This is a genomic window from Bradyrhizobium sp. USDA 376 (genome assembly GCF_054063675.1).
Genome location: NZ_JBSSGN010000001.1, coordinates 4,170,497 through 4,227,481, shown reverse-complemented (window position 1 = coordinate 4,227,481; position 56,985 = coordinate 4,170,497). Strand labels below are relative to the sequence as shown.

48 protein-coding genes, 1 tRNA gene and 2 pseudogenes (1 of these 51 running past the window's edge) are annotated in these 56,985 nt (G+C 64.8%); 19 read left to right on the top strand and 32 right to left on the bottom strand.

All coding sequences use genetic code 11. From position 1 onward, the window contains the following. From ACVJ19_RS19815 to ACVJ19_RS19800, 4 genes and pseudogenes are all read right to left on the bottom strand, one after another. On the bottom strand, positions 1–163 hold the 5' portion of the coding sequence (locus tag ACVJ19_RS19815; protein ID WP_430648216.1) for a hypothetical protein. It extends 32 nt beyond the left edge of the window; 163 of the gene's 195 nt are visible here — the first part of the coding sequence; it begins with the start codon at positions 161–163; its stop codon lies beyond the left edge, outside the window. A 999-nt stretch (positions 164–1,162) separates the two neighbouring features. Then, positions 1,163–2,226, bottom strand: a pseudogene (locus ACVJ19_RS19810) (IS110 family RNA-guided transposase). 199 nt (positions 2,227–2,425) lie between these two features. Next, entirely contained in the window at positions 2,426–3,142 is a 717-nt protein-coding gene (locus ACVJ19_RS19805) for a lytic transglycosylase domain-containing protein (protein WP_014493153.1), read from the bottom strand. 179 nt (positions 3,143–3,321) lie between these two features. Then, positions 3,322–3,834 carry a S26 family signal peptidase gene (locus ACVJ19_RS19800; RefSeq protein ID WP_453950683.1) on the bottom strand — a complete coding sequence of 171 codons (513 nt, stop codon included), beginning with the start codon at positions 3,832–3,834 and terminating at the stop codon, positions 3,322–3,324. Positions 3,835–4,413: 579 nt separating this feature from the next. Between ACVJ19_RS19800 and ACVJ19_RS19795 the strand changes: the two genes are divergently transcribed. After that, positions 4,414–4,623 (top strand): hypothetical protein, encoded by a 210-nt coding sequence (locus ACVJ19_RS19795; RefSeq protein ID WP_014493150.1) that lies wholly within the window; start codon positions 4,414–4,416, stop codon positions 4,621–4,623. 1,041 nt (positions 4,624–5,664) lie between these two features. Here the strand turns inward: ACVJ19_RS19795 and ACVJ19_RS19790 are convergent. The 6 genes from ACVJ19_RS19790 to ACVJ19_RS19765 form a co-directional block, all read right to left on the bottom strand. After that, positions 5,665–5,740, bottom strand: a tRNA-Lys gene (locus tag ACVJ19_RS19790). A gap of 169 nt (positions 5,741–5,909) precedes the next feature. After that, positions 5,910–6,512: a Spy/CpxP family protein refolding chaperone gene (locus tag ACVJ19_RS19785; RefSeq protein ID WP_453950682.1), complete on the bottom strand. Its 603-nt coding sequence runs from the start codon at positions 6,510–6,512 to the stop codon at positions 5,910–5,912. 211 nt (positions 6,513–6,723) lie between these two features. Continuing rightward, on the bottom strand, positions 6,724–7,725 hold the full coding sequence (locus tag ACVJ19_RS19780) for a TRAP transporter substrate-binding protein (protein ID WP_453950681.1): 1,002 nt from the start codon (positions 7,723–7,725) through the stop codon (positions 6,724–6,726). A gap of 227 nt (positions 7,726–7,952) precedes the next feature. Beyond that, positions 7,953–11,552, bottom strand: a complete 3,600-nt coding sequence (locus ACVJ19_RS19775; protein ID WP_453950680.1) for a beta strand repeat-containing protein — start codon at positions 11,550–11,552, stop codon at positions 7,953–7,955. A 175-nt stretch (positions 11,553–11,727) separates the two neighbouring features. Continuing rightward, positions 11,728–13,290 carry a 2-isopropylmalate synthase gene (locus ACVJ19_RS19770; RefSeq protein WP_453950679.1) on the bottom strand — a complete coding sequence of 521 codons (1,563 nt, stop codon included), beginning with the start codon at positions 13,288–13,290 and terminating at the stop codon, positions 11,728–11,730. A 673-nt stretch (positions 13,291–13,963) separates the two neighbouring features. Further along, the gene (locus ACVJ19_RS19765; protein WP_453950678.1) at positions 13,964–14,227 is read right to left on the bottom strand and encodes a hypothetical protein; all 264 of its coding nucleotides are present in this window, start codon (positions 14,225–14,227) and stop codon (positions 13,964–13,966) included. Positions 14,228–14,503: 276 nt separating this feature from the next. Here ACVJ19_RS19765 and ACVJ19_RS19760 point away from each other — a divergent pair, with 276 nt between their 5' ends. The 10 genes from ACVJ19_RS19760 (at position 14,504) to ACVJ19_RS19715 (ending at position 25,361) form a co-directional block, all read left to right on the top strand. Beyond that, positions 14,504–15,736, top strand: a complete 1,233-nt coding sequence (locus ACVJ19_RS19760; protein WP_453950677.1) for an SMP-30/gluconolactonase/LRE family protein — start codon at positions 14,504–14,506, stop codon at positions 15,734–15,736. Between the two features lie 107 nt (positions 15,737–15,843). Further along, complete coding sequence (locus tag ACVJ19_RS19755) at positions 15,844–16,485, top strand: glutathione S-transferase family protein (protein WP_453950676.1); 642 nt, start codon at positions 15,844–15,846, stop codon at positions 16,483–16,485. Positions 16,486–16,545: 60 nt separating this feature from the next. Further along, positions 16,546–17,667, top strand: a complete 1,122-nt coding sequence (locus ACVJ19_RS19750; protein WP_453950675.1) for a D-alanine--D-alanine ligase family protein — start codon at positions 16,546–16,548, stop codon at positions 17,665–17,667. A 58-nt stretch (positions 17,668–17,725) separates the two neighbouring features. After that, positions 17,726–18,823 carry an NAD(P)/FAD-dependent oxidoreductase gene (locus ACVJ19_RS19745; RefSeq protein WP_453950674.1) on the top strand — a complete coding sequence of 366 codons (1,098 nt, stop codon included), beginning with the start codon at positions 17,726–17,728 and terminating at the stop codon, positions 18,821–18,823. A 253-nt stretch (positions 18,824–19,076) separates the two neighbouring features. After that, positions 19,077–19,199 (top strand): hypothetical protein, encoded by a 123-nt coding sequence (locus tag ACVJ19_RS19740; protein ID WP_453950673.1) that lies wholly within the window; start codon positions 19,077–19,079, stop codon positions 19,197–19,199. A 98-nt stretch (positions 19,200–19,297) separates the two neighbouring features. After that, positions 19,298–20,173, top strand: a complete 876-nt coding sequence (locus tag ACVJ19_RS19735) for a branched-chain amino acid ABC transporter permease (protein ID WP_453950672.1) — start codon at positions 19,298–19,300, stop codon at positions 20,171–20,173. 1 nt (position 20,174) lies between these two features. Then, the gene (locus tag ACVJ19_RS19730) at positions 20,175–21,101 is read left to right on the top strand and encodes a branched-chain amino acid ABC transporter permease (protein WP_453950671.1); all 927 of its coding nucleotides are present in this window, start codon (positions 20,175–20,177) and stop codon (positions 21,099–21,101) included. Next, the gene (locus ACVJ19_RS19725; RefSeq protein ID WP_453950670.1) at positions 21,101–22,582 is read left to right on the top strand and encodes an ATP-binding cassette domain-containing protein; all 1,482 of its coding nucleotides are present in this window, start codon (positions 21,101–21,103) and stop codon (positions 22,580–22,582) included. Before ACVJ19_RS19730 ends, ACVJ19_RS19725 begins: the two co-directional genes overlap by 1 nt. Positions 22,583–22,621: 39 nt before the next feature. Then, positions 22,622–23,860, top strand: a complete 1,239-nt coding sequence (locus ACVJ19_RS19720) for an ABC transporter substrate-binding protein (RefSeq protein ID WP_453950669.1) — start codon at positions 22,622–22,624, stop codon at positions 23,858–23,860. Positions 23,861–24,050: 190 nt separating this feature from the next. After that, entirely contained in the window at positions 24,051–25,361 is a 1,311-nt protein-coding gene (locus ACVJ19_RS19715; RefSeq protein ID WP_453950668.1) for an ABC transporter substrate-binding protein, read from the top strand. 179 nt (positions 25,362–25,540) lie between these two features. On the opposite strand, the gene ACVJ19_RS19710 is transcribed toward ACVJ19_RS19715, so the two are convergent. From ACVJ19_RS19710 to ACVJ19_RS19670, 9 genes and pseudogenes are all read right to left on the bottom strand, one after another. Further along, positions 25,541–26,710 (bottom strand): Gfo/Idh/MocA family protein, encoded by a 1,170-nt coding sequence (locus ACVJ19_RS19710; protein WP_453950667.1) that lies wholly within the window; start codon positions 26,708–26,710, stop codon positions 25,541–25,543. A 43-nt stretch (positions 26,711–26,753) separates the two neighbouring features. Continuing rightward, positions 26,754–27,068, bottom strand: coding sequence for a septal ring lytic transglycosylase RlpA family protein (locus ACVJ19_RS19705; RefSeq protein ID WP_453950666.1), 315 nt, complete (start codon positions 27,066–27,068; stop codon positions 26,754–26,756). 104 nt (positions 27,069–27,172) lie between these two features. After that, the gene (locus ACVJ19_RS19700; RefSeq protein WP_453950665.1) at positions 27,173–28,018 is read right to left on the bottom strand and encodes a CmcJ/NvfI family oxidoreductase; all 846 of its coding nucleotides are present in this window, start codon (positions 28,016–28,018) and stop codon (positions 27,173–27,175) included. 331 nt (positions 28,019–28,349) lie between these two features. Then, a complete protein-coding gene (locus tag ACVJ19_RS19695; protein ID WP_453950664.1) occupies positions 28,350–29,288 on the bottom strand; it encodes an ABC transporter substrate-binding protein in 939 nt (312 codons plus the stop codon). After that, positions 29,285–30,384: pseudogene (locus ACVJ19_RS19690) on the bottom strand (LLM class flavin-dependent oxidoreductase). The gene ACVJ19_RS19695 and the pseudogene ACVJ19_RS19690 overlap by 4 nt, the downstream one beginning before the upstream one ends. A 29-nt stretch (positions 30,385–30,413) precedes the next feature. Next, a complete protein-coding gene (locus ACVJ19_RS19685; protein WP_453950663.1) occupies positions 30,414–31,586 on the bottom strand; it encodes an acyl-CoA dehydrogenase family protein in 1,173 nt (390 codons plus the stop codon). After that, positions 31,580–32,377 carry an ABC transporter ATP-binding protein gene (locus ACVJ19_RS19680; protein WP_453950662.1) on the bottom strand — a complete coding sequence of 266 codons (798 nt, stop codon included), beginning with the start codon at positions 32,375–32,377 and terminating at the stop codon, positions 31,580–31,582. Before ACVJ19_RS19680 ends, ACVJ19_RS19685 begins: the two co-directional genes overlap by 7 nt. After that, on the bottom strand, positions 32,371–33,393 hold the full coding sequence (locus tag ACVJ19_RS19675; RefSeq protein WP_453950661.1) for an ABC transporter permease: 1,023 nt from the start codon (positions 33,391–33,393) through the stop codon (positions 32,371–32,373). Before ACVJ19_RS19675 ends, ACVJ19_RS19680 begins: the two co-directional genes overlap by 7 nt. Further along, on the bottom strand, positions 33,371–34,471 hold the full coding sequence (locus ACVJ19_RS19670) for an ABC transporter substrate-binding protein (RefSeq protein WP_453950660.1): 1,101 nt from the start codon (positions 34,469–34,471) through the stop codon (positions 33,371–33,373). The genes ACVJ19_RS19675 and ACVJ19_RS19670 overlap by 23 nt, the downstream gene beginning before the upstream one ends. Positions 34,472–34,946: 475 nt before the next feature. On the opposite strand from ACVJ19_RS19670, the gene ACVJ19_RS19665 reads away from it, so the two are divergent. Continuing rightward, entirely contained in the window at positions 34,947–35,927 is a 981-nt protein-coding gene (locus tag ACVJ19_RS19665; protein ID WP_453950659.1) for an ABC transporter substrate-binding protein, read from the top strand. A gap of 126 nt (positions 35,928–36,053) precedes the next feature. Here the strand turns inward: ACVJ19_RS19665 and ACVJ19_RS19660 are convergent, their stop codons facing one another. Continuing rightward, positions 36,054–36,509, bottom strand: a complete 456-nt coding sequence (locus ACVJ19_RS19660; RefSeq protein ID WP_456739415.1) for a hypothetical protein — start codon at positions 36,507–36,509, stop codon at positions 36,054–36,056. A gap of 319 nt (positions 36,510–36,828) precedes the next feature. On the opposite strand from ACVJ19_RS19660, the gene glgC reads away from it, so the two are divergent. From glgC to ACVJ19_RS19645, 3 genes are all read left to right on the top strand, one after another. Continuing rightward, on the top strand, positions 36,829–38,091 hold the full coding sequence (glgC, locus tag ACVJ19_RS19655; RefSeq protein WP_453950658.1) for a glucose-1-phosphate adenylyltransferase: 1,263 nt from the start codon (positions 36,829–36,831) through the stop codon (positions 38,089–38,091). Further along, a complete protein-coding gene (gene glgA / locus ACVJ19_RS19650) occupies positions 38,088–39,545 on the top strand; it encodes a glycogen synthase GlgA (RefSeq protein ID WP_453950657.1) in 1,458 nt (485 codons plus the stop codon). Before glgC ends, glgA begins: the two co-directional genes overlap by 4 nt. A gap of 257 nt (positions 39,546–39,802) precedes the next feature. Further along, positions 39,803–40,063 carry a SemiSWEET transporter gene (locus ACVJ19_RS19645; RefSeq protein ID WP_018640800.1) on the top strand — a complete coding sequence of 87 codons (261 nt, stop codon included), beginning with the start codon at positions 39,803–39,805 and terminating at the stop codon, positions 40,061–40,063. A gap of 42 nt (positions 40,064–40,105) precedes the next feature. Here the strand turns inward: ACVJ19_RS19645 and ACVJ19_RS19640 are convergent, their stop codons facing one another. Then, positions 40,106–40,903, bottom strand: a complete 798-nt coding sequence (locus tag ACVJ19_RS19640) for a DODA-type extradiol aromatic ring-opening family dioxygenase (RefSeq protein WP_453950656.1) — start codon at positions 40,901–40,903, stop codon at positions 40,106–40,108. A 157-nt stretch (positions 40,904–41,060) separates the two neighbouring features. On the opposite strand from ACVJ19_RS19640, the gene ACVJ19_RS19635 reads away from it, so the two are divergent. Beyond that, the gene (locus ACVJ19_RS19635; RefSeq protein ID WP_027547875.1) at positions 41,061–41,240 is read left to right on the top strand and encodes a hypothetical protein; all 180 of its coding nucleotides are present in this window, start codon (positions 41,061–41,063) and stop codon (positions 41,238–41,240) included. 7 nt (positions 41,241–41,247) lie between these two features. Here ACVJ19_RS19635 and ACVJ19_RS19630 read toward each other — a convergent pair whose 3' ends face one another. Then, positions 41,248–42,723, bottom strand: coding sequence for a carboxylesterase/lipase family protein (locus tag ACVJ19_RS19630; RefSeq protein ID WP_453950655.1), 1,476 nt, complete (start codon positions 42,721–42,723; stop codon positions 41,248–41,250). A gap of 79 nt (positions 42,724–42,802) precedes the next feature. Beyond that, entirely contained in the window at positions 42,803–43,051 is a 249-nt protein-coding gene (locus tag ACVJ19_RS19625; protein ID WP_453950654.1) for a hypothetical protein, read from the bottom strand. 191 nt (positions 43,052–43,242) lie between these two features. Here ACVJ19_RS19625 and ACVJ19_RS19620 point away from each other — a divergent pair, with 191 nt between their 5' ends. The 3 genes from ACVJ19_RS19620 (at position 43,243) to ACVJ19_RS19610 (ending at position 46,729) form a co-directional block, all read left to right on the top strand. After that, positions 43,243–45,933, top strand: a complete 2,691-nt coding sequence (locus ACVJ19_RS19620) for a flavin-containing monooxygenase (RefSeq protein WP_453950653.1) — start codon at positions 43,243–43,245, stop codon at positions 45,931–45,933. Positions 45,934–46,066: 133 nt separating this feature from the next. Next, complete coding sequence (locus ACVJ19_RS19615; protein ID WP_453950652.1) at positions 46,067–46,339, top strand: hypothetical protein; 273 nt, start codon at positions 46,067–46,069, stop codon at positions 46,337–46,339. Between the two features lie 84 nt (positions 46,340–46,423). Next, positions 46,424–46,729, top strand: coding sequence for a hypothetical protein (locus ACVJ19_RS19610; protein WP_453950651.1), 306 nt, complete (start codon positions 46,424–46,426; stop codon positions 46,727–46,729). A gap of 16 nt (positions 46,730–46,745) precedes the next feature. Here ACVJ19_RS19610 and ACVJ19_RS19605 read toward each other — a convergent pair whose 3' ends face one another. The 9 genes from ACVJ19_RS19605 to ACVJ19_RS19565 all read right to left on the bottom strand — a co-directional run bounded on the left by ACVJ19_RS19605 (position 46,746) and on the right by ACVJ19_RS19565 (position 56,931). Further along, entirely contained in the window at positions 46,746–46,901 is a 156-nt protein-coding gene (locus ACVJ19_RS19605) for a hypothetical protein (RefSeq protein WP_018640808.1), read from the bottom strand. A gap of 101 nt (positions 46,902–47,002) precedes the next feature. Next, on the bottom strand, positions 47,003–47,521 hold the full coding sequence (locus tag ACVJ19_RS19600) for a septal ring lytic transglycosylase RlpA family protein (protein ID WP_453950650.1): 519 nt from the start codon (positions 47,519–47,521) through the stop codon (positions 47,003–47,005). A gap of 140 nt (positions 47,522–47,661) precedes the next feature. Continuing rightward, positions 47,662–47,826: a hypothetical protein gene (locus ACVJ19_RS19595; protein WP_453950649.1), complete on the bottom strand. Its 165-nt coding sequence runs from the start codon at positions 47,824–47,826 to the stop codon at positions 47,662–47,664. Between the two features lie 31 nt (positions 47,827–47,857). Then, positions 47,858–49,108, bottom strand: coding sequence for a DUF1501 domain-containing protein (locus tag ACVJ19_RS19590; RefSeq protein WP_453950648.1), 1,251 nt, complete (start codon positions 49,106–49,108; stop codon positions 47,858–47,860). 2 nt (positions 49,109–49,110) lie between these two features. Beyond that, the gene (locus ACVJ19_RS19585) at positions 49,111–50,568 is read right to left on the bottom strand and encodes a DUF1800 domain-containing protein (RefSeq protein ID WP_453950647.1); all 1,458 of its coding nucleotides are present in this window, start codon (positions 50,566–50,568) and stop codon (positions 49,111–49,113) included. Positions 50,569–50,741: 173 nt separating this feature from the next. Continuing rightward, the gene (locus ACVJ19_RS19580; RefSeq protein ID WP_453950646.1) at positions 50,742–53,261 is read right to left on the bottom strand and encodes a M56 family metallopeptidase; all 2,520 of its coding nucleotides are present in this window, start codon (positions 53,259–53,261) and stop codon (positions 50,742–50,744) included. Further along, positions 53,258–53,650, bottom strand: a complete 393-nt coding sequence (locus ACVJ19_RS19575) for a BlaI/MecI/CopY family transcriptional regulator (RefSeq protein WP_453950645.1) — start codon at positions 53,648–53,650, stop codon at positions 53,258–53,260. Before ACVJ19_RS19575 ends, ACVJ19_RS19580 begins: the two co-directional genes overlap by 4 nt. Positions 53,651–53,981: 331 nt before the next feature. Continuing rightward, positions 53,982–55,634 (bottom strand): NAD-dependent malic enzyme, encoded by a 1,653-nt coding sequence (locus ACVJ19_RS19570; RefSeq protein ID WP_453950644.1) that lies wholly within the window; start codon positions 55,632–55,634, stop codon positions 53,982–53,984. 298 nt (positions 55,635–55,932) lie between these two features. Further along, positions 55,933–56,931: a tripartite tricarboxylate transporter substrate-binding protein gene (locus ACVJ19_RS19565; RefSeq protein WP_453955165.1), complete on the bottom strand. Its 999-nt coding sequence runs from the start codon at positions 56,929–56,931 to the stop codon at positions 55,933–55,935. Between the last annotated feature and the right edge of the window lie 54 nt (positions 56,932–56,985).

Genomic DNA, 56,985 nt, shown 5'->3' with positions numbered 1-56,985 from the left:
AGATCACGAGATCCGCTCCTTCCTCATCTACTCCCCGAACGAGAAGACGAACGTGAGGGTTGTCGGTGTTCCAATGATCGACAGCCACCCAATCGAGGCGCGTACCAAGGTCGATTTCCATCTGTCTGGCGAGATCGCGGGTAAAGGCCTTCAGGTCGGTCATGTCGCCGGCGTCCTCGGGTGAGACGATGAACCTGAATGATGCCGGTCGTCCTTGCAGCGTTCTGCGAAAGCTGCGCTATCGGTGCGGCCACCGGCGGCATCGAACATCTCTCCGCTCGCCGCTCCGGGTCACGCCGTCACGCTTCAGATATAAAATGTGGGTCGTCAGCGGCGCTGAGCGAAAGGCTCGCCCTGTGTGACGAACCACGCGTGCCTTCACCACAACGCGGCGTGTCGGGCTGAACAATCTGGCGCGGCTAAAGGACAGCCTGCCGCGGCCAAACGTCGAGCGCCCATAGGCTGCAGCACGCCTGCCAGCTGCGGCCTGCCCCGAGGTGTGTCCTGCTTTCTTCGCGGCCCGCAGCACCTGGTTGATGAAGCTCTTCGGCTTCGGCGCGCGGGTACTGCGGATGCGTCCAGGCCGAATACGCAGATCGCTGTCGCCCACGCTCACGGCAAGGCCTGCCAACGATCAAAATCGCACATGGTGCCGAAGACGCCTTTGATTCCATTGGTCAAAATGCAAAGCGCGGCACGCGCCCCGACTGACCGGCAGCCAGAACCCAAGCCATGCCAATGGCTTGCGGTTCGACCGGCGAGCCCCTTTTATCTCGCCTTCCTAATCGGGCATGCAAAGTCAATCCACGTCTACGCTTTTCTGCGACTTTCTGCACTTCAAACATCACGCACCCCTTGCAACAACAACGCACACACCTCACCAAAGCCGCGACCGCGGTTTGCATTCTCCAGGCGGGGTCCATGCGTTCCTTCGCGTTCAGCACTATGGCCGTCGCATGCTCTTCATCAGGTTCGTAAACAGGGCTGTCCAAGCAGTCTGGCGCTCTCATCACGTAGGACGGAAGCAGGCAAGAAATAGGGGACATTCCCCGTTTCGCGGCCCGCCAGGGGACGCTCACCGCGCGCGCGGATCTCTAATTGTTGCTCCTTCTCAGCATGCCGGCTGCAGCACCAGCGCTCATCCTCCGTGATCCAACAGAAGTTACTGCGCAGGCTTTAAGCGCAATCGTTGCGTGACCTTGGCACCGAAGCCGACGTGGAAGTCGGTCTCATTGACCCACATCCTGTGCAGAATGCTCGCAAGCTTGCGTGCAGCCGCGACGCCGCGCACAACATGCTCGACCGCTTGGCGATCCGCAGGCCCCAAGCCCGCAAGGCCGACCATTTCCTGACCCGCAGCAACAAGCTAGCGGCCGCCTCGCAGAGCGCTTAGCGAACTGCGACGTCGCCCTGTTTGGTAATTCGGCCTTCGAAGTCGATGGACGTTCCAGACTGGTGTCGCCTTGGCGTCAGACCAAAATGCGCGCCGACTGTCCGAGATCGCGCAAACCGGAGAGGGTCATCGACACCAACCTTGAACGAAAGAGCCGCAACGGGACCGACGCCGGGTACGGTCATCAGCCGACGACAAATCGTATCATGTTGGACCACCTGCAGGAGTACCTTATGCAATCGTTCGTAACCCTCGAAGATCGCTCGCCGTACGTCCAACATGGCCTCGATCATCACGGAGAATACCGGATCGCTGTGCTCGATGAGCTCGCGGACCTGCGCTTCGTATCCTCCGCGGCCGACCGCTCCAACCATCAGACCGTAAGCCCTCAGCGTGCCACGAATGTGGTTCTCGAGGTCGATCAGCTTGCGCTTGAGCAGCTTCCTGTTCGCCAGCAGCGAGCGCATTTTCTGCATCTCGATGTTCGTGACATGGACGGCGCGATACCAGCCCAGCCGCATCATCTGCGCGATGCCGCGCGCATCGTTGCGGTCGGTCTTATTGCGCATTGTCGAAAGCGAAACGCGCATATGGCGCGCTTCTACGACAATCATCGGAAGTCCAGCTGGTTGCAATTCGCGATACAGCCAGAAGCCTAGCGATGACGCCTCGACCCCCACTCTATCGAGGCGATCCGCGCAGCCCTCTACAGCGGAGCGGATCGCCTCTGGCTCCGTGCTGACCTTGACTTCGCGAACCGTGAGACCCTCGCCATCAACGATGCAAACGCTGGTTTCTTCAAGGCCGACGTCCAGTCCAACGTACAGTTTCATCGGAGCTCTCCCTTGTGGCAACGACCTTGCAAGTCGTTGCACCAGGCTCCAGATTCGGCCACGACCGTCTTATCCCCGTGCATCGGTATCTCGAAGCCCGATTTGAAGAGCTGTCCTGCTGTCGTGCGTCCCCACCTCCATCGCCTTTCCGCACATTCTTCTCCAGCGCACGCCAATGCTTGCGAGGTTGCGCATTCGGTCATCGCGGGCGTCCTGCATCAGATCTCGCGACGAACAACCCTGTTGCCTGTGGCACGATGGCCGAGATGTTGTGAACGGCAGCGGCCGTCGGAGCCCGGTTCGGCGGGCGCCCAGGCTGCAGCCGTGCATCGGTCTTCGAGCTTCCAGACCGCACAACGAAGAGCACCGCTGCCGATCGCTGCAGGTTCGCAACTGCCTCCGAACCTGTGATGTCGTCGCCGACCACTGGTCCAAGCTTGTCCAAATTGGCCTGGGTCTCAGCTGGCAATGGACGGCCGGCCAGATGCGTCTCGTAGCGAGCAGGTCCGGCGTTGTAGGCTGCAAGGAAGCCCGGTGAACCATACCGATCGTGCATTTCGCGAAGATACGCAGTACCCGCAAGAATATTGTCGCTGGGATCGTACGGATCGCTGCCGAGATGGTACCGCAGGTGCAGATCTGCCCAAGTCTCCGGCATGATCTGCATCAGCCCCATGTCGCCTTTCGGTGACTTGGCGCGCACGTCTCCAACGCTTTCGACGTCTATGACTGCGCGTATCCAGTGCACCGGGACGCCGAAGCGACGCGAGGCCTCCTCGACGAAAGCCGCAAATGGATCGCCAGTTCGATAACTCGCCGTAGCCACCGCAGGTCGCATCCGGGCGACAGCAGTAGCGTTATTGACGGCCAGGACGAGGAACAGCGGCACGACAACGCGCAGGCTTCTCTCGAACAAGCACAAGCATGCCGCCGTGCGCGCGCCCGTCCAGGGTAAAGTCGCTTCGCGCCGGCCTTCCGGCCGCCCTGGACCGCCGCTGCGCGCGACGGCTGTGCGTTTGTTGGTCGGGACGGAGGAATGGTGCCGCACTCGGTCGAACAGAGGAATGGCAGATCGGACTCTCAACACGCGCACGATCAGTCCTCCCAAGTCCACACAGGGAACGCTCGGCCAATCACGGCCGATGTCGGCAAGAACCCGAAATAGCGGCCATCCAGCGAGTTGGCGGACTGCCAGTTCATGACGAAGAATTCGCCCTCGCCGACGACGCGGCAGCCCTGCCATTTCGGGAGCGGTCGGCCGCGGTCATCGCGCTCCCGCGCTTGCCCCATTTCGATCGCGTCGACAGAAACTGTGAGCCCGTTTCGGCAGACGGTCTGCCCCGGAAGCGCCAGCACGCGCTTAAGCATCGGCACTCTGGCCGGCAGATAGCCGTTCAGGTCGAGGAAGCTTGCAAGCGGCTCCGGTGGCTGTTCGGCGAGGAGTTCCGTGACGAACAGGCTGTCAACCGGTCGCAAACGATAGAGGCCGAACGGTACGCTCTCGGATGCATTCCAGACGTAGAGCGGCGTGATCTCGAGAACGATAGGCGCGATAAGAGCCGCGGCACCGCCGAGCATCGCGGTCAGCGTCTTGAACCTGCCGATCATCGCATGATCCTCTGCCGGTGAAGCCACGCCTGGTGGCCCACGGGTGGCAGGAGCTTTGCGGCTCCCAGCACCCTGCGTATGGGTGTCGGAATTCGCGCGCACCTCGGCTCATCCCTAAGTCCGCTTGCCATTCGCGCGTTGCTCGTGCATTGCGCCGAACCCATAGACATCCCGCATGTCGAGGTCCGGGGTCGCGCCTCTCAACATCTTGCCGAAATTGCGATCTGCAATGACGATACCGTCCGCGTCGTGTTCGAGGGAACGATCACCGCATCCAAGTACATAAGGGCGCCAATCCCCGTTCCTGACGACCTCTTGAAGGGCTGGTCAAGATCAAGGAGACGCTTGTTTACGCGACCGAAGTCGACCCCCACCATCCAGGCAACTACACGCGCGCGGGTCTGGATGTGATCTTTCGACCGAACAGCGGGCAAGGTACGTGACAAGGCAACGCATGCTGTATCGAAGAGCTTCTTCGGCAAGGATCGGCCCACGGTCGCCGAAGACGAGTTGCGCCGCGACGCCTGGAATGGGAGAATTGCCTCCATGCCGAGAATACATATCGGGGACGCTCGCTCGATGCTCCCGCATTCAATTCACTACAATGCGCGCGCGGAAGGACACAACAGCAAGAAAAAGCAGGAGCTGAAATACGCGCTCATCGTGTCTGTTACGGCGCGCCGCGTGACCGACCTCTACAATCGCATCGTGCGCCGTTACCGCGGAACGTTGGAAGCGCTCATGCCTGTGATTGAAATCCCTGTGCGTGTCGAAAGCCAGGAGGAATAACCTCGTGAGCTATTCGAAACGCGTCCTCTTCGGCAATGACCCGGAAGACGAGCCGGTGCGCGCTAAGCTTCAAGAGCAAGCCGAGGCCCTTCTAAGATCATTCACCTTCAAAATCCCGATGCGCCGCGAAAATCGCCTTCCTGGGCCCCACTGGGATTCCCGATGACCATTGGTACTGCAATGCGCCGTCGATGAATTGAGCATCGCGACGATCAAGGTCAACGATCAGTTGTGCGCACGCTCAGAAGCCGAGGCAAAGATCATCAAAAAGAGAGCTGAAGAGCTCTACAATGGCTTCCTCCAGGAAGACGTTCGGATACCCGCGAAGCTATAAGTCGGCGTGATGCGTTAGCGATCAAGCGAGTCCATGCTGCGTCCTTGCTGCGTGGAGCCGCCGATACAAGTTGGTAGTCATTGAAATTGAACGGGAATTTTTGCGAACGATGCCGCGTCGGAATTCGTGGGACGGAATCGCAATTTTTGCGATGAAATAAGAGAATTTCAGAGGGTTTGGTGGTTGGGGCGGCAGGATTCGAACGGCTGCGGCGGGCCTCGGCGCGAAACGATGATTTCTTCTCGGGCGCGGTCGCAACCATACCAGGTTCGCTCCAGGACCGACCTCCGTAAAACTCGACGAACGCGATCGAATGCAAGACACGTGCAGGCTACCGTACCGACCGACAGCAAAAACTTCAGAAAACTTAGCCAATCCATCTCGTTCTCAACGACAACCTTGGGGGAGCGAAGGTTGATATTCGATCCTCGCGAATAGACAAGGTGGTCAAACATTCAGATGGAAACCACCCCAAGGTGGCTGGGCAAATGTGCATGGTTCACGGAGCCGACGATCAAGAGGGCCGACAGTTGCGGCGCGGTCGTGCCTGTAACAGCTTGGCGAGGCTCATTCGCTTCCCGAAAAAGATTGCCGGCGCTTCACATTATCGAGAGCCAGCCGAGCGAAAACTCGAAAAAACACCGTTTGAAAAACCGTTTTAGTTCGGCCGTCTCAAACGGTCTCTCTCGCTAAGGTCCTGATTTATATGGTGGGCGCACCAGGGCTCGAACCTGGGACCCGCTGATTAAGAGTCAGCTGCTCTACCAACTGAGCTATGCGCCCGAAAGGCCGGTCAAAGCCTTGCGAGGCCGGTCGTTTAGCAAAGCGATCCGGGTCTGGCAAGCGATGTGGCGCATGTTTTCCAAGGTTCTTCCACAGCCCTCAAAAAGCGAAAAGCCGCTGGATTCCAGCGGCTTCGCCAAGGTCAATCCCCGGGAAAACCCGTACTCGCTCAGAGCCGGCCCTCGCGGTCCCGGTCCGGGCCGCCGTCGCGGTCGAAACGGTCACGGTGGAAGTGCTCCATGCCCCGCTCCATCATCCGGTCCATGCGTTCCATGAAGTGGCGGCGCGGGCCGTCCTCGCCGCCGCCGAACGGTCCACGGTGACGGGTCAGCACGGCGAGGCGCCGCTTCTGGCCCTCGTCCAGGGTCTTGTAGAGCGGATCTGCGGCATCGGCGATCTTCTTCAGGGCGGCGGAGGTCGCCGCCATGTCCTCGGCGCGCTGGCGCAGGCGGGCGACCGGGTCCTCCGGCCTGTCGGCGCTGCCGGCATCGCCCGGGCCGGCATTCATGCGCGCGTTGGCGCGATCGATGCGCAGCTTGGCGAACTCGCGCACGGCGGCCTCGACCGGCGGCCACAGCTTCTCCTGATCGGCGTTGAGCTTCAGCCCGGCATGGACGGCGGCGATCCGCGCGTCGACGAAGGCGGCGCGGTCTTCCGGGTTCATGCGGATGTGGCGGAAGTGCTCCATCCACGGGCGATGATATTGGGCATAGACCGCGCCCGAGCCGGCGATGCTGAGCACGGCGATGGCAGCGATGGTGAACTTCCTCATGACGTACCTCCTCTGGAAGGATGCCCGTGAGGATGAGCGCGAGGGGGCTGACGCGCAACTTACAACTTGGACAGGGAGCGCGTTCTTACAGAGATGTAACTGCCGTGAATGTCCGTTCAGATGCATACTGAAACGATTTGCAACAAAGAGGGCTTCCGTGCCGGCACGGAAGCCCTCTGTTCATGCATTATTTATCCGCACGCCACGCGCGTCAGTTCGTCGTGCTCTTGGCTTCCTTCAGGAACTCGTCGATCAGCGGCTGGCCGATGCGGCTCGCGGCGTCCTTGTAGACCGGCTCCATCGCCTTGCGCATCGCCTCGTCCTGCTCGCCCGTGAGCTTGATGATCTCGCTCTTGCCGCTCTTCTTGATTTCGGCGAGCGCGTCGTCGTTCTCCTTCTGCGACTGCGTGTTGTTGAAGTCGGTGGCTTCCTTCATCGCCTTCGACAGCTGGTCGCGGATGTCAGCCGGCAAATCGTCCCAGAACTTCTTGTTCACGATCACGACGTAGCCGATGTAGCCGTGATTGGTCTCGGTGATGTACTTCTGCACCTCGTGCATCTTCTGGGTATAGATGTTCGACCAGGTGTTCTCCTGCCCGTCGACCACGCCGGTCTGCAGTGCCTGGTAGACCTCGCCGAAAGCCATCACCTGCGGCAGCGAGCCGAGCGTCTTGAACTGGGCCTGCAGCACGCGCGAGGACTGGATGCGGAACTTGACGCCCTGGTAGTCGGCGGGCGTCACCAGCTTCCTGTTCGCGCTCATCTGCTTGAAGCCGTTGTCCCAATAGGCAAGGCCGGTGATGCCCTTGGGCTCGAGCTGCTTGAGCAGCCGCGCGCCGAGCGGGCCTTCCGTCACCTTCCGCAACGTCTTCAGGTCGGGCAGGATGTAGGGCAGATCGAACACCTCGAACTCGCGGATGCCGAGCGGGCCGAACTTGGAGTTGGATGGTGCCAGCATCTGCACGCTGCCGAGCTGCAGCGCCTCGAGCTCTTCCTTGTCCTTGTACAGCGTCGAGTTCGGGTAAACCTCGACCTTGACCTTGCCGCCGGTGTACTTCTCGGCGAGCTCCTTGAATTTCTCCGCGCCCTTGCCCTTCGGCGTGTCGGTGGCGACGACGTGGCTGAACTTGATGATGATCGGCGATTGGGCCGATGCCGGCCCGGTCAGCGCCAAGGCCGCAATCGATGCCGCAGCCCAAATGAGTTTCCGCATGCTTCCTCCCGCACGTTTTTGTGGGGGCACGGACCGCCGGCCCCAAAACCTTGACTTCAAGCCGCGAAGCCAGGACTTGAGGGTAGCATTATATGCCGACACGCCGGGACGCTATTGCCCGTTAGCAGGGTCCGCCTGCAAAAATGCGGCACCGCGGCGCTGTGGAGGACCATGGCCGGATCCGCTGGCCATGGCCAGGATCGTCCTGTCGCCGTTTTTTGGCGACCTCAGCCGTGCAGCGCCGCAAGCTGGGCCGGCGCGACGACAGCCGGGTCGGTGATCAGCGTGCCGCCATGCCCGTCCGATGCGATCGCGAAGTCGGCCGCGCTGTATTGGCCCAGCAGATGCAGCGTCGCGACGTGCGTGCCGTCCGAAACTGTCAGCGCGCCACCGGTGTTGTCGCCGTTCGCCGCATAGGCCAGCGTGGTGCCGACAGTGTCGAACTGGATGTCAACGAGGTCGATGAAATCGTTGGTCTGCCAGCCCGAGATCGAACCGGTGAGTGCCGAAGACTGCTCCAGCACGAGACCCGCATAGCCGGCACCGAAGGTCACCCCGCTCGCGGTCCCACCGGCAAGGACGACTTCAACCGCGCCGGTGCCGATCATGGTGTTGGTTGCGAGGCCGCCGGATCCGACGTATTGCACGCCGGAATTGAGCGACGTGTTGGTGGCGCTGCCCCAGACATATTGGGTGCCGCCATTGATCGTGGTGCCGTACGCAGTGCCCCAGTCGACCTGAACGCCGCCCGCATTGATGGTGGTGCCGCTCGCGGCGCCGCCGGCGTAGACGTTCTGCTGGCCGCCGTCGTTGATCGTCGTGACGGATGCGCTGCCATGGAGGTACTGAAGGGCGCCGTTGCTGATCGTGGTCTGGATCACCGTGCCGCCGTAGACCGACTGGATGCCGCCATCCATCGTGGTGTTGATCGCGGTTCCCCCCAGATAGACGTCTTGCCCGCCGCCATGGATCGTCGTGTTCGAGGCCGTGCCGCCGCCCTGGACGGCCTGCAGGCCCGAATTAATCGTCGTGAGGCTCGCCGAGCCGAGCACGTACTGAGCGCCACCGCTGATCGTCGTGATGATCGTGAAGCCCCAATCGATCTGGATGCCGCCGGCATTGATGGTGGATCCGGTCACGTTGCCGTCGCTGTAGACGTTCTGCTCACCCCCGGCATTGACGGTGGTCGAGAATGCGTTGTTGTGAACGTGCTGCATGCCACCATTCGCGATCGTAGTGTTGATCGCGACGCCGAAGACGTTCTGGGTGCCGCCGTCCACCGTGGTGTTGGTCGCGATACCGCCGCCAAGGATGTCCTGCTCGCCGCCGGTCACGATCGTCGTGCCGTCGGCCGAGCCGCCGGTCTGGATGTATTGATTGCCGAAGATCACGGAGTTCGAGGCCACACCGAACACCACCTGCGCGGCGCCCGTGGCGACCACCATCCCGTTGGCCGAGCCCTCAAGCACGACCACCGCGCCGCTTTCGACCTCGATGTCGGAATAACCAGTGGCGTCATTGATCGTCCAGACGCCGCTCTGGACATCGAGCTTCTCGACATTGACGACGGTGCCGGCCAGCGTACCGCCGCCCGAAAGGGTGAGCGTGTCGAACCCGTCGCCGCCATCAATCGTGCCGGCCACGGTCGAGCCGGCGAAGAGATTGATGCCGTCGTTACCCGCGCCCATCGAGACGTCGCCGTTGATGAGGCCGCTGTTGCCGAGCGTATCGTCGCCGCCGTCCGTGGCAACGCTGCCGAAAATGCTGCCGGTGTTGGTGACGGTGTCGCCGAACGTGCCGACGATCGAGATCGCCTCGCCGTTGTTGCCGCGAATGGTGCCGTCGTTGATGATGGTCATGACGCCGAAGGCGCTGCCGTCATTGCTGTCGTCGACGGTGATCGCGCGCTGGTCGCTGACGATGAGGCCGCCCACCTCGTTGTGGACGAAGCCGCCGCCGATCGCGAGCGCCTCATTGAGGCCGTTGGCACCGCTGGTCAGGCCCACCGCCCTGATCGTGCCGAAATTGTCGATCGAGACCAGGCCGTCGACATCGACGCCGTCGGCATCGGCGCCGCCGACCGCCGTGCCGGTGATGGTGCCGCGATTGGTCACCGTCGTCGTCGTATTGGCGGCGCTGTCCATGTTGATGCCGGAGCCGGATTTGCCGGTGATCGTGCCGTCGTTGGTGACGGTAATCGGCTGGTCGCCGGTGATCGCATGGCGGGCGCCTTCGATGACGCCGCCTGCGAAGTTGTTGACCACGCCGCCGGCATTGACCGACTGGAAGTCGATCGCGTCGTTGCCATCGGAAGTCGCCGAAGCATTATGGCTGACGATCTGGCCGAAATTGTTGATGGTGGCGTTGGCGCCGGGCCGGATCGCGTCGGCATCGGCCGCCGAGATCACGCCGGTGGCCGCATTGTTGATGACGGTGTGCACGCCGGCCGAATTGATGTCGTCGAGGTCGAGCGCCTGACCGGCATTGCTGCCGGTCCCGGTCGAGGAAATCGTGCCGTCGTTGTTGACGGTAAAGGTTCCGCTGGTGCCCGAGACCAGGTTCGAGATCTTCACCGCGTCCTTGGTCGCGGTGATGGCGGCGCCGGTCTTGTTGTTGATGGTGAAGCTGCCGCTGGTCGAGCCGCTGGTGGCGATCGCGCGGCTGGTGCCGGTTATGGTGCCGGAATTGTCGATGAGCGCGCCCGGCGAGGTGCTGCCGCCGATCCAGGTGACCGGGGTCGAGCCGGACAGGGTCGCGCCGGCAAGGACGGTCAGATGGCCATCGTTGGCGAGCGTGATCGGGTTCGACGAGTTACCGGAGACCAAGGTGCCGTCGTCATTGGCGATGGTGCCGGTCGCCGTTGCCGTGCCGATCGTGACCGCTGCGCCCGGATTGCTGGCGCTCGTCAGCGTCAGAGAGAAGCTTTCATCGGGCTCCGCGGTGGTGTCGCCGGCGATCGTGATGGTGATAGTGATGGTCGCAGAGGACGCGCCGTCGGCGAAGCTGCCGCTGAAGGTCGAGGCCGGCAGCGTGCCGCCGAAATCGGCCGCATCGGTGGTGCCGGCGGCGAAGCTGCCGGAGAAGCTGAGCACGCCGGTGGTGCCGCCGGTGCGCAGAACCGTGAAGGTCATGGTCTTGGTGCCGCTCTGCCCCTCGGCAACCGATACGCTCGCTGGCGAGAACGAGATCGTCTGCGTGGCGGGCGCGGCCACGGTGAAAGCGGTGGTCGGGAACGGCGCGTTCGGCGTGGTCCCGTCGGTGCTCTGGTCGCCGCTGCCGTTCTGGGTGGCCCAGTTGGCGGTGTTGCCGATCGCGGCGAGGTAGTCTGCGAAGCTGGCGAAGCCGGAGCGCGGGCCGTTATAGCCGACGATGTCGAGGCCGCCGGTGAAGCTGATCGCGGTCTGGCCGGCGACGAGGCCGGTGCCGGTCAGCGTGCCGTCGGCGGTCGCATAGCCGACATTGGAGATCGCGGCGAGGAAGGTCGGCGACGTCGCGAAGCCAACATAGGCGTAGACAACCTCGCTGTCGTTGGACAGGCCGGTGTTGTTGGCATTGGTGAAGGTGGCCGAGCCGGCGCTGGTGCCGAACGTGCCCTTGCCGATGTTGTTGATGTCGATGACGGTGCCGGCGGCAATCGCGCTGGTGGCGGTCCAGGCGATCGTGCTTTCGGCATTGCTGCCGGCGGCAAAGCTGGTTCCGTTCCAGTTGCTGTCGGTGAAGTTGATCACCGTGCCCTGCGGGATGTCGGTCAGCGCAACGAAGGACAGATTGTCGTTGCCGTCGCCGTTGAACCCGGTGAAGGCGATCGAACCAGCAGTCAATGACATTTCAATTCTCCAGCGGCGGGGCGCGGGCCGCGATGCTGCAGTTAATGAAATGATAACATGACATGATAATAACAGTTATGTTATGATACACCCTCCTCCGCATCATCGATGCCCAAAACGAAAAACGCGGCGTCAGAGACGCCGCGTTTGCCGATGAACTGCAGAGAATGAAGCGTCAGCCCGCCGCGGCCGTCGTCACCGTGTCGCGCTGGCGCTTCATGACGATCTTGTTGAGCGCGCCGAGATAGGCTTTTGCGGAAGCCACCAGCGTATCCGGGTCCGCCGCACGCGCCGTCATCGAACGGCCGTCCTGCGACAGCCGCACCGAGACTTCCGCCTGCGCGTCGGTGCCTTCGGTCACCGCGTGGACCTGGTACAGCTCGAGCTTGGCTTCGTGCGGCACCAGGCGCTTGATGCAGTTGAACACCGCATCGACCGGACCGTTGCCCTCGGCTTCCTCGATCTTGATCTGGCCATCGACGTCGAGCTTCATGGTCGCGCGCTGCGGGCCGTGGGTGCCGGCGATCACGGTCAGCGAGGTCAGCTTGATGCGGTCGTGCGAGGCCGCCATCTCCTCGTCGACCAGCGCCTCGATGTCCTCGTCGTAGATGTCCTTCTTGCGATCGGCCAGCGCCTTCATCCGCGTGAACGCATCTTCCAGCTGGTTCGGGCCGAGCTTGTAGCCCATCTCCTCCAGCTTGTGCACGAAGGCATGGCGGCCGGAATGCTTGCCGAGCACCAGCGAGGACTGCTTCAGGCCGACCATCTCGGGCCGCATGATCTCGTAGGTCGAGGCGTCCTTTAGCACGCCGTCCTGGTGGATGCCGCTCTCATGCGCGAAGGCGTTCCGCCCGACGATCGCCTTGTTGTACTGCACCGGGAACGAGGTCGCCGCCGACACCACCTTCGAGGCGCGGGTCAGCTGCGTGGTGTCGATCTTGTTCCAGTACGGGAATTTGTCGTTGCGGACGTTGATCGCCATCACGATCTCCTCGAGCGCAGCGTTGCCGGCGCGCTCGCCGATGCCGTTGATGGTGCACTCGACCTGGCGCGCGCCGCCGGTGATGCCGGCCAGCGAGTTCGCCACGGCCATGCCGAGGTCGTTATGGCAGTGCACGGAGAACACCGCCTTGTCCGAGTTCGGCACGCGCTCGATCAGCGTCTTCATGAAGTGGGTGTATTCCTCCGGCACCGTGTAGCCGACGGTGTCGGGGATGTTCACCGTGGTAGCGCCGGCCTTGATCACGGCCTCCACGATGCGGCAGAGAAAATCCATCTCGCTGCGGGTGCCGTCTTCCGCCGACCATTCGACGTCGTCGATCTGGTTGCGGGCGCGCGCGACCATGGCGACCGAAGTCTCGATCACCTGCTCCGGGGTCTTGTTCAGCTTCACCCGCATGTGCAGCGGCGAGGTCGCGATCACGGTGTGGACGCGGCCGCGCTTGGCAAATTTCACCGCTTCGGCGCAGCGGTCGATGTCGGCGGGATGGGCGCGCGACAGGCCGGCGATGACGGCGTTCTTGGAGCGGCGGGCGATCTCGCTGACCGCCTGGAAGTCGCCTTCGGAGGTGATCGGGAAGCCGGCCTCGATGACGTCCACGCCCATGTCGTCCAAGAGCTCGGCGACCTCGAGCTTCTCCTCGAAGGTCATGGTGGCGCCGGGGCACTGCTCGCCGTCGCGCAGCGTGGTGTCGAAAATGATGACGCGGTCCTTCTCGGACTTGTTCACGGTGGCCATTTCAAATTTCCTTTTGAACTTATGCGCGGTTCAGACCGTCTTGGTCCGTTGGCGCCTGAGGTGTCCGGTGATCTCGACCAGCCCCTGAGCGCCCAGGCGCGTTGCGCCCAGCCGGCCCTCAGGGGCAGCTAAGAAGAAGCCCGCCAAGAAGGAGGGTGGGCAGCGCGGCCGGGATCGTGGCGGCGGCCAAAGCCACCTCCTTCGAAATCCCATCGATTTGGCCGCGAATCAGCATTGCCAGACCCTTTTGAGCCCTCAAATCCTCGGTCAAAACCGTTGACGGTTGGTTGCCGGGAGGCCCGATGCGCCTGTTTCTAGACGAGAAACGGGCGCAACTGCAACGCCAAAAGATGGTCAGGAAGACTGACCTGGTTGGGGACCGATCGCGCCCTCGCAGATCGCGTCGTCTCAGCAAGCGTCCTTATCCGCCCCGTCATCCTGAGGTGCGAGTGGCGCGATGCAATCAGCATCGCGCCGGGAGCCTCGAAGGATGAACGGCCGGGATGTATCCGGGCCGTCGCCCTTCGAGGCTTGTCCTACGGCGCTGTCGCGCCTCAGGACGCGCACCTCAGGGTGACGGTGATGCAGGACATTTCGCGGCAACTTCCGCGTCCTTGCGATGCAAAGGCCCCGGATCATGCTTCGCTCAATCCGAATTACGGACGCAACGTCGCTATCCCGCGCGGCGGGCGCGGGCCCTGCTCTCCCAGCGATCCAGCATCTGGCCAAGTTCGCCGGTGGCGACCTTCGCAAGCGCGTTGGAATTCGCAGCCTCGTTGGTGTTGGCGGGGGCGGCGGCGCGCAGCCAGCCCGGCTCGCTGTATTCGCGCCAGCGGCGCGCCTCCGCCCGGCGTTTGCGGGAGGCGAGATCGCGGGTGAAATAGCCCGCGGCGAACGCGATGGCGAGCGCAATGACCAGTGCAACAACGGCTAACACAGTGAACTCCGGAAATTGCCCCGCGCACCGTTCTGCCAGCATCGCGCGCGAGGTCAAGGCTTGACAGGCCTCAAAACCGGCCCCTGTTAACCGCGCGAGGGCGGGACCAATTGTCGCCCTGCACCACGCGCAGCCGCAATGCGGCAATGTTGCGGCGATCTCGCGGCATCGCGCGGAGGCTGCGAACCTGCCCCTCGCAACCGGACGCGGACCGGACTAACCTTCGCCCCGCTGGGCCGGATCAACCGGCCAGCCGAACACAACCGGGAGGACGCGATGACACGCCAGGAGGCTCCTGAGCAGGAGCAGCGTGCGCACGATGCTGCGCTTTCACGACGAACACTTGTCCGGGGACTGGCGCTCGGCGCCGCGGCCACAATGGCCGGCCCCGCGCTGGCCCAGACCGGGCCCGTCGCACCGCCGACGACGATCACGACGCCGCCGCGCGATTTCGGCCCCAACGGCGCGCCGACGACCTATTTCTGGGACCCCGACATCATCGCGGTCGATCCATCCTTCAACGATCTCGCGCAGCCCAACACCGCGATCAAGCGCCTCTATACCGGCCTGTTGTGGGCCGAGGGCCCGGCCTGGAGCGCACAGGGACGGTATCTGCTCTGGAGCGACATTCCCAACAACCGGCAAATGCGCTGGACCGAGGACGACGGCCGCGTCAGCGTGTTTCGCACGCCCTCCAACAATTCCAACGGCAACTCCTTCGACTTCCAGGGCCGCCAGCTCTCCTGCGAGCACCTGACGCGCCGCGTGACGCGCTACGAGCATGACGGCACCGCCACGGTGCTGGCGGATTCCTATCAGGGCAAGCGGCTGAACTCGCCGAACGACATCGCGGCGCATCCCGACGGCAGCTACTGGTTCACCGATCCGCCCTATGGCGGCCAGCTCTATGAAGGCGAGCCCGACGTCGCAGGCGGCCCGAGCAATGCGGGCGGCAAGCTCAATCCGCGGATCGGACAGCCGGCCGGCTTCGTGCCGGGCAAGCGCGAACTGCCGACCAACTGCTACCGCATCGATCCCTCCGGCCGCATCGATCTCGTCGTCACCGAGGACCAAGTGCCTGATCCAAACGGCCTGTGCTTCTCACCCGACTACAAGAAGCTCTACATCGCCTCGACCGGCAAGGGACCGGGCGACACCGGCCCCGGCGGCAAGGGCGAGATCTTCGTGTTCGACGTCGGCACCGACAACAAGCTCTCCAATCTCAAGAAGTTCAGCGATTGCGTGATCGACGGGGTGAAGTGCGGGCCCGACGGCCTGCGCTGCGACGTCAACGGCAATCTCTGGGCTTCCAGCAATGCCGGCCGCGCCGTCGGCTACAGCGGCGTGACGGTGTGGTCGCCGGAGGGCAAGCTGCTCGGCCGCATCCGCCTGCCGGAAGTCTGCGGCAACGTCTGCTTCGGCGGCCCCAAGCGCAACCGCCTGTTCATGGCCGCCAGCCAGTCGCTCTATGCGGTCTACACGGCGACGCAGGGCGCGGGGCCGGGCTGAACGATACAAGCTGAATGCGGCGAGGCGTCAGCGCACCCCGCTGGCGCCTCAAATATGAAGACATCTCTCAAGTTAGTGTATCTAGCCCAATCCAGGAACGCTTAACTATGCTCACCGTCTATGGCGAAGGTCGTGGCTTCCGTGTTGTTTGGCTGCTTGAGGAATTAGGGTTGGCTTATCGGCTGCGGCCGGTCGATCTGCTGGCAGCCGAGAAGGATCGCGATTTCCTCGCGATCAACCCCGCCGGCTTCATTCCCGCACTGCAGGACGGCGAGACGATCATGGTCGAGTCGATCGCGATTCTTGAGTACCTGCTCGCCCGCCACGGCTCAGGTTCGCTTGCCGTCGCCCCGGACGATCCCGCCTTCGCTTCCTATCTGCAATTTCTCCACTTGGGCGAGGCCGGGCTCGCCGGGCCGATGAACGCTGTCATTGTCGGTCGCCAACTGGCGCCCGAAGCCGAGCGAGATGCCCGGGTTACCTGCTGGGCACTCGAGACCTTCGAGAGCCGGCTGGGGTTGGTTATCCGCCGCCTCGCGGATTCTCCCTATCTCGCCGGCGACCGATTCACTGCTGCCGATATCTCGGTGAGCTACGCCCTCCTGCTCGGCCTGCGAACTGGCAACTACGTCCCCGGTTCTATCGAGCGGGACTATCTCGCTCGCACGACGGCGCGCCCTGCCTACGGCCGAGCGATGGAAAGCTGCCAGGCCACCAAGGCTTGGGCGGCGAGATCACCGGGATTGTAGTCGCCCTGGTCTTCCGCAGGCAGCACGTGACTTCCGGACCGAGCGCGTGATAATTGAGCCATGGCAGACAAAATTCGCGTCGTTGTTCTCTACGGCGGCAGGTCCGGTGAGCATGAGGTTTCGCTGAAATCGGCGGCCTCGGTGTTCAGGCATCTCGACCGCACCCGCTTCGAGGTGATCCCGGTCTCCATCGACAAGGAGGGTCGGTGGCAATGGAATGACCTTCGCTCGCTCGATCAGGCGCATGCGGTGTCTTTGCCGATCCTGCCCGACGCGCCGGAGATACGGCTCGCCAGAGAACCTGATGGACGCGTCGCTCTCATGCCGATTTCCGCAGGGACAATGGACCCGCTCGAGATCGACGTCGTCTTTCCGGTCATCCACGGGCCGCTTTGCGAGGACGGCACCGTGCAGGGTCTCTTGGAATTGGCCGACGTCGCCTATGTCGGATCCGGCGTTCTCGCCTCCGCCGTCAGCATGGACAAGGACGTCGCCAAGCGGCTCGCTGAATTCGCCGGCATTCCGGTCGCGCCCTATCGCGTGCTCACCCGCAAGGCCTTCGTTCACGACCGGTCCGCGTCTCTTGCGAAAGCGGTCGAGGGACTGAGCCTGCCGGTGTTCGTCAAACCGTGCAACATGGGCTCCAGTGTCGGCATTCACAAGGTGAAGACCTGGGAGGCGCTCGGAGCCGCCCTCGATGATGCGTTCCGTTACGATATCAAGGTGCTGGTCGAACAGGGCATCGACGCGCGCGAGATCGAGGTCGCGGTGCTCGAAGGCGAGACGCTGTTCGCGAGCCTCGCCAGCGAGCTGAATCCCAATGCCCACCACGAGTTCTATTCATACGAGGCCAAGTATCTCGATCCCGACGGCGCCCGGGTCGACCTTCCGGCTCAGCTCGACGCGGCACAGATGGAGCGCGTTCGGTCGCTGGCGACGCGGGTGTTCGCGGCGCTCGAATGCAGCGGCTTCGCACGCGTCGACTTTTTCCTCGACCGGCAAGGCGGAGAGTTCTGCTTCAACGAGATCAATACCCTGCCCGGCTTCACCTCGATCAGCATGTATCCGAAGATGATGGAAGCCTCGGGCGTCCCCTATGGCGAGCTGCTGACGCGCCTCGTCGAGCTGGCGCTGGACCGGCACCGGCAGCGTCAATCGCTGGAACGGGGCTACGCGAGCTAGGTTGTTTCCGCTCGGGAGCAAAGCGCCCTAGGAATTGACGCGAGTCAAGGAAGACACCATGCGCGTTGTGATCTGCGGCGGCGGCGTGATCGGGGCCTGCACGGCTTATTTCCTGCGCCGCCGCGGCATCGACGTGACCGTCGTGGAGCGAACCGAGGTCGCCGCTGCTGCCTCCGGCAAGGCCGGCGGCTTCCTGGCACGCGATTGGTGTGCCGGCACGCCGCTCGATGCGCTCGCGCGGCGCAGCTTTGCGCTTCACGCGCAACTGCCCGGCGAGATCGCGGGCGATTGGGGCTACCGGCCGATGACCGCCTATAGCGGCTTCGTTGCTTCCGACGGTACCGCGCACAGGGATGCACCATCCGCGCTTGGCTGGCTCAGCAACAGTGTCCTCGTCGCGCAGCGCATCGGCACGGCGAAGACGACTGCGATCGTCCATCCCCGCAAGTTCACGTCGGCCGTGATGGACGCCGCGCTCGCGCTCGGCGCGGAGCTTCGTCCTGGCCGCGTCACCGGCATCGTGCGCGATGGCGATCGTGCGACGGGTGTCGAGGTCGAAGGTCGCGTCGTCGCGGCTGATGCCGTCGTAATCGCGATGGGGCCGTGGTCGCTGCTCGCGGCGCAATGGATGAGCTTGCCGGCCGTCTACGGCCAGCGCAGCCCGAGCATCGTCTACGACACCGCCTCCGACGTGCCGGCCGAAGCGCTGTTCCTGGAGTATGAGGACGACGGCAGTGCGGTCTCGATCGAGGTCTTCCCGCGCGCCGATGGCAGCACACACATCACGGCCCTTTCCGACATCGCACCGCTGCCGCTCGATCCTGCCGCCGTGACGCCGGACGTTGATGCGATCGCGCGGCTGCAAAGCATGTCCGAGCGGCTGTCACCGCTGTTCCGTCCCGAAAGGATCATCGCGCGGCAGGCCTGTTTCCGTCCGGTGACGCAGGACGGCTTGCCGCTGATCGGCAAGGTCCCGTACAGCGAAGGCGTCTATGTTGCGACCGGACACAATGTCTGGGGCATCCTCAATGCACCCGCCACCGGGGAAGCGCTGGCAGAGCTGATCGCCGAAGGCGCAGCGCGCGAGATTGACCTGTCGCCCTTCGATCCCGCCCGGCTGACAGCGCTCGATCCATCGCTGCTGCAAGCACGCTGAAGCGCTCGACGACATCGCGGCTCGTCAACCGCCGATTGCTCTCAGCCTTTGATACTCACGCATGCCCGCCGACGGAATCTGCATGCCTGCGCACGATCAGTGTCTCGCGCCTCTTTTGCCTGCAATTTACCAGCGATAGACTTTAGTCCTCTCTCACAATCCTGAACGCAGTTTCACTTGCCGAGAAAGTCTCGGCCGGTATAGTCGCGACACAATGGCTCACAAGAGGCCTGTTCAAAGGGAGAAGAACAAGATGAAGAAACGACTCTCTGTTGCGATGCGTATCGCGTGCGACACGGCCGCGACCGGCGTGCCGAAGGACGTTGCGAAGGCCGGCATCCGGCTTCCGAGCCTCATCAAACCCATCACAGGCTGATCGGGACTGCTCTCCGGGCATGAGCCCGGAAGCATTCACACGCGCTCCATACAGCACCGTCCCTCAAGGAGGCAGCTCGTCTGCCCGGCTAATCATACATGCGAGCTTTCCAGATCTTGATCGATGGCTTTGCCATCAGCGCTCTCTACGCCCTCGGTGCCACCGGCTTCACGCTGATCTTCGGCGTCTCGGGCGTCCTCAACCTCTCTCACGGAGCCATCATGGTGGCGGCAGCCGTCGCCGCCTGGGCCGCCGCGAGCATCCTCGGGGTCGGCACCTATGCCGGCGCGCTGATCGGGGTCGGTGTCGCCCTCCTCACCGCGTTTGCGACCTATTTCGCGGTGGTGAAGCCGATCCAGGATTCCCGGCGCATCCCGAACGAGGAGAAGGAGATCTTCGTCCTCACGGGCACGCTGCTCTGGGGCATCATGATCCAGGAGCTGATCGCCTATTTCTTCACCAACAACGCCAAGACCGTGCTGCCGATCGTCGAGGGCGTGGTCGAGATCCTCGGCGTGCGCACCCCGCGCAACGAGTTTTTCACGGCGATCGTCTGCTGCCTCGTGATCGCGCTGCTGTGGCTGCTGGTGAACCGCACCCGCACCGGCAAGGCGGTGCTGGCGGCCTCGATGAACCCGCGCGGCGTGACGCTGCTCGGACTCGAGCTCACCAACATCTACATCGTGGTGTGGGCGATCTACGGCATCCTCGCTGGCATCGCCGGCGTGCTGCTCGGCATGTTCCTTGGCGTCAGCTCCTACAGCGTGGGACCGCTGACCGCGAGCGCGTTCTCGATCGTCGTGCTCGGCGGCCTCGGGAGTGTCTCCGGCTCGCTGATTGCGGCCTTCGTGGTCGGCTATCTCGAAACGCTGACGGCTTACCTGGTCTCGCCGGCCTACCGCACCATTCCGGCGCTCTTGCTGCTCGTGTTCGTGATGTACATCCGGCCCCAGGGCCTTCTGGGGAGGCGCTGAGATGTCGAACTTCTTCACCTCGCGATTGTTCTTCATCTCGCTGGCGCTGGTCGTGATCGCAGCGACGCTGCCGCTCTATGTCTCCGGCTATGTGCTCGGCCTGCTCACCGTCGCCTTCTATTTCGGCGTGTTCGCGATGGCCTGGGACTTGCTGTTCGGCTTCGCCGGCGAAGTGAATTTCGGGCCGACCTTCCTGATCGGCGTCGGCGCCTACACCGCCGGCATTCTCAACGCCCAGTTCGGCTGGTCGGTTTACCCTTGCATCGTCCTCGGCGCGCTCGCCTCGGTCATCGCCGGGCTCGTGCTGGCGCTGCCGGCCTTGCGCGTGCGAGGGCCATATTTCGGCCTGACCACGCTGGTCGCGGTCTTGATGCTGCAGAATTTCATCGTCGTGTTCGCCGACCTCACCGGCGGCGAGATCGGGCTCACCATCCCCGACGTCATCAGCATCGATGCCGGCACCAATTACTGGATCGCGCTCGGCTTCATGACGATCTCGGCAGCGATCCTCTACGGCCTGTCGCAATCGCCTGTTGGACTCGTGCTGCAGGCGAGCGGCCAGGATCCGGTACAGGCCGGCGCGCTCGGCTTCAACATCGTCAAGCACAAGCTCGCCGCCTTCATCGTCTCTGCGTTCTTCTCGGGGCTGTCAGGGGCGCTCCTGGTGTTCTACTTCGGCACCGCCTCGGTCGGCACCGTCGTCGATGTCGCGGTCGGCGTCAACGTGATCGTCTCAGCCGTGCTCGGCGGCCGGCGCACCGTGCTCGGCGCGGCGCTGGGCGCAATCTTCCTGATCGTCGCCGGCGAGTTCCTGCGGCCCACCGGCGAGCTCGCCACCTTCATCGTCTCGGCGGTCGCGCTTCTCGTCGTGCTGTTCTTCCCCGGCGGCTTCTTAGGGGCGGCCCTCTCGCGCGAGGCTCGCTCGTGATGGATATGAGGCTTTCAAACCGGGCCGTGCTCGAAGTCCGCGGCCTGACCAAGCGCTTCGGCGGACTGACGGCGGTGAAGAATCTCGGCTTCGAGGTCAACAGCGGCGAGATCTTTGGCCTGATCGGGCCGAACGGGTCCGGCAAGTCGACCGCGATGAAGAGCGTGATGGGGATCGAGCGCCCGACCTCGGGCGAGGTGATCTTCGAGGGCGAGGACGTCGCCGGCCTGCCCGCGCACAAGATCGCGCGCAAGGGCTTTGGCATGGTGTTTCAGCACTCGCGGCCGCTGAACCGGCAGACCGTGCTGGAGAACATCATGGTGGCGCTCTTGCCGGACAGCCTGTTCATGTTGTTTCCGGACAAGGCGCTGGTCGAGCGTGCCAAATGGATCGCCGAGCGCGTGGGCTTAGGCAACGTCATGAACCGCCGGCCGCCGACGCTGCCCTTCGCCGACCTGCGAAGGCTCGAGCTTGCGAAAGCCATCGCCCGCGACCCCAAGGTCGTGCTGGTCGACGAGCCCTTCGCCGGGCTGACACGGGCCGAGGTCGACATCTTCTCCGACCTGATCCGCAGCTTCCGCGACGACGGCCGCGCGGTCATGCTGGTCGACCACAACGTCAAGAGCGTCGCCGCCCTCGTCGACCGCGTGCTCGCGATGTATCTCGGCGAGGAGATCGTCACCGGCAAGGCCGAGGACGTCATGCGAAACGAGACCGTGCGCCGGGTCTATCTCGGCGGCGCGATCGAGACCCATGCCCGGCCCGAGACCAGCTTCAGGGATAAGGTGCCGCTGCTCCAGGTCGAGAATGTCAGCGTGTTCTATGGCAAGGCGCAGGCGCTGGAGAACGTGTCGATCCACGTCCATGAGGGCGAGTTTGTCTCCGTGGTCGGTCTGAACGGCGCGGGCAAGACCACGCTGTTCAACACCATCTCCGGCTTCCTGCCCTATAGCGGCGAGATCGTCCGTGGTGGCGACAAGCTGCGCGGCACCAGTCCGGCGAAGATCGCGCGCAGCGGCCTCGTGCAATGCCCGGAGTCGCGCGAGCTGTTCGGCGAGATGAGCGTGCGGGAAAACCTCGATCTCGGCGGCCAGCACCTTGCGGACGACAAGCGCGCCGCGCAGCTCGCCTGGCTGTTCGAGCTGTTCCCGATCCTGAAAGAGCGTCAGGGCCAGATGGCACAGACGCTATCAGGCGGCGAGCAGCAGATGCTCGCGATCGGCCGCGCGCTGATGATGCAGCCGCAGATCCTGATCCTGGACGAGCCGACGCTGGGCCTTGCCCCCGTCATCCTCGAGCAATTGTCCAAGGCGCTGACCAGGCTGCGGCAGACCACCGCGATCACTGTGCTGCTCGGCGAGCAGAACGTGACCTTCGCGCTACCGCATGCCGACCGCGTCTACGTGCTCGAACACGCCAGGATCGTCTGGGAGGGCGATCCCGGCCGCTTCGCAAGCGAAGCCGGCGCCGATTTTCTTTAAGTCCTCGACATCAACAAAAAACATAGAAAGGAAACGACCATGCGACCATCGACTTTCCTGAGCGGCAGCGTCCTCGCCTCGGCGCTGGCGCTCTGCCTTGCCGCACCCGCCTACGCGCAGTCGAACGACCCGATCAAGATCGGCGTCATCGCCGAGGTGCAGTCGATCGCGGGCGCAGCGACGCCGGGCGGCGCGCAGATCGCCGCCGACGAGATCAACGCCAGGGGCGGCATCCTCGGCCGCAAGGTCGAGATCGTCACCTATGACAACAAGAGCTCCTCGGCCGACTCCGTGCGTGCGTTCCAGCGCGCGGTGAGCGAGGACAAGGTGTCCGCGGTGATCGCGAGCTACATCTCCGAGGTCGTACTTGCGCTCGAGCCCTGGGCAGCGCGGCTGAAGATGCCGCTGATCACGCCGGGTGCGGCCTCGAACGAGATCACCAAGGCGATCCACAACGACTATGAGAAGAACAAGTACACCTTCCACGGCTATTTGACCTCGGCCGCCCAGGCCCAGCTCGTCTGCGATGCCGCCAAGGACCTGCTGGTCGACAAGCTCAAGTTCAAGACCGTCGCGATCATGAGCGAGGACGCGGCCTGGACCAAGCCGCTCGACGTCGGCTACGAGGCCTGCCTGCCCAAGGCCGGGCTGAAAGTGGTCGAGCATGTCCGCTTCTCGCCTGACACCACCGACTTCACGCCGATCTTCAACAACATCGAGGGCAAGAAGCCCGACGTGATCGTCACCGGCATCTCGCATGTCGGCGTGCAGCCGACAGTGCAGTGGAAGAACCAGCAGGTGCCGATCCCGATGTTCGGCATCAGCGCGCAGGCGCTGAGCCCGACCTTCTGGAAGGACACCAATGGCGCCGCCGACGGCGTGCCGTCGCTGGCGGTTGCCACTCCGGATGTCGCCGTGACCTCCAAGACAAAACCGTTCGCGGCCGCCTTCAAGGCCAAGTTCGGCACGCCGCCGGCCTATACCGGCTACACCGCCTATGACGAGGTCTACATCATCACCGACGCGATCAAGCGCGCCGGCTCGACCGATCCCGACAAGATGGTCGCAGAGCTCGAGAAGACCGACTACGAGGGCACGATCGGCCAGATCCAGTTCTACGGCAAGAACGACGAGTTCACCCACGGCATCAAGTCCGGCGCGGGCACGGTGACCGGCCTCGTCTTCCAGTGGCAGGACAGTAAGCAGGTCGTGGTCTGGCCGGAAAAGATCGCCGAAGGCAAGATGAAGTTTCCGAACTTCGTGAAGCTGTCGCAGTAATCGGCCCGCGCCGACATCGGGCCCATCGCTCCGCGGGGAGCGGTGGGCCATTTTTCATTGTCTTTCGCAGCTGCGTTATGCCCGCCGCCGGCGCCCATCGACCTTGGGCGATGTTGACTTTCCGCACTCGCCTCCCAATACTTCGCAAAAAACAACAACCAATCATAAGACGGTTTTGAGGGAGGATAGGATGCCGACTTCACGCAGGCAGCTGCTGAAGGGTACGGCGGCTGCCGCCGCCACACTCAGCCTCGATTGGACCCGCGCCCAGGCGCAAGCCGAGACATTGCGGATCGGCCTGATCTACGACCTCACCGGCCCGTTCGCCGCTGGCGGCTCGGTCGCCTCGTCAATTGGCGCGCAGATCGCGATCGATCTCGTCAACGAGAAAGGCGGTATCGGCGGCAAGACCAAGATTGCTCCGGTCGCCGCGGATTCCCAGAGCAAACCCGACGTTGCGATCAACGAGGCCGAACGCCTGATCAGCCAGGAGAAGATCGACATCCTCAACGGCGTCTATGCGAGCTCGCATGCGGTGCCGCTCGCGGCCAAGGTCGAGCAGCAGAAGAAGATCCTCTGGATCACGACTGCGGTCTCGACCGCCGTGTTCAAGGACAAGAACCTGCAATACGTGTTTCGCGCGCAGATCCATTCGGACCAGTATGGCCAGGCCTTCGCGAGCTTCATCGCCGAACATGCGCAGGCGAAGCTCGGCATGGACCCCAAGGACGTCAAGGTCGCGCTGATCCACGAAGACGGCCCCTACGGCGTCGGCGTCGCCGCCGCCGACGAGGCCTATGCCAAGCAGGCCGGCATCCAGGTGGTGCTGCGCGAGGGCTATTCGGCCGCCGCGCCCGACCTCTCGGTGCTGGTCACGAAAATCAAGCGTGCCAAGGCCGACGTGATCTCGCATGCCGGCTACAATCCCGACATCACCCTGTTCCTGCGCCAGGCGCGCGAGAGCGGATTGCGCTTCAAGATGCTGTTCGGGGCCGGCGCCGGCTACAGCCAGCTCGACAAGCTGCGCGCCACCTTCGGCGCCGACATCGACAATTTCTGCAACATCGATCCAGTGCCGGCGCAGCTGCTCGATCCCGCAAAGCTCACGCCAGGTATCGGCGATCTGATCAACGCGATGGTGACGCGCTACAAGGCCAAGACCGGCGCCACCGACGTGCCGCCGCACTGCTCGATGGGCTTCAATCAGACCTGGGTGCTGCTCAACAACGTGCTGCCGGTCGCCAAGGAGAAATACGGCAGCTTCGAGCCAGAGGCGATCCGCAAGGCCGCGCTCGACGTCGACATCCCCGCCGGCGGCACCATCCAGGGCTATGGCGTGAAATTCTTCCCGCCGGGCACGCCGCTCTCCGGCCAGAACGAACGCTCGACGCCGGTGGTGATGCAGAACGCCGGCGAGCACATCTCGGTGGTGTGGCCGACCAACATCAAGACGCAGGACCCTGTGTTCCCGTTGCCGAAAGGCTCGACCTACGGGACGTAGCGAGGTTTCTTCGCCTCTCCCCGCTTGCGGGGAGAGGCCGGAATTTGCGCAGCAAATTCCGGGTGAGGGGGACTCTCCGCGAACTCCTCTGTCACCGTCCCCGCGGAGACTCCCCCTCACCCCAACCCTCTCCCCGCAAGCGGGGCGAGGGAGCTCGGTCCCGTCGCGGCAACGACCTCCTACAACACCACCCTTCTCCCCTCCTCCGCCGCCCAATAGCCGGCGTAGTTCACCTTGATCGTCTCATAGGCCAGCGCGAGGTCCGACAGCGGCTGGCGTCCGGTCGCGGCGCATTCCATGAAATCCTGGATCTCCTGCAAATAGCCGCGCGTCCATTCCTCCTCGAGGCAGACATATTGCCAGCCGGTCTTGCGATCGACCTTTTCGGTGATGTAGACGCTCGCGAGCTTCTCCTCGCTGGTCTGGTAGCTCATCAGATGCGTGTTCGGCGTGATGTTGGCGAACAGCGAACCGCCGCTCGTGTAGGTCTCGATCAGATTGCGCACGCCGCCCATGATCATGTCGCCGGAGAACACGGTCGCCTTGGTGCCGTCGGAGAAGGTGGCGGTGAGCGTGCCCCAGTCCTCGACGTCGACGGGATTGGCCTTGATGTAGGCGCGCTCCTCCGGCTTGAGCACGGCGGTGACGTTGCCGACATCGCCGGTGACGCTGGCGACTTGGATGCGCTCGCCGCGTGCCCTGGCCTCGACCTGCTTGAGATAGAGCACGGCCGAAAGCGGGTGGCAGCCCATGCGGATCAGCGAGCCGCCGCCGGTCATCGCCCATTGCGCGGCATGCGCGGCGTGCGAGCCGGAATGGCTCTCCTCGCCCTTCATGAACAGGATCTTGTCCTTGGTCGCCCTGATGATCTCCGCGGTCTTGGTCACCGCCGGCGCGTAGATCCAGTCCTCGGCATACATGAAGAGCTTTCCGGTCCGCTCGATCGCGGCCCGCGTCCTGTCCATCTCCTCGATCACGCGCTCATACATCAGCGCCTTCGGCACATGCTTGCCGATCGGCCGCGTGTCGCCTTCCCGGCCGAAATAGCCCGCAAAGGGCTTTTCGCAGATCACGTGCTTGCCGGCCTGCATGCTGGCGATGATCATCTCCGCATGAAGGTTCGGCGGCGTGCAGATGTCGATGACATCGAGCTCGCCGTCCGCGATCAGCTCGGCGAAGCTCCGATAAACACGCGGGATATTGTGATGCCGGGCGAACGCGACGACCTTGTCACCGCGCGCGGCGACCGCCGCGACCTCGACGTCCACGCCATAGACGCGCCGGAACGCATACATGTGCAGCTCCGACACGAAGCCGCAGCCGACGAGTCCCACCCTGATCCCAGCCATAGCGCCCCCTTGCTTTGGGCGGCACTATAGCGCGCCCGGAGGCCTAATCCACCGAGACGCGCACCACGCCGGCGCTCATCATGCCGAGCGCGCGGGCGGCCGGCACCGAGAGATCGACGATACGGCCGCGGATGAACGGGCCGCGATCGTTGACACGGCACTGGATCGTCCGCCCGCTGTAGGACACCCTGAGCACGCTGCCAAACGGGCGGGTGCGGTGGGCGCAGGTCAATTCGCCGCCTCTGCCGGCCTTTCCATATCCGTAATAGGAGGCAAGCCCGCTTTCGGCTTTTGCAACGGACATAAATGCAAGGGATGAAGTCACGAGACCAAGCAATAGGGTCGTCTGCGCGCGCACGGCACCGCTCCCGGGTTGGCCCTACCCGGCGCTGCAAACGTCGCTTGTTCCCTCAGGTTCCGGGAACCCTGCCGGGAAATGCCCGGCAGGGCCATCACACTTTGTTACTGCCTGTGGAACACCAGCGTGCGGACCTCGATGCTTTCGCGGGGCGCCGCGTCTACAGGCGTGGTCGGATCGACGAACGCGGTATGCGGCCCGAAGCGGGTGCGGCCGTCGGTTGCGGAATCGTAGCACTTCAGCAGCAGCGCCTCGTCCGGCGTCATCTCCGGGAAATAGAACCAGCGGTGGTTCGGATTGTATTTCACCGAATAGGTCTCGCCGCGGCGGTTCGGATAGATCAGGTCGGAGGCGACGAGATCCTCTGGCGCCACGGTCGTGCCGTCGGCCATGGCCAGCGGTGAATCGCGCAAGGGGCCGCGGATCGGCCGCCACAGATTGATCACCTGCACGCGCCCCTTGAGCAGTTCCTCGGCCTCGTCGGCTAGATGCTCACGCACGCGGTTGGCACCGGAGACCGCGGTCTGATCGACATGGACGCGCGTCGCGGGCTGACGCGGGCCGCCGTCGCGGATATCTGGCGCACCTTCGACACGCTTGCGTACGGTGTGGTCGAAGATGACGACGCGGTCAGCCTTCAGCGTGGCACGCAGGAACGCCTCGACCGCGGGATAGTAGACGCTGCGGATTTCCTCGTCGTTGTAAAAATCCTTCACCTGCGTCGGGTGACGCACCAGCGCAAAGCCCTCGCGATCGAGCGAAAAGTTGTCCGCGATCAGCCGCGCATCGAAGATAGGCACCTGGTGCGGCTCCGGCAGCGACGTGCTCTTCGGCTCGCCCGGCGGCGGATCGAAGGCGTAGGTGCGCGGCTTGGCCGATGTCGGCGCGAGATAGTTCAGTTCGGCGGTGACGAAGGGAAGCGATTCGATTTTTGTTTCTTGCAGGCCCATGGCCGGTCTCCCGATGTGGTCGTCGGATTGATTTTTGACGGCGGGCGATGCAGCGCAAGGGAGGCGGTGCAAATAGCAATGAGGGTGTTGTCAGCGGTGAGGAACGAAGAAGGAAAACGTCGAGCAATGCGAGTATTATGGAAACGCCGTTCTCGTCTCACGGATGCTTGAGTGTTGGCGAAGTCTCGTGCCCCGGACGCAGCGCATCACGAAGTGGTGCGCTGCAGAGCCGGGGCCCATCCAACCGAGGCAATCCGTGTGACGTGGGTCCCGGCTCTGCGCAGCAGCGTTTCACGCTGCAGCGCGTCCGGGACACGAGTGTGTGCGTTGGCTACAACCCCGCCTTCGCGATCGCATCCGCAAACGAGCGGTCGACGATCTCGGCGGCATCGAGCTTCTGTTTGATCAGACCCCAGCGGAAATAAAGGTCGATCGTGCTCTGCTCGTCCGCGATCACGCCGTCGTCGATCGGTGTGATGCGGATCTTCGCGCGCGACAGCCAGTTCTGCGGCACGGCGGTCGGGATGTTCATCAGCCTGCCCCAGGTCGCGGCGTAGCTGTCGACATTGTTCAGCGACCACGCCCGCGCCGCGGTGAGGCGACGGATGAAGTCGGTCAGCTCGGCGCGCTTGTCCCTGATAGCCTCGGGCCGCGCCACCTGGAAGCTCAGGCCCGGTGTCAGGCCTTCGGAGGTGATGATGCGGCGCGACTTGAACAGCACCTCCTCCTGGCTGACATAGGGCTCCCAGGTCGACCACGCATCGACCGATCCTTGGGTGTAGGCGATCTTGGCGTCCGACGGTGCCAGGAACGCGATCTGTACGTCGCTCGCACTCCAGCCGTTCTTCTCCAGCGCGGCGAGGATCAGTTGATGGCCGATCGAGCCGCGGCCCGTCGCGATCTTCTTGCCGCGGAGATCGGCAAAATTCTTGATCGGCGAAGTTTCCGGCACGAGGATCGCGAGCCCCTCGCGCGTCTGCCGGATGGCGGCGATCGCCTTCACCGGCGCGCCGGAGGCAGCGGCAAAGGTGAAGGGCGCGTCCCCGACGAGACCGGTCTCGATTGCGCCGGCGCTGAGCGCTTCCAGGAGCGGCGCGGCCGCCGGAAACTCTTTCCATTCGATCTTGTAGGGGACGTCCTTGAGCACGCCGGCCGCTTCCATCACGGCCTGCGCATTGCCCTTCTGGTCCCCGACGCGCAAGGTGGTTTGCGCCGCCGCCAGCTCGAATGAACCGAACAGCAGGGCGCCGGCCAGCATGAGGCGGATCATTCCGCCGCCTCGCCGCGAACCACCTGGCGCTTGGCAACCAGCTCGCGCGTCAGCGGGATCAACTCGCGGCCGTATTCGATGGCGTCGATCAGCGGATCGAAGCCGCGGATCAGGAAATGGCTGATGCCGAGGTCGTAATAGTCACCGAAGACTTCGGCGACCTGCTCGGGAGTACCGACCAGTGCGGTGGTGTTGCTGTTGGCGCCGGTGAGCTTCGCGATCTCGGTCCAGAGCCGCTTGTCGATCCGGCTGCCCTGGTCGGCGAGCGAGAGCAGGCGCCGCGCGCCGGCGGTGGCATGGCCGTCGGCGGGCTTGCGATACCCCGTCTTGTCCTGCAGCGCAGTGGCGCGCGCCAGGATTTCCTCCGCCTTTTCCCAGGCCTGCTTTTCGGTCGGGGCGATGATCGGCCGCACCGACAGGCTGAAGCGCGGCGTCGGCCGCCCCTGCCTCACGGCTGCGTTATGGACGCGCGAGGTCACATCGCGCACCTGCGCGTAGGATTCGCCCCACAGCGCAAAGGTGTCGGCGTGCTTGCCGGCGACGTCGATCGCCGCATCCGAAGCGCCGCCGAAATAGACGCGGATGCCTGCGGGGCGATACGGCTTCACCTGCGAGAAGGCGTTCTCGACCTGGTAGTACTTGCCCTTGTAGGTGAATGGCTTGTCGCTGGTCCATTCCAGCTTGAGGATATCTAGGAACTCGGAGGTGCGGGCATAGCGCTCGTCCTTGTCGTCGAGCGTATTGCCGTCCTGCCGGAGCTCGGTGGCGTTGCCGCCGGTGATGACATGCAGGGCGACCCTGCCGCGGGAAAACTGGTCGAGCACCGCGAACTGCCGCGCCAGCAATGTCGGTGCGGTGAAACCGGGCCCTGCGCGATCAGCACGTTGAGGCGGTTGGTATGGTTCAGAACGTGCTGGGCGACCTGGAGCGCGTCCGGCGACGTCGAGTGGAACGCCAGCAGCGCCCGATCGAACCCGGCATTTTCATGCGCCTTCGCCACCGTCTCGATGTGGGTCGGGTTGAGAACCGGCCCCTCGCGCACGACGGTCTCGGACGAATTGTTGTTGCTGATGAAGCCGATGAACTCGATCGACATGATCGTCTCCCTGATTATTTCCGGAAAAGCTAGAGGCCCAATGCGGCGCGGCCGAGGCCGACGCGCGTGGCATCGTCCTGCGGCGTGTGCACGCGGCCGCACAGGACATCGCGATAGTGCCGCTCCAGCGGATTGGTGCGGGACAGGCCATGATTTCCGGTGAGCGACAGCGCGTCCTCGACGACGGCCACGGCGTTGTTGGTGACGGTCAGCTTGATCACGTTGGACTCGGCGCCGGAGAGCGCGACACCGTCGTCGAAGTCGCCGGCAAAGGACGCGATCAACCGCGCATTGACCGCGAGCCGCGCCTCGATGGCGCCGAGGATCTCCTGCGCACGGGCTAAGGTCGCCAGCGGCGCGCCGAGGCTGGCGGGCACGCGCTGTTTCAGGAACGAGATCAGCCAGTCGCGCGCGGCACGGGCAACGCCGTCATAGATCGCGGCGACGAAGACCGTGTGGACGGTCGCCTGCGTGACGTCGAGCGTACGCCACTCCGCGGGCTTGCGCACATCGACCTCGGCATCGAGCGGGATCACGACGTCATCGAAGATGACGTCGTGGCTGCCGCTGGCGCGCAGGCCGTGATGGTCCCAGGTCTCGACGATGCGCGTGCCCGGCAGGCCCGCCGGTACCAGAAATTGTCCGACCCGCGGCTCGGCTTCGTCGGTCCGCGCCCAGACCAGATACCATTTCAGGATCGGCGAGCCCGTCGAATAGATCTTGTGGCCGGTGAGGCGCCAGCCGGTTTCGGTGCGCCGCGCGATCGTCGCCGGCAGGCCGCCGCGCGACGGCGATCCGAGCTCCGGCTCGACCCGCAACGCGTTGACGAGCGCGAGGCCTTCGACGCTCTCGCGCGCGAGCTTGCGCGAATGCCGCGCCGGCCAGCTCGGGCTGCGCGCCATGACGAGATGATTGATGTAGTGCATCGACAACACCAGCGCGGTCGACGGATCGGCCTTGCCGATGATGCCGATGACGCGCGCGGTGTACCGTGCGCCCGCCCCGGCCCCGCCATGGGCTGCCGGCACCGTCAGCGACAGCAGCCCCGCCTCGGACAGATCGCGAAAATTCTCGAAGGGGAAACTGCCGGTGCGGTCATGTTCGGCCGCACGCACGGCGAAGACCTCGGCCAGCGCCTCGGCGCGCGCGATGTAATCGGGTTCGCTATGGGCCGTGCGCCCTTTGGCTACAGAAGTCACCATGTGGCATCTAATCCCAGGAGGCCGAGAATCTGGCGGCGCAAATCCGCAAGGTACGGATCGCCGCGATGGCGCGGATACGGACGGTCGACGCGGATGTCGGCCTTCACGCGCGCGGGACGATCGCTGAACACGATGACGCGGTTGGCGAGCACCAGCGCCTCCTCGGCATCGTGTGTCACCAGCAGCGTGGTAAAGCCCTTGCGCTGCCAGAGCGAGACGAGCTCGGCCTGCATGGTGATGCGGGTCAGCGAGTCCAGTTTTCCGAGCGGCTCGTCGAGGATCAGGATCTTGGGATCGTTGACCAGTGCCCGCGCCAGCGCGACGCGCTGTGCCATGCCGCCGGAGAGCTGGTGCGGATAGGCCTTGCGGAAGGACGACAGCCCGACCAGATCGAGCGCGTCATCCACGCGCTGCCGCTGGTTTTTCAAAATGCCCTGGGCCTCGAGGCCCAGGGCGACGTTGTCCCAGACCGACCGCCAGGGAAATAGGGTCGGATCCTGGAACACGACGACGCGCGAGGGATGCGGATTTCTGATGCGCTCCTCGTCCTCCCGCAGCCTGCCTGCCTTGGGCTTGTCGAGGCCGGCAACGAGCCGCAGCAAGGTCGACTTGCCGCAGCCGGACGGGCCGAGCAGCGCGACGAATTCGCCGGGCTCGACCGAGATGCTGACGTCGCTGAGAACAGGCAGTTCGGTGCCGTCGATGTCGAAGGCGTGGCTGACCTGCTCGATGTCGAGCGCGGCGCCGGCAGCGGGATGCGTGATCGCTTCGGCGAGAGCTGCGGCTACCATTTGACGGTCCCCTTCTGCCAGACCAGCAGGCGGTCGCGGATCGCAAACAACAGCGTAATCGCGCCGGAGCAGAGCAGCGACATCACGATCAGCGCCGCATACATGTTGGCGTAGGCGGCCCAGCCCTGCGCCCATTGCAGGTACCAGCCGAGACCAGCCTTGACGCCGATCATCTCGGCGACGACCAGTACGGCGAAGGACGAGCCAAGCCCCATGAACAGGCCGACGAAGACGTGCGGCAATGCCGCGGGGATCGCGACCTTCAGCACCAGGAAGGATGGCTTGGCGCCCAGCGTGCGCGCGACGTCGTAATAGGCGTTGCTGACGCTCGCGACGCCCGACCAGGTCAGCACGGTCACCGGAAAGCCCGTCGCCAGTGCGATCAGGAAGGTCGAGGCGCTCCAGCTCGAGGGAAACGTGAAGAAGGCAATCGGCAGCCAGGCGGTCGCCGGCAGTGGGCCGATGAAGCGCAGCACCGGATGCACCCAATAGCCGACGGCGCGCGACCAGCCGATCGAGACGCCGGTCAGGAAGCCGATCGTCGCACCGATCAGATAGCCGCCGAGCTGGAGCTTGACCGAGGCAAAGACGCTGTCGAACAGCTTTGGCAGATCATCGGTATAGACCTCGATGATCGACTGCGGCGGCGGGAAGAACGGCAGCGGCAGCCAGGCGAATTTCGCGGTCGCAACCTCCCACACCGTCAGGAACGCGCCGAGCGCGACCAGCCAGGGCGCACGCTTGTGCAGCGCCTTACCCGCCGAGCCGAGATAATCGGCGCCGACGGTTCCGAACAGCGCGATCGCCGCAATGACAAAGGCGGCAATGCCGAGCGAATGCGTGCGCGACCAGTCGCCGACATCCTCCCACCACAGGCAGGACAGGCCGAAGGCGATCCAGGCGACGCAGGCGAGCACGCCGACGCCGGATTCCCGGATCCAGGTCGCCAGCAGCGGCGCGCGCGAGACCCGCGGCGCGCCGGAGGCGAGGCCGTCAGACAGCGAATACGTCGACATAGATGCGCTCCGCGAATTTGGCGGTGTCGGTGCTCTGCTTGAAGACCTGCACGCTCTTCAGGTCGTCGGCATAAGCCTTGAGCTCGCGCTTGAGCACGTCGCCGACGGGATGGTGATGATGGGTGTGGTAGCGCACCATGCCCTCGATATCGGCGAGCGATGCCGTCTTCGGCGCGTAAGGCTGGAACGACTTCGCCGTCACGGACGGATTCTGCGCGGTGAACATCGCGGCATCGAGCAGCGCCTGCGTGAGGGCGCGCGCGACCTGCGGCTCTTCGCGCACCAGGCTGCCGCGCAGACCGAGGATGCAGCAGCTCTTGTCGCGATATTCGCCGTCGAGATTGGAAGCGACTTCCTTGTACTGGGTGTCCTTCAGCCAGAGATAGCCCAGCGGATCGGACGACAGGAAGGCCTGCACCTCGCCCTTCTCGACGGCAACGTTGAGCAGGTTGCCGGGATAGGCGCGCCAGTCGACATCCTTGTTCGGATCGATCCCGAGCTTGGCGAGCTGAACGGAGAAGAAGTTCTTGTCGGGGCCGCCGAGGTCGCCGACCGCGACGATCTTGCCCTTGAGGTCGGCGAGCTTGTTCACGCCGGAATCAGTCCGAGTGAGCACGCGCATGCAGCCGCCATGGGTGCCGGCGGCGATCTTGACGTCAAAGCCCTGCTCCAGCGGCTTCAGCCAGCGCAGCGCCATGCCGAGCCCGGCATCGCTCTTTCCGGTCGCGATCGCTTCGAGCAGCTGATCGGTCGAGCCGGAATAATTGATGAGCTCGATGTCGAGATTGTGCTTCTGGAAGAAGCCGTGTTCGATGGCGACCGGCACCGGGGCGAGGCACACCGCGCCGGCATTCCACGACAGCTTCAGCTTGCGCGGCGCGCCGGTGAGCGCGGGCGCGTCGGAGGCCGTGCGGCACAGCGGAAACTCCGATAAGTCGACGCCTGGCGCGATGGCGCGCGGCGCAAAGGCCTGAGCTGCACCAAAGGCGCCAAGCGGCGCGGCGAACGCCGCAGCTAACCCCGCCTGCAGCAAATGACGCCGGTCAAGGCCCGATCCGCCGCGCTTGTCGTTGTCCATCAGCCCCGCTCCTGAGTTGGCACAACTCCGCCATTCGCGCAGCGCTTCGCGCTGCGCATGTTCCGTCGGGAGCTGCGTTGAGAGAATATTCTTCGTCGGCGCTTCCAGCGCCGCGTTGATGCGATGCGCAAATCATGCGGCGCAGTCGCCGCATCGTCAATGAAATGGAATTTCGAATGTGGCGCGAAGGAAAGTCAATCTCTCCACCAGTGCGCGGAACTGCGATGAAACGATTTTCGTCGAAGCATCATCCTGCAGGGATGCGCTGCGACTCCCTCGCCGGCATTGTTCCTGCGCATCTCCGCTCGCATACGCCACGCGTTCTCGAAAGCAGCGCTGCGCTGAAACGTCCTTGCCGAACGCGTGCGCAATACGGATAGCCATTTCATTGACTGCGCACGGCGCCGTCATAGACTTGATTGTCTCGCTGCATCACTCGCTCACATGTCGTGAGCCAGGCAACAAGACAGATCACATGAGCATCAACTCCCAAGACCATTCCATCACGCGCCGGCTCGCGGCCTCGCTGCTGGCCGCCGCCATCACCCTGTCGACCGCCGCTGCATCACTCGCGGCCGACACCGTCGTGCTGCGCGTCGGCGACCAGAAAGGCGGCAACCGCTCGCTGCTGGAAATCTCCGGCTATGCGAAGGACCTGCCCTACAAGATCGAATGGTCGGAATTCCCCGCGGCGGCGCCGATCCTCGAGGCTCTCAACGCCGGCGCGCTCGATGTCGGCTACACCGGCGACCTCTCCTTCCTCTCGGTCTATGCGGCGGGCGCGCCGATCAAGGCGATCGGCGGCACGCGGTCGGATGCGAAGACGCAGGCGATCCTCGTGCGCCAGGATTCGCCGATCAAATCGGCCGCCGACCTTAGGGGCAAGCGTCTCGCCGGCACGCGCGGCGGCTGGGGCCAGTTCCTGATCGACGCGACGCTGGAGAAGGCACAGATCAAGCTGGAGGATGCGACCTTCGCGCCACTCGGCCCGGTCGATGCCAAGATCGCGCTCGTCGCAGGCTCGATCGACGCCTGGGCGGTGTGGGAGCCCTACGTCTCGTTCGCGACCTTGAAGGACAAGGCCCGCGTGATCGCCGACGGCGAAGGCCTGACGCCGACCATCACCTTCATCGTCGCCTCCGACAACGCCATCGCCACCAAGCGCGCCGCGGTGCAGGACCTGGTGCAGCGGCTGAACAAGGCGCGACTCTGGTCGCTCGAACACATTGCCGAATACGCAAGGAACACGGCCGAACTCACAAAACTGCCGGAGGACGTGCTGCTGTCGGCCTACACCGCGCAGCGCACCAGTCCGATCGTGATCGACGAGAACGTGGTGAAGGAGATCCAGGCCGCCTCGGATCGCTCGACGCGCTATGGCATCCTGCCGAAGACGCTCGACGTCGGCAAAGCCGTCGACCGCAGCTTCACCGCCGCTGCTGCGGGATCCAACTAGCGCGGAGCGGCGGGATGCACAGGCCTCGCCTCAAGGCCGGCCCGCTGCATCTCGCCGCGATCGTGCTCACGCATTTCGCCTGCATGAGCTTGATCGTGTGGCTCTCGCTTTAGCTCCACGAGGCGCTCACCAATATCCGCGGTAATAGGGCCGGTAGTAGCCGTAGCGAGGGCCATAATACGGACGATAGACCCGATAGCCATAATAGCGGGGACGCGCGTAGTAGCCGCCATAGCCGTAGCCCGGTCCATAGCCGTAACCATAATAGGCCGGCGCATAGCCATAGCCGTAGCCCGGATATCCATAGCCGCCATAATACGGTCCGCCGCCGTAGTAGCCGTAAGGCGCGCCAGCGGCGATGGCGCCGCCGATGATCGCGCCGGCCGCGAGGCCGCCGAGACCCCAGCCCCAGCCGCCACCCCAGCCGCGGCCGCGCCAATAGACCTGCGTGACATCATCGCCGACTGCCGCCTTCATGGCTCCGACATTGGTCGGCAGCGGGGCTGCTGCGGCCTGCCCGATTTGGCCGACCATGACCGCGCCCGCCAGTGAACAGGCAATTGCCGTTGTCCAGATCCTCATCGTCTTGCTCCCTGTCTGACGTTTCGCTTGGAAAAAGGATCGCAGGCCTATGATCGGGCATCGTTGCGCCAAGTCAAAGCCTCGATTTTGCGTGCGGCGCACAAGAGCGGGTGCATGCCTCAATTTTGGTCGGGGATCGCCGATATGACACCGATACAACGGCGCCGGGTCCCGGCGGCCACGGCAAAGCATTAAGCTTCCCGCGCGTTCGCAACCAACAACCATCTTCCTGATTTACTATTCGTACCGTTACTATCGGTTCCAATGGTGCGCGGCCGGGACGCAGCCCGCGACGCGCCAGAGGTGTGGGGAGGATTGCATGAGTGCCGTGGGTAATGAGCCGCTCGCGCGTCAGGCGCTGGCGTTCGTCCTGGCTGGTGGACGCGGCAGCCGGTTGCTGGAACTGACCGATCGGCGTGCCAAGCCCGCGGTCTATTTCGGCGGCAAGTCCCGCATCATCGATTTCGCGCTGTCGAACGCGGTGAATTCCGGCATCCGCCGCATCGCGGTCGCCACCCAGTACAAGGCGCACAGCCTGATCCGCCATCTCCAGATGGGCTGGAATTTCTTCCGGCCCGAGCGCAACGAAAGCTTCGACATCCTGCCCGCGAGCCAGCGCGTCTCCGAGAACATGTGGTATGTCGGCACGGCGGATGCGATTTACCAGAACATCGACATCATCGAGTCGCACGCGTGCCGCTTCATCGTCGTGCTGGCCGGCGACCACATCTACAAGATGGATTACGAGGTGATGCTGCGCCAGCACGTCGAGAGCGGCGCCGACGTCACCGTCGGCTGCCTGGAGATGCCGCGGGAGGAATCCTCCGGTTTCGGCATCATGCACATCAACGAGAACGGCTGGATCCAGCAATTCCTGGAGAAGCCGAAAGATCCGCCGCCGATGCCGGGCAAGCCGGACGTCTCGCTCGCCAGCATGGGCATCTACGTGTTCGACGCGAAATTCCTGTTCGACCAGCTCAAGCGCGACGCCGAAGACCCGAACTCGAACCACGATTTCGGCAAGGACATCATTCCCTATATCGTCAAGAACGGCCGCGCCATCGCACACCAGTTCTCGACCTCGTGCGTCCGCTCCGGCAGCCACAACGGCGCCTATTGGCGCGACGTCGGCACGGTCGACGCCTATTGGGCCGCCAATATCGACCTCACCGACGTGGTGCCCGAGCTCGACCTGTTCGACCGCGCCTGGCCGATCTGGTCCTATGCGGAGATCACGCCGCCGGCGAAGTTCGTCCACGACGAGGAGAGCCGGCGCGGCCAGGCCGTGAGCTCGCTGGTCTCGGGCGGCTGCATCATCTCCGGCGCCTCGCTGCGCCGCTCGCTGCTGTTCACCGGCGTGCGCATCAACTCCTATGCCAATGTCGAGAACGCCGTGATCATGCCCTATGTCAATGTCGGGCGCGGCGCACGCTTAAAGAACGTCGTGATCGACCGTGGCGTCGAGATCCCCGAGGGTCTCGTCATCGGCGAAGATCCCGAGTTCGATGCCAAGCGTTTCCGCACCACCGAGCAGGGCATCTCGCTGATCACCCAGCCGATGATCGACAGGCTCAATACATGACGCCTGTTCGCGTCCTCGCGGTCGCCTCTGAAGTCTACCCCATCGTCAAGACCGGCGGCCTCGCAGATGTCGCCGGCGCGCTGCCGATTGCGCTGAAGGCGCATGGCGTCGAGATGCGCACCTTGATGCCGGGCTATCCCGACGTGATGCGGCTGGCGTCCGGCGCAGAGGAGATCCGGCGCTGGCCGGATTATTTCGGCGGGCCGGGCCGGCTGCTCGCCGGCTCCCATGACGGGCTCGACCTGTTCGTGCTCGACGTGCCACATCTCTATGCGCGGCCGGGCAATCCTTACGTCACCGCTGAAGGCGTCGACTGGCCGGACAACGGCGTGCGCTTTGCCGCGCTGTCGCGCGTGGCGGCTGATATCGGCCACGGCCTCGCGCCGGCATTCGTCCCCGACATCGTACACGCCCACGACTGGCAGGCAGGGCTCGCGCCGGCCTACCTCCACTATGACAACCGTCCGCGCCCGGGCACCGTGATGACCATCCACAACATGGCCTATCAGGGCAAGTTCGGGCGCGAGCTGATCGGCGCGATCGGCCTGCCCTGGGAGTCGTCGTTCGACGTCAACGGCCTCGAATATTTCGGCGGCATCAGCTTTCTCAAGGCCGGCCTGCAATTCGCCGATCGCATCACCACGGTGTCGCCGACCTATGCCCATGAGATTCAGAGTGACGAGGGCGGCATGGGGCTCGGCGGCCTCTTGCGCGCCCGCGCGGCCGCATTGAGCGGCATCCTCAACGGCATCGACACCGAGGTGTGGAATCCGCAAACCGACGCGCACATCGCCTATCGGTTCGGCGCGGAGGACCTGACGTTCCGGGCCGCGAACAAGGCGGTGCTGCAGCAACAGTTCAATCTCGATTCCTCGGACGAAGCGCCGCTGCTCGGCGTCATCAGCCGGCTGTCCTGGCAGAAAGGGCTCGATCTCCTGCTCGAAGCCATTCCGACCATCTTGCGCGAAGGCATGCAGCTCGCGCTTCTCGGCAGCGGCGACCGCGATCTGCAGGACCGCTATCAGGCCGCCGCCCGCGCCAATCCCGGCCGGATCGGCGTCGTGATCGGCTATGACGAGATTTTGGCGCATCTGATCCAGGCCGGCTCGGACGCGCTTCTGGTGCCGTCGCGGTTCGAGCCGTGCGGCCTGACCCAGCTCTGCGCGCTGCGCTATGGCGCCGTGCCCATCGTGTCGCGCGTCGGCGGCCTCGAGGATACCATCGTCGATATCGGCGAAGCCGACAGATCGGGGCGCGATGCGACCGGCTTCAAGTTCGGCCCCGTCACCGCGGATGCCCTCGCCGGCACACTGCGCAAGGCCAACACCGCCTTCCACGACAAGCCGACCTGGCGGCGGCTGCAACGAAGCGGGCTTGCGACCGACGTCTCCTGGCGCAACCGCGCCGGCGACTATGCCGCGCTGTACCGCGGCCTCATGGCGGCCCGCGCTTGAGGCGGCAAGGCTCTCATATGTGAAAAGCCTCCCTGCGGCGCATCCTTCGAGACGCCCGCTTTGGCGGGCTCCTCAGGATGAGGACGGAGTGCGCGGCAGCAATTTCCACGGGCACTGATGCTGCTTAGCCTCATCCTGAGGAGACCGCGAAGAGGTCGTCTCGAAGGACGAGGCGCGCGCAGACTGCCTCCAAGAAGCCTTATGCGATGCGCATGGCTGAGGCATGACCGACGTCGAATCCATGCTATAGGACCGGCATGGACCCGCTATTGATCAAGCTGATCGGCTTTGCCGCCGCCACCTGCACCACGGTGGCCTACGCGCCGCAAGCCATCAAGGTGTGGAAGACCCGCTCCACCGGCGACATCTCGCTCGGCATGTTCCTGGTCATGGTGCTGGGCCTGGCGCTCTGGCTCATCTACGGCCTGCTCTCGGGCGATGGGCCCCTGATCGCCTCGAACGCCGTCACCATGCTGCTCGCCGGCGGCATCCTGGTGATGAAGCTGCGATACGGGTGACGCTTTCTTCGCCTCTCCCCGCAAGCGGGGAGAGGGAGAAGATCACCCACCAAACACATACGACGCCATCGCGACGCCCGCGACCTCGTCGACGAAGACGCGCTTGCCCACATCGCTGCCGGCGGCACCGGCCGCCACCATCAGCGGCAGCAGATGGTCCTCGCGCGGATGCGCAAGGCGTGCGCTCGGCGCGCTCTCCCAGTCGACCAGCATCGCGTTGCGGCGCGCCGCATCGGGGTTGCTGATCGCCTCGTTCAGATAGGCCTCGAAATCGTACGAAACCGGCTTCGATTCCGGCCGGTTGAAACCGCGCATGTTGTGATAGGTGAGCCCGCTGCCGACGATCAGGATGCCCTCGTCACGCAGCGATGAGATCGCCTCCCCGACCTTGATGTGCTCGGCTGCATCGTAGCTCGACTTCAGCGACAAGAGCACGATCGGCATGTCGGCGTTGGGATACATCAGGCCGAGCGGGACGAAGGTGCCGTGGTCAAACCCCTGATTGGGATCTTCGCGGCAATCGAGGCCGGCGTGCTTGAGCAGCGCCCTCACCTCCGCAGCAAGCTCCGGCTTGCCCGGCGCGGGATATTTGAGGTGATAGGTGTGCTCGGGGAAACCGTAATAGTCGTAGACCATCGGCGGATGCGCCGAGGTCGACACGGTGAAGGCGTCGGCCTCCCAATGCCCGGTGATGACGAGCACGGCCGTCGGTCTTTCCGGGAGAAGCTGCGGCAGCCGGCCGAACTCCTCGGCCGTCCTTGCATATTGCACCCGCCGGTCCTCCATGAAGGGCCAGGGGCCGCCGCCATGCGACAGGAAGAGGGTCGGAAATCTCGTCATGGGTAAAGGCTCGGCTCAAAGACAACATACGCGTGCAGCGATCCCACGCGACCGGCCGCGAGCATAGGCAAACTCGTATGGTTAGCAAGTCGTTAACGATTTGGCTTCCAAAATCCCGCCGTGGCCGAAGGAGTCGGCCAGAAGACGAGGACGTGAGATGAGGAAGTTTGCGCTGGGGGACGTCGTCAACAGTGACAAGGGCCGCCGCGGCGTCGTTCGCGCCGCCTTCAAGTCGCGGGAAGGCCAGCAGTTCTATGCCGTCGAGAAGGACGGTGCGATGGACTATCTCGAGGAAGACCGGCTGAGCCCGGCGCCGCGCGTCGAGCTCGCGGCTTAAGTCCGACTCATTTCCTGCTCTCATCTGCGAGCCAGTCGAGGCGCTCCGCGAAGGGGTCGTCTCCGCTCGCCATGCGATCGTTCGCAATCAGCAGCAGGCGATCGCTGCGTGCCGCCGCGTCCCAGCGTGGCAGCTCAGGACCGTTGGGATCGCCGCTCCTCGCGAAATTGATCCAGAAGGCGCGCATGCGGCTTGCGATCTCGCGATCGCGCCGCGACAGGATGCCGGCACCGGGCACGCCTTCCGCGCCGAAGATGAATTGCAACTCGCGCCCGTGACCGCCCTCGGGATTGGCGCGTCGCGCCTCCGGCACATAGGCGAAGCGATAGCGGAAGGTCGGCGCGCCGGTCGCGGCGTGCAGGCGCGCCAGCAGCCTCACCGGCTCGGAGAAGACCTTGTCGGTGTAGACTTGGGCTGCAAGGTCCGACGGCTTGTCGAGGTCGGGATAGAGCTTGCGCAGCTGTTCGGCTCTCGCACCTGATGAGGCAAGTGCCTCCGCGACCTCCGGCTCACTGTCGAAACCCGTCTCGTCATTGTTGGAGCCGACGATCAGGGGAATCCGGCTTTCATGTCCGGCCGCAAAACCAGCGGCGATATCTTCCGTCACGAGACCCCCGTCAATTGCCGGCGCGAAGCCGTGCGGGGATTTTGCGAGCAGCATCCGTTCGGCCGCAAGCAGCCGCGCCGGCGCAATCGCGCGCGGGTCGGTGCCATCCTGGCCAAGCGTCGCGACGAAATGCAGGCCCCAGGCCTCCGCTTCCTGCCGCGAGCGCAGGCGCACGCGGCCGGGCAGCGATTGCAAAATGGCTTTCTGAAACAGGCCGCGCGCCTCGCCGCACAGCATCAACAGCGCGATCGATGTCGCGCCCGCGTCACTGCCGAACAGAGTGACGTTGCCGGGATCGCCACCGAACGCCGCGATGTTGTCGTGCACCCAGCGCAGCGCCGCGATCTGATCCATCAGCCCGTAATTTCCGGAGCCGCCTCCCGACAGCGCGGGATGGCTGAGCCAGCCGAGCGCGCCAAGACGATAATTCACGGTGACCAGGATGAGGCCGGCCTGCGCGAGCCTGGCGCCGTCGAACAGCGGATCGTTCACTGTGCCGCTGACAAAGGCGCCGCCATGGATGAACACCATCACCGGCAGCGGGCCGTCGACGCCGAACGGGCGAAACACATTCAGCGTGAGGCAATCCTCGCTCGCACCGGACAGCGACGGTTGAAGGCACGGCGCACCGTACTCATAGGCGGTGCGCATCTCCGAGCTTTCAGGCGTGACCTCTGGCGAACGCCAGCGCAGCGGCCCGACCGGCGGCGTCGCATAAGCCAGCCCCTTGAAAAAGGCCACCTCGCCCTCGACCCCGCCGAGCATCTGGCCTTCGCGCGTCAGCGCAAACGGAAACTTTCCGACCGGCTGGGCGACGGCCGGGTCAGCAAGGCAGAGGAATGCGGAAGCCGCAATGAGCGCAAGCAGGGACCGCATCTTGGGGATCTCGATGCGCGAAGGTTTCCTGCAAGGTTATGTCCGCGACACGCGAAGAGGCAAGCCTCGCGGCGCGAGCCTAACCGCCCTTGGCGAGAATCTCTGCCAGCGCGCGGCGGGCGATGATGCCGAGCTCACCGAGCGTAGAGTGTCCCGACTGCGCCGCCTCGATCAGGCGCTCGGCGATGAACTTGCGGCTGTCATGATCGCCGCCGTGCGGCAATTGGCGACACGTCTGCTCCAGGACGACGTCCATGTTGGCTTTGGTCCGCTCACTCAACTCTGTCATGACGCCCGGCCGGCACGCGTGGCTTGTAACCGCAAGCATACACAGAGGGATCAGGCATGATTAGCCCGGGTAATCACGGCCATTGTGCATCGCGATGCGTGCATTGGAGCAACGTTCGCGCCGCCACCGTGAAGCCGCAAACGACTACCGAGGATTGCACTTGTTCTGGTGACAAGCCGAGCCTGCAGGACTAGCCTGCCGGCAAAACAAAACGCACGGGAGGAAATGCCATGCCTGAAGCAATGGTCGCTGCGCGTGAGTCGAAAGCGGCGAGTGGAACAGCAGAGCAGGTCGACGTCGCCGTGGTCGGCGCCGGGTTTGCCGGCCTCTATCTTCTCCATCGCCTGCGCAAGGCCGGGTTGACGGCGGTCGCCCTCGAAGAAGCCGGCGACGTCGGGGGAACCTGGTACTGGAACCGCTATCCCGGCGCGCGCTGCGACATCCAGACCATCGACTACAGCTACACGTTCGATCCCGACCTCGAGGCGGCCTGGACCTGGTCGGAGAAATACGCGACCCAGCCCGAGATCCTGCGCTATCTCGGTTTCGTCGCCGACCGCTATGATTTGCGCCGCGACATCCGCTTCAAGACCAAGGTGACCGAAGCCAGATGGGACGAGGCGGCCGAGCGCTGGCAGCTCACCACCGATAATGGCGCGCCTGTCTCCTGCCGCCACTACATCATGGCCACCGGCTGCCTCTCCGCACCCAAGCCGCCGGAGATCGACGGCGTCGAGGACTTCAAGGGCGAGGTCTATTTCACCGGCCGCTGGCCGCATGACGGCGTCAATCTCGCGAGCAAGCGCGTCGCCGTGATCGGCACGGGCTCGTCGGCCATCCAGTCGATCCCGCTGATCGCCGAGCAGGCCGCGCATCTGACCGTGTTCCAGCGCACGCCGAATTTCGCATTGCCGGCGCACAACGGCCCCGCCCCCTCCGACCGCATGAGCCTGTTGCAGGGCGACCGCGCGGCCTATCGCGAGCAGGCGCGCCAGTCGATGGCTGGCGTGCCTTATCCGCAGCAGACGGTCGTGAGCTGGCAATTGAGCGATGCCGAACGTCGTGAGCGGTTCGAACGTGCCTGGGCCGCCGGCGACCTCGTCCATATCCTGACGCAGCTCTGGGCCGACCAGGCGGTGGACGTCGACGGCAACAAGATCGTCCAGGACCTGATCCGCGAGAAGATCCGCGCCGCCGTCAGGGATCCCGAGACCGCCGCGGCACTCACACCGCATGACCATCCCTTCGGTGCCAAGCGTCCCTGTCTCGACACCAACTATTACGCCACCTACAACCGGCCGAACGTCACGCTGGTCAACCTCCGGCAGGAGCCGATCAAGGCGATCACGGCGAGCGGCATCTTCACGAACGGCCGCAGCTTCGACCTCGACGTCATCGTGTTCGCGACCGGCTTCGACGCCATGACCGGCGCGATCCGCGCCGTGCATCCGATCACAGGGCGCGGCGGCAAGTCGCTCACCGACGTCTGGGCGCAGGGGCCGCAGACCTATCTCGGCGTCACGGTGGAAGGCTTCCCGAACTTCTTCATGATCACCGGACCCGGCAGCCCGTCGGTGCTGTCCAACATGGCGGTGTCGATCGAGCAGCATGTCGACTGGGTCGTCGATCGCCTTGCCGCGCTGCGCGATGCCGGCTTCACCACGATCGAGCCGACCGAGATGGCGCAGGCGGGCTGGGGCCAGCACATGGCGGACTGCTCGATGCTGACGCTGCACCGGCTCGCCAACACCTGGTACACGGGCGCCAACGTGCCCGGCAAGGTGCAGGGTCTGATGCCCTATACCGGCGGCGTCGGCCCCTATCGCAGCATCTGCGACGAGGTGGTCAGCCGCGGCATGCTTGGCTTCAGGCTCACCGGCCCCAATGGCACCGCGCAATGCAATGACGGCGAGGTGGTACGGCTGCAGCCGGACGTGCGGCTGGTGCTGAACCTGCTGGCAACGCTCAACCTGCCGCCGATCGAGTCGATGGGCGCGGAAGGCGCGCGCGCCTTCGTCAACGAGTTCAACAAGGGCCGTCCCGCCGGACGGCCGATCGGCGAGATCGTCGACGGCACCCTGCCCGGTGCCGACGGTCCGCTGCCTTATCGTGTCTTCAAGCCCACGACAGCAGGTCCGCATCCGGTCGTGGTCTATTTCCACGGTGGCGGCTGGGTGCTCGGCGACGAGCAATCGGACGAGCCGTTCTGCCGCGACATGGTGCGCAGGACCGGCATGATGTTCGTCAGCGTCGGCTATCGTCACGCACCGGAGCATCGCTTCCCGGCTGCGGCCGAAGACGGCTATGCGGCAACACGCTGGATCGCCGAGCACGCCGCCGAGCTCGGCGGCAGACCGGGGCCGGTGCTGGTCGCCGGCTGGAGCGCCGGGGGCAACATCGCCGCCGTCACCTGCCAGCTCGCGCGCGACCGGGGTGGGCCCGAGATTGCGGGCCAACTGCTGATCTGTCCGGTCACCGACTGCACGTTCGATCGGCCCTCCTACAACGACAATGCGACCGCCTATTTCCTGACGCGCTCGCTGATGGACTGGTTCTGGGACCTCTACTGCTCGCCGGCGGACCGCACCGATCCGCGAGTCTCGCCGCTGCGCGGCAAGGTCGCGAGCCTGCCGCCGGCCTTCGTCGTCACCTGCGAGTTCGATCCGCTGCGTGACGAGGGCGTCGCCTATGCCGAGGCGATGGCGGCCGCCGGCGTCCCGGTCGAGCAACTCAAGGCGCGCGGCCATTTCCACTCGTCCTTCACGATGGTGGACGTGGTGATCACGGGCGCGCCGGGCCGGGTGCAGATGGCCGAAGCCCTGCGGCGCTTCGCCGGGCTTCCGCCGGAGGTCAGCAGCAGCGACGAGAACAGCCACGGTCACACCAGCTCGGGGCATAAGATCGCGGCAGCTGCGAGCTGAACTGCAACGGATCGGCCGGGAACCTTTTGCCGGCTGCTGCGTTGAGTGATCGTGGCATTGAGATGCAGCGATAAGGTGTAGGCCCCGGCGCGCAGATTCGCGCGCTGGGGTTCTTTTTGCGTGAGGCGGGACGATGGGGGACGTTGTTGCGGAGTCAAAAGTCGATTTCGGCGCGCTTGCGGCGCTGCATAAATGGCCGTCGCTCGCCAACCAGCGCCGCCCGGACCGCGTGCCCTACCAGGTGAGCGAGGGGACGCTCGACGAATGTATCTCGGCCTTCATGCAGAAGCCGGCGGCAACCCGGCATCTCTATGAGATCCGCACCGCGCCGCAGCCGCCACTGGTTACCGCCGTTCTCTCTCCCGAGCACGTCATCGAGCTATCACGCTGGAGAGAATTTCTCTGACGGCCTTCACAAGCACGTGCGTAGGAACCTTCTTCCGGTTTTTCCCGTTGTCGGAGATCGGAAGTCAAGTCGTGAGTGTCTGCAATGCGTGCAGCTGATGTGCCCTCCCCGGTCGTGCCCTATGGCGCGGACCAAACCCTGTTCGTCGTCGTCGACCGTCTCGATAGAGCGACTGAAATCCGCATCGAGCGCAGCGATCTCGATGCCGCGATCGGCGAGCTCGTCGCCGGTTGCTTCAACGATCCCATCATGGTGATCTCGTTCAACACGCTCGAGCACTGGATGAAGGACATCTCGACCGACGTCGCCGGCGAGATAAAGGCGCGCTGCGACATCGATGGCAGAGAGCTGCCCGACTATCTCAGCGACTTCGTCGAGAGCCACAGCTGAGCATGGGTAACGGGAGTTATGCGCGCCGATACTTGCCGGTGATGACCTCGATCTCGCGGCGGCGTTCGCCGGCGAAGGTCAGGAGCTTTTCGATCGTCAGCGTATCCGTGATCCGTTTGGCGAGCCGCTCGGCACGCGCGGCCTGATCTTCGAGATACTGGATCGTGTTCAAGCGCCGCCCCCCAAAAGCCCCGAATTGTTTGGGTAGCCATGGTGCTTGAGAAGCGCCTAACAGCCGGTTAAGCGCGTAGCCTCATACGCGCGAAACGCGCCTCATCGCACGACGTCGAGGCGGACGTTGGCGAGGCCCTTGTCGACCATGCCGAGCGCTTCGGCCGCTGACGGAGAGATGTCGACCACGCGCCCGCGAACGAAGGGGCCGCGATCATTGACCCTGACGGTGACGAAGCGGCCGGAGGACACGTCGGTGACGCGCAGCTTGGTGCCGAACGGCAGGCTCCGATGCGCCGCGGTCAGTTCGTTCTTGTCGAACTTTTCGCCGCTCGCGGTCTCGGTGTCGGAGTAGAAGCTGGCAAGACCATGCGAGGCGGTTCGCCTTGCGTCACCGTCGGGGATGCGCGCCCGGCTGATCGGCCGCGGATGCAGCGCCGCCACCCTGTGCGGCCGCTCGATCGCGGCCTGCCGGCTTGTGCCGGCGAGATCGGCTTTCTGGCGGCCGACCGGTGACTGCGCGCAGGCGGCGAGCGATGCGGCACCCAGGATCGCGAGCAGCAAGCGGCTCGAGGTTGCCAGCGACATTCGGGCAGTTTCGGCACGTGCAATGCGAGACATGATGCGCCCTCCGAACAACCCCAAGTTTCGGTGGGCAATGAGGGCAGAACCTTGTCGGAACAAAAGCGGCCTTGCGGCCGCCACCGTTTCGCGCCGGCTGTGACGATTCCATCACAGTGGATGTCCTGAATCGGGACAGATCAGCCCGATACGATGCGCAAAATAGTCGGGCGCGTGTCCGGCCGGGCCTCCCCGGTCTCGACGTCCCCCCGGAGCAGCCGCATCAGCTCGCGCCGATAGAGCCGCCGCCAGCCGGTTTTCAGGCTGGCGAGAAAGTCGAGCTCCAATTGTGTCAGTGTGCACATGAACCCGATCCGGTTTGCTGGAGGCGCGCCGTCAGCCGACGAGGCCTCCCATCGGTTTGACCTCAGTGCTGCCCGGGAAGACCGTCTCGGCAAGCATCTTCTCCTCGACGCGCAGGTGATCCCTGAGCAGGCCTTTCAGCACCGCGCGCAGATCCGTGGTCGGCTTGAGATCGCGGTCCTCGAACAGTTGCGCGGGCTTCAGGCCCGGCCAGTCCGCGATCACGCGGCCGCCGGCGAGCCCGCCGCCGATGAGGAAGGCGACGGTGCCGGTGCCGTGATCGGTACCTTGCGTACCGTTGATGCGCGCTGTGCGGCCGAACTCGGTGACGACGGCGACCACGGTCTCGTGCCACACTTCGCCCATGTTGCTTTCGATCGCCGCGAACGCGCCGTCGAGCGCGCCGAGCAGATTGTAGAGCTGGCCCGACGCCGCGCCTTCGGCGATGTGCGTGTCCCAGCCGACGAAACCCATCGCGCCGACGCGCGGGCCGTCGGGCTTGGCGAGATAGCGCGCGGCGGTGCCGGCGGCCTCGGCGAAATAGGCGCGCACGCGCGCAATGCCCGGCGGCGCCAGCGTCGGATCGTCCGACATCGGATCGCCCGTGCCCATCGCGCCGTCGAGCGAAGCGAGCTTCATGCGCGCCTGAAGCACGGTCGCAAGCTTCGGATCGGTGTGCTGGTAGAGATCGAGCAGGCGGTTCTGCGTATCCTGGCTCGCGGGCAGAAGTTTTTGCGGCACCCATGTCATGACCGGCGCCGAGCCGCGCACCACCAGCGGCGTCACCGAACCGATGCCGAGCGCACGGCTGCCGCGCGGATCGACACGGCCGCCGGACTCCATCGCGAGCAGCGCGCGGTTGAGCCATCCCGAAGCGGTCGCACCGGGCCTGGTGAAGCCGCTCTCCAGCACGTCCTGGCCGTCGAAATGCGAACGCTCGCGATAGGGCGTCGCCGTGGCATGAACGATCGCGGCCTTGCCGCTCTTGTAGAGCCGGTGCAGGTTCGGCATCGCCGGATTGAGCGCGAAGAAGGAATCGAGCGGCAGCGCCGGCGGCTTGCCCTCGAGCAGCAGCGCGCGGTCACCGCGCAGGGCGATCCAGTCGGGATCGCCGACCGGCGCGACCGCGCCGAGACCATCGAGCGCGCCGCGCAGGATGACGACGAGCAGGCGCGGATCGCGGCCTTCCGCGCGCGCGATCCGCGGCATCTGGCTCCATGCGAACAGCGCGCCGGAGCCGGCCAGAAGCTCGCGCCGCGTGGGCAGATGACGATCAAAGCCCATGCTCACCTCCTCTGAAAATCCGCCGACATGAACAGAAGCGCGAGCGCCTGTTGCCGGCTCTCGGCACGGCCGACCGCCTGCTTCACCTCGGATGCGATCTGCGATGCAAACACGTCCTCGATGATGACTTGCGGATCGGCCATGCCGGTGATGCGTTCGGCAAAGTTGTTGGCGATGTCGAGCCGCCGGCCGACACCGTCGATCCAGCTCGCCTCGTCGTCCGGATAGCCCTTCGGCGCGGACGGACGCCACAGCGCCTCGCCGAGCAGCTCCTGGCCACCGGTGTAACGGACGGGATCGACGGTCGTGATGCCGGTCGCGCGCACCATGCCGGCGACCCATTCGCCGGGACGCTTGAGCTTTGACGGCGGTCCGCGCCACGCCTCGTCCGACGACACCATCGCGATTGCGACCCGCTTGAGATCGCCCTCGGTGTCGCGAAAGATCTTCGCCATCTGCTCGATCAACGCGGGCGGCGGCTCGTCGGCGACGAAGTGCCGCGCGAGCTTGGTCGCGACATGGGTCGCGGTGGCCGGGTTCGCGGCGAGATCGCGCAGCACGGCGCGGCCCTGCTCGGCGTCCTCCTGCTCGTAGCGCTTGCCGAGTACGGTCTGTCCGCCCGGCTCATGCAGTCGCGGATTGAAGGTGAACTCGCCGCCATGCTGGGGATCGGCGCCTGGCGGCACCAGCGTCCAGCCGGTCATGACATTGGCGAAGCTGATGACGTCGTCCTGGGTGTAGCCGGTGCGCACACCGAGCGTGTGCAGCTCCATGATCTCGCGCGCGATGTTCTCGTTGAGGCCGCGGCTGCGATTGATGCCCGCAATCGAGTTCGCGCCCATCGATTCCAGATTGTCGAGATAGAACAGCATCGCCGGATGGCCCTCGACGGCGAGCAGGAGATCGACAAAGCGGCCGAGCGCGTTGGCGCGAACGGCCTCGCGCTCATAGGCGCCGGACATGCTCTGGATCTTGTTGGCCGAGACGCAGAAATGGTTCGACCAGAACCACACCAGCCGCTCGGCAAAGCCGATATCGGCGGCAAGCGCAGCTTCCGTGCGCAGCTTGGCCTCCTGCAAATACATCGGACGCCCGGGATCGGGAACGGCTTCCGCGGCCTGCTTGGCCGCGATCTCGGCGGCGTCCTTCTCCAGACCCTGACCTTGCGCCTGAGCCTGGTCTTCCGACATCGCCTGCGCGGCCGCCATCTGCTGCTTCTTGGCCTGCTGCTGCGCCTGCTTGGCGCGCGCCGCCCGCCGCGCATTGGCGTCGGCCACGGTGCGATAGGCTTTCGCGCTGGGAGGAAGGCTGGCAGCGGCGGCCAGCACCAGCGGCCGGTCGAGCTCGGCGATCAGCGCGCCGCGCGGGTCGGAGCCGATGGCGGCGATCGATCCCGGCCGCGGCCCCATGCCGAAGCGATGAAGCGCCAGCACGGCCTCGGCCCTTGCAGAATTGCTCATGGCGAACGCCCAATTCTCTCGCGCCTGCCGACATCGCGCCGCGCGAGGCTACGAACTGTAATGCTACATACTGTAGCATTCGTGGCATGCACCGGCAAGCAGAGATTGAGCCGTTGCCATCAAGAGATCGGGAGCCGCCCATCCGATGCGACGGACGGGCGACCGCAACGCTTCTAAAAATTCGGCCCGAGCGCGATCTTGGTGATCGTGCCGTTCCTGACGCCAATCCGCCATTCCGCCGAGCCGTTGGCGAACTGGGCGATGTAGATGTCGCTGTCGAGCGCGGTGACGCCGCGGAACGACACCGCACGCAGTGCGCCGAGCCGCGTCAGGATGGCCTGGTCGAACGGAAGCTGCTGGCGCGTGAGGTCGGCGACCTCAGGCGTCATGTGCTCGTAATCGGGATGTCCCTTGCCGATGCCCTCGATGTAACGGCGCAGCATCTCCTCGCCATTGGCGATTGGAACGGCACGGCGTGCGGCACGCCCCGGCTTTGCGCCGAGGCTCGAGGCTTCGACATTGTGGAAGCGCGTCTGCCGGCCCGGCATCAAGACCTCGAGGCACCGCCCTGCCTTGTCGGCAATCACCCAGGCATTGTTCACTGTGGTCGTGGCCGCCCAGCTCATGTTGGATCTGACGACGCTCTCCGTCTTGCGATTGCCGTCGGCATCGAGATTGAAGAGGCGGATGTCGTCGCCGAGCTCGTTGTAGACCATGATCCGGATCGGCGAGGTGCCGGCGCGGCCGCGCACATTCGCCTGTTCCGAGCAAGGCAGGATGCCGCCGAGCTCGTCATTGCCGTCCGCCCGGAAGATCACGTCGCCGGCCTTGCCGTCGGGCTCGAGCAGCAGACGGAATTCCGCCGTGCCGTTCTCGAACTTGGCGCCATAGATGTCGTAGCCGCCGGGACCGACGCCGCGGAAGAAGATCGACTCGAGCGCGCCGAGCGCCACGAACGTCGCCTGCGTCTCATTGAGCTGACGGTGGACCTTCGCAGCGAGCGGCGCGCTCATCCGGTCGTAGTTCGGGGTGCCGTGGCGCAGATCCTCGATCCCGCGCAGGATCATCTCCTTGCCGCCGGCGACGGGGACCTGCTCGCGGAAACGATCCGGCACCTCCGCAACGCGGCGCGCGAAGTCCGCCTCGATCGCCTGCGCCACGGCCGCATCGATCCGCGGCGCGAGACGGGCCCCGAACACGGCGTTCTGGACCAGCACGCGCGAGACCCTGGCTTGTTCGTCGCGCAGGAAGATCAGGAGGTTGTCGCCATGGATCGAGAAGACGTCGGCGCCCTCAGTGAGGAGCGCCGCCCGGCCCTGCACGGTTTCCTGCACCTGCAGCCGATCGCCGTCGCGGCGCACGGTGAGCACGCGGTTCGGCGCAACCCTGTACCAGCCGATATACTGATCGAGCGATACGGAATCGGTGGCCGCCGCCGGCACCTCCGCGACGCGGACCGCGCGGATGTCGCGGCCGTTCATGCGCAGCATCAGCTCGGCCGAGCGGCGCTCCGCATCAGCTGAGAACGTGATCTCGCCGGACGAGGCCGCGTAGGATGCGGTGCCGTCACTGCCGACCGTCAGGCGCAATTTGCGCTGCCCGGTGAGCTGGCCGTAGAGCTCGTCGCCCTCGCGGAAGATCGCGAACACCGAGGCCGGGCCCATGGCGTAGAAATTGACGAAGGGGTGATAATGCTCGGCCGGCACCTCGCCGCTGTCCGCAACGGCGGGCGCAGGGTCCGGCGTGCGATAGGCGATCATGCCGGTCGAGACGATCAACGCCGGCACGATCGCGGCCGCGATCCACAGCCGCTTGCGCCAACCGACCGCGACCGGCAACGCGGCCGCCGCGATGATGCGCTCGACGCGGGCGCGCACGGTCGAGGCTCGCGCCATCGCGAGCTCGACGGGGCGCGGTTTCACGCTGCTGGCAAAATCGAGCAGGATCTCCGCATAGGACAGCCGGTCGTCGATCACCTCGATCGCCTGCGCGTCGCTGATGATCTCGGCGAGCTCGGCAAGGCGCGCGAGCTGCCACCAGGAGAACGGGCTGAACCAGAACACCGCGCGATTGAGCGAGGCGAGCAGGAGGATGTAGAAATCGCGATTGGCGACATGCGCGCTTTCATGGGCGAGCACCGCGAGGCGCTTCTTCGCATCCCACCCTGCAAATTGCGGCGGCACCAGAATGGTCGAGCCGAAGGTGACGGGTCCGCCGACGTCGCGGCTGACGCGGATGTCGGCGTCGATCAACTGCGCACCTTTCACCGGCTTCGCCGTGCGCGCCAGGCGCCAGGTCAGGCCGAGGCCGATGGCGAGCCGCAGCAGCAACAGGCCGGCGACGCCGGCATAGACGATCGTCGCCACCAGCCACCAGTCGATCGAGACGCCGCTTCTCGCCGGCGGCGCGACGACGGCGCCCGGCGTGATCGGCAGCGCCGGCTGCGACGTCTCCAGCATCGCGATATCGGCCGGCCACAATTCGCCCGGCACCGGCACGGACGCGGGCAACCGGTCGATGGTGAGCGTCGGCCAGTGCATCACGAACGGCATCGCGAGCGAGGCCATGAGCACGACGATCCACGCCGTCATATGGACGTGCGGATTGCGCACGCGAAACAGGGTGAGACCGAACCAGACGACGCCTCCCAGCACAAGGGAGCGCAGCGCCGCCTCCGCCAGAGTTGCGATCATTCTTTCTTCACTCCCCTCGCTTTCTTCGCCTTGGCCACCTGGTCGGCCAGCGAGCGCAATTGCTGCTGGTCGAGCATCTTGTTGTCCACCATGCCGACGAGGACCTCCTCGACCGAGCCGTTGCAGAACCAGTCGACGATGCGCTGCACCGCCTTGGCCGCAACGCGCGCACGGGGTTCGGCGGCGTGGTACACGTAGGTGCGACCGTCCACCGTGTGGTTGACATAGCCCTTTTCTTCCAGCCGGCGCAGCACCGTGCGCACTGTGGATTCCTTCAGACGCCGCGACAACCGCTCACGCACGATCTCGGCCGTGACAGGACCATGGGCCCAAACCAATTGCATGACCTCACGCTCGAGGTCGCCCAGTTCGGGCAAACGATCGTCCATGGCATCTGACCTTGCGGATTGAGTTTTCTTGTAACGCTACAGACTGTCGCATATACGGCCGCGCCAGGCAACGGCGATTCCACCTGAAATGGTGATGGTGGGCTGACCTATCGGCGATCTAGAAACGTCTGAGGAGTCGGATGGACCTCCGACCTGATTGGCAGCGTGCCCTGCCCCTCACCCGGATTGACTACGCAATCCGACCTCTCCCCGCAGAAGAGCGGGGAGAGGTAAGGAAGGCACGCTGCTTCACTCCCTCTCCCCGTTCTTACGGGGAGAGGGTTGGGGTGAGGGGCGGCGCCTCCGCGAGTTCAACTTGAATTTGTGAGCCTCAGTACTTCGGCTCGTACATCTGCGACTGCATCAGGGCCTTCACGTCATTCGGCGCGGGTCCGTCCGCCAGCCCGCGCTGATAGGCGACATCGGCCACCGCGGCAGCGATGCTGGCCGAGACCTCGCGGATGCGGGGCAGCGCCGGATAGAGGCTGCCTTGGGCGAGGTCTTCCTTCCCAACGCTGTTGGCGAGCGTATGGGCGGCCGCCATGAACATCTCGTCCGTCACCAGCTTGGAGCCGCTGGCGATGACGCCGAGGCCGACGCCGGGGAAGATGTAGGAGTTGTTGCCCTGGCGCGGCACGAAGGTGCGGCCGCTGAGCGTGACCGGATCGTACGGGCTGCCGCAGGCAAACAGCGCGCGCCCCTCGGTGTAGCGATAGGCATCCTCGGCCGAGCATTCCGCCTTCGAGGTCGGGTTGGACAGCGCGAACACGATCGGTTGCTCGTTGAGCTCGGCCATCGTCTTCAGCACCTCGGGCGTGAAGGCGCCGCCGACCGCGGCGACGCCGATGATCGCCGTCGGCTTCAGCGTCCTGATGGCGGTGAGGAAATCGGCGATCGGCGCCTGGCCGGTATGGGCATAGCGCAGTTTGTGGCCGGAAAGGCCCTCACGGCCGCTGACGACGAGGCCTCGGGAATCCACCAGCCAGTTGCGGCGAAGCGCTTCCGCCTCGGAAGCCCCCTCCGCCATCATGGCGGAGACCACGAGATCGGCGATGCCCGTCGCCGCCTCGCCCGCGCCGAGGAACAGGATTTTCTGATCCTTCAGCTTGCCGCCGGAGACGCGCAGGGCCGAGAACATGCCGGCGAGTGCCACCGCCGCGGTGCCCTGGATGTCGTCGTTGAAGACGCAGGCCTCGTCGCGATATTTGTGCAGCAGCTTGAACGCCGAGTGATTGGCGAAATCCTCGAACTGGATCAGCACGCCAGGGAAGGTTTTCCGCGCGGCAGTCATGAACTCGTCGACGAAGCTGTCATAGGCCTCGCCCGTGAGCCGGCGCTCGCGCAGGCCGAGATAATAGGGATCGTTCAGGAGCTCTTCGTTGTTGGTGCCGACGTCGAGCACAACAGGCAGGCACAGTTCGGGATGCACGCCGGCGCAGGCGGAATAGAGCGAGAGTTTTCCGACCGGAATCCCCATGCCGTTGGCACCGAGATCGCCAAGTCCCAAAATGCGCTCGCCGTCGGTGACGACGATCAGCTTGGCCGGATAGGGCCAGTTCTTCAGGATCTCGGCGATCTGGCCGCGGTCGCGCGAGGAGATGAACATGCCGCGCGGCCGCTGGAAGATCAGGCCGTATTTCTGGCAGGCGAGCCCGACGGTCGGCGTGTAGATGATCGGCTGGATCTCGTCGATGTTGTCGACGACGACGCGGAAGAACAGCGCCTCGTTGCGGTCGTGCAGCGCGTTCAACGCGACGTATTTTTCGAGATCCGTCGGCAGCGTGCGCAGATTGGTGAGCACGCGCTGGGCTTGGGTCTCCATCGTCAGCACGCAGGGAGGCAACAGGCCGCGCAGGCCGAGCGCCTCGCGCTCCGCTTCCGTGAAGGCGGTGCCCTTGTTGAGCAATGGATCGCGCAGCAGCGTCATGCCGTGTGCGGTGTCGGATGATGTCGAATGGGCGCTGACCCGAGCAGGTCTATTCACGAATTCCCCCAGGGAGTTTCTTATTGAACCGCTGACATTGTCGGCCAGCGATCCCCTGAGATCAAGGACGTAGAAACCTAGGGCTCGATTGTGATCTCGCACCGCAGCGAGATTGGCGCGCAAACCGGCAATTGCGCACGCGAAAAGGTTAACGGCGCAAACTCCGTCTCCTCATGGTGAGGAGCGCGGCACGCGCGTCTCGAACCATGAAGGCCCCGATCTCGCCCGCGGCCATCCTTCGAGACGGCCGCTGCGCGACCTCCTCAGGATGAGGAGCAGTGCAGGTGGCGCCGCGCCGCTACTCAGGCTTGATGTCGGCGGCCTTCACAATCGGCCACCATTTCTCGGCCTCGGCTTTCTGGAAAGTCGCGAGCGCTGTCGGCGATTGCTGACCAGGTGGCGGAATCTCCTGCCCCAATTCGGCGAAGCGCTGCTTCACGGCGGGATCGGCGAGCACGGCGACGATAGCGGCGTTGAGCTTTGCGACGATATCCTTCGGCGTGTTCTTCGGTGCCCAGATGCCGTGCCAGTAAGAGATATAGAGCCCGGGCAGGCCCGCCTCGTCGACAGTCGGGATGTCGGGTGCAGATGCAAGCCGTGTCGGCGAGGTCACGGCGAACGCCTTGATGGCGCCGTTCTTGTATTGCGGCAGCGAGTTCGAGGCCTGGTCGAACATGATGTCGATCTGGCCTGCAACCAGATCGATCATCGCCGGCCCGGCTCCGCGATAGGGCACGAACTGGAAGTCGGTCCCGGTCTTCTCCTTGAAGAAGACGCCGGCGACATGGGCGCCGGTGCCCGCGCCAGCGGTCCCGGCGGTGGCCTTGCCGGGATGGGCCTTCAGCCACGCGATCATCTCCTTCAGGGTGTTCGCCTCGAGCGACTTCCGGCCGACGATGAGCTGCGTGCCCATCGCGATGGTCGCAACCGGCTCGAAATCGGCGATCACGTCATAGGGCAGCTTGAGGATCGCGCCGTTGAGCACATGCGTGCCCCAATGGCCGATGGTGATGGTGGTGCCGTCAGGCGCCGCGCGTGCGACGCGGGCGCCGGCGATGCTGCCCGACGCACCCGCCACGTTCTCGACCACGACCGTCGTGTGCAGTTCGGCCGCGATCCGCTCGGACAAGATCCGCGCCAGCGTGTCGGTCGGGCCGCCCGCTGCGAACGGAACGACGAGGGTGATTGGGCGCGACGGAAACGGCTGCGCATTGCCAGCTGCGGCCCACGCCGCGCATCCGATCAGCGCGCAAATGACGAGCACATGACCACGACATCCGGCCCACAGCCCCCGCATCATCGTCTCCACCCTTCTTGCCGCCCGCATGTTGTCAGCGGGCTGAAGCTGGAG

What these genes read in the sequence shown, in the direction of transcription:
- ACVJ19_RS19800 (WP_453950683.1), bottom strand. Translation starts at nt 3,834, where the DNA reads ATGATCGGCAGGTTCAAGACGCTGACCGCGATGCTCGGCGGTGCCGCG.
- ACVJ19_RS19795 (WP_014493150.1), top strand. Translation starts at nt 4,414, where the DNA reads ATGCTCCCGCATTCAATTCACTACAATGCGCGCGCGGAAGGACACAAC.
- ACVJ19_RS19785 (WP_453950682.1), bottom strand. Translation starts at nt 6,512, where the DNA reads ATGAGGAAGTTCACCATCGCTGCCATCGCCGTGCTCAGCATCGCCGGC.
- ACVJ19_RS19780 (WP_453950681.1), bottom strand. Translation starts at nt 7,725, where the DNA reads ATGCGGAAACTCATTTGGGCTGCGGCATCGATTGCGGCCTTGGCGCTG.
- ACVJ19_RS19775 (WP_453950680.1), bottom strand. Translation starts at nt 11,552, where the DNA reads ATGTCATTGACTGCTGGTTCGATCGCCTTCACCGGGTTCAACGGCGAC.
- ACVJ19_RS19770 (WP_453950679.1), bottom strand. Translation starts at nt 13,290, where the DNA reads ATGGCCACCGTGAACAAGTCCGAGAAGGACCGCGTCATCATTTTCGAC.
- ACVJ19_RS19760 (WP_453950677.1), top strand. Translation starts at nt 14,504, where the DNA reads ATGACACGCCAGGAGGCTCCTGAGCAGGAGCAGCGTGCGCACGATGCT.
- ACVJ19_RS19755 (WP_453950676.1), top strand. Translation starts at nt 15,844, where the DNA reads ATGCTCACCGTCTATGGCGAAGGTCGTGGCTTCCGTGTTGTTTGGCTG.
- ACVJ19_RS19750 (WP_453950675.1), top strand. Translation starts at nt 16,546, where the DNA reads ATGGCAGACAAAATTCGCGTCGTTGTTCTCTACGGCGGCAGGTCCGGT.
- ACVJ19_RS19745 (WP_453950674.1), top strand. Translation starts at nt 17,726, where the DNA reads ATGCGCGTTGTGATCTGCGGCGGCGGCGTGATCGGGGCCTGCACGGCT.
- ACVJ19_RS19740 (WP_453950673.1), top strand. Translation starts at nt 19,077, where the DNA reads ATGAAGAAACGACTCTCTGTTGCGATGCGTATCGCGTGCGACACGGCC.
- ACVJ19_RS19735 (WP_453950672.1), top strand. Translation starts at nt 19,298, where the DNA reads ATGCGAGCTTTCCAGATCTTGATCGATGGCTTTGCCATCAGCGCTCTC.
- ACVJ19_RS19730 (WP_453950671.1), top strand. Translation starts at nt 20,175, where the DNA reads ATGTCGAACTTCTTCACCTCGCGATTGTTCTTCATCTCGCTGGCGCTG.
- ACVJ19_RS19725 (WP_453950670.1), top strand. Translation starts at nt 21,101, where the DNA reads ATGGATATGAGGCTTTCAAACCGGGCCGTGCTCGAAGTCCGCGGCCTG.
- ACVJ19_RS19720 (WP_453950669.1), top strand. Translation starts at nt 22,622, where the DNA reads ATGCGACCATCGACTTTCCTGAGCGGCAGCGTCCTCGCCTCGGCGCTG.
- ACVJ19_RS19715 (WP_453950668.1), top strand. Translation starts at nt 24,051, where the DNA reads ATGCCGACTTCACGCAGGCAGCTGCTGAAGGGTACGGCGGCTGCCGCC.
- ACVJ19_RS19710 (WP_453950667.1), bottom strand. Translation starts at nt 26,710, where the DNA reads ATGGCTGGGATCAGGGTGGGACTCGTCGGCTGCGGCTTCGTGTCGGAG.
- ACVJ19_RS19700 (WP_453950665.1), bottom strand. Translation starts at nt 28,018, where the DNA reads ATGGGCCTGCAAGAAACAAAAATCGAATCGCTTCCCTTCGTCACCGCC.
- ACVJ19_RS19695 (WP_453950664.1), bottom strand. Translation starts at nt 29,288, where the DNA reads ATGATCCGCCTCATGCTGGCCGGCGCCCTGCTGTTCGGTTCATTCGAG.
- ACVJ19_RS19685 (WP_453950663.1), bottom strand. Translation starts at nt 31,586, where the DNA reads ATGGTGACTTCTGTAGCCAAAGGGCGCACGGCCCATAGCGAACCCGAT.
- ACVJ19_RS19680 (WP_453950662.1), bottom strand. Translation starts at nt 32,377, where the DNA reads ATGGTAGCCGCAGCTCTCGCCGAAGCGATCACGCATCCCGCTGCCGGC.
- ACVJ19_RS19675 (WP_453950661.1), bottom strand. Translation starts at nt 33,393, where the DNA reads ATGTCGACGTATTCGCTGTCTGACGGCCTCGCCTCCGGCGCGCCGCGG.
- ACVJ19_RS19670 (WP_453950660.1), bottom strand. Translation starts at nt 34,471, where the DNA reads ATGGACAACGACAAGCGCGGCGGATCGGGCCTTGACCGGCGTCATTTG.
- ACVJ19_RS19665 (WP_453950659.1), top strand. Translation starts at nt 34,947, where the DNA reads ATGAGCATCAACTCCCAAGACCATTCCATCACGCGCCGGCTCGCGGCC.
- ACVJ19_RS19660 (WP_456739415.1), bottom strand. Translation starts at nt 36,509, where the DNA reads ATGAGGATCTGGACAACGGCAATTGCCTGTTCACTGGCGGGCGCGGTC.
- glgC (WP_453950658.1), top strand. Translation starts at nt 36,829, where the DNA reads ATGAGTGCCGTGGGTAATGAGCCGCTCGCGCGTCAGGCGCTGGCGTTC.
- glgA (WP_453950657.1), top strand. Translation starts at nt 38,088, where the DNA reads ATGACGCCTGTTCGCGTCCTCGCGGTCGCCTCTGAAGTCTACCCCATC.
- ACVJ19_RS19645 (WP_018640800.1), top strand. Translation starts at nt 39,803, where the DNA reads ATGGACCCGCTATTGATCAAGCTGATCGGCTTTGCCGCCGCCACCTGC.
- ACVJ19_RS19640 (WP_453950656.1), bottom strand. Translation starts at nt 40,903, where the DNA reads ATGACGAGATTTCCGACCCTCTTCCTGTCGCATGGCGGCGGCCCCTGG.
- ACVJ19_RS19635 (WP_027547875.1), top strand. Translation starts at nt 41,061, where the DNA reads ATGAGGAAGTTTGCGCTGGGGGACGTCGTCAACAGTGACAAGGGCCGC.
- ACVJ19_RS19630 (WP_453950655.1), bottom strand. Translation starts at nt 42,723, where the DNA reads ATGCGGTCCCTGCTTGCGCTCATTGCGGCTTCCGCATTCCTCTGCCTT.
- ACVJ19_RS19625 (WP_453950654.1), bottom strand. Translation starts at nt 43,051, where the DNA reads ATGCTTGCGGTTACAAGCCACGCGTGCCGGCCGGGCGTCATGACAGAG.
- ACVJ19_RS19620 (WP_453950653.1), top strand. Translation starts at nt 43,243, where the DNA reads ATGCCTGAAGCAATGGTCGCTGCGCGTGAGTCGAAAGCGGCGAGTGGA.
- ACVJ19_RS19615 (WP_453950652.1), top strand. Translation starts at nt 46,067, where the DNA reads ATGGGGGACGTTGTTGCGGAGTCAAAAGTCGATTTCGGCGCGCTTGCG.
- ACVJ19_RS19610 (WP_453950651.1), top strand. Translation starts at nt 46,424, where the DNA reads ATGCGTGCAGCTGATGTGCCCTCCCCGGTCGTGCCCTATGGCGCGGAC.
- ACVJ19_RS19600 (WP_453950650.1), bottom strand. Translation starts at nt 47,521, where the DNA reads ATGTCTCGCATTGCACGTGCCGAAACTGCCCGAATGTCGCTGGCAACC.
- ACVJ19_RS19595 (WP_453950649.1), bottom strand. Translation starts at nt 47,826, where the DNA reads ATGTGCACACTGACACAATTGGAGCTCGACTTTCTCGCCAGCCTGAAA.
- ACVJ19_RS19590 (WP_453950648.1), bottom strand. Translation starts at nt 49,108, where the DNA reads ATGGGCTTTGATCGTCATCTGCCCACGCGGCGCGAGCTTCTGGCCGGC.
- ACVJ19_RS19585 (WP_453950647.1), bottom strand. Translation starts at nt 50,568, where the DNA reads ATGAGCAATTCTGCAAGGGCCGAGGCCGTGCTGGCGCTTCATCGCTTC.
- ACVJ19_RS19580 (WP_453950646.1), bottom strand. Translation starts at nt 53,261, where the DNA reads ATGATCGCAACTCTGGCGGAGGCGGCGCTGCGCTCCCTTGTGCTGGGA.
- ACVJ19_RS19575 (WP_453950645.1), bottom strand. Translation starts at nt 53,650, where the DNA reads ATGGACGATCGTTTGCCCGAACTGGGCGACCTCGAGCGTGAGGTCATG.
- ACVJ19_RS19565 (WP_453955165.1), bottom strand. Translation starts at nt 56,931, where the DNA reads ATGCGGGGGCTGTGGGCCGGATGTCGTGGTCATGTGCTCGTCATTTGC.